Source organism: Acidovorax soli, from assembly GCF_900107605.1.
Lineage (GTDB): Bacteria > Pseudomonadota > Gammaproteobacteria > Burkholderiales > Burkholderiaceae_C > Acidovorax > Acidovorax soli.
In genome coordinates this window covers 57,195-98,697 of record NZ_FNQJ01000011.1, presented here as the reverse complement: position 1 = coordinate 98,697, position 41,503 = coordinate 57,195, and the positions used below count along the sequence as shown (strand labels likewise).

Annotated in this window: 40 protein-coding genes, 3 pseudogenes and 1 riboswitch (1 of these 44 running past the window's edge); of the genes and pseudogenes, 26 read left to right on the top strand and 17 right to left on the bottom strand. The window is 65.9% G+C overall.

The window, feature by feature from the left end:
• Positions 1-134: 134 nt before the first annotated feature.
• Together BLW02_RS09895 and BLW02_RS09890 are read right to left on the bottom strand one after the other, a co-directional pair.
• A complete protein-coding gene (locus BLW02_RS09895) occupies positions 135-515 on the bottom strand; it encodes a hypothetical protein (RefSeq protein WP_139285348.1) in 381 nt (126 codons plus the stop codon).
• Between the two features lie 10 nt (positions 516-525).
• A complete protein-coding gene (locus BLW02_RS09890; RefSeq protein WP_092698117.1) occupies positions 526-1,179 on the bottom strand; it encodes a hypothetical protein in 654 nt (217 codons plus the stop codon).
• Positions 1,180-1,560: 381 nt separating this feature from the next.
• Here BLW02_RS09890 and BLW02_RS09885 point away from each other — a divergent pair, with 381 nt between their 5' ends.
• The 5 genes from BLW02_RS09885 to BLW02_RS19615 are packed head-to-tail and all read left to right on the top strand — an operon-like array spanning position 1,561 to position 5,979.
• Complete coding sequence (locus BLW02_RS09885) at positions 1,561-2,784, top strand: cytochrome-c peroxidase (RefSeq protein ID WP_092698116.1); 1,224 nt, start codon at positions 1,561-1,563, stop codon at positions 2,782-2,784.
• Between the two features lie 43 nt (positions 2,785-2,827).
• Positions 2,828-4,195: a porin gene (locus BLW02_RS09880; protein ID WP_139285347.1), complete on the top strand. Its 1,368-nt coding sequence runs from the start codon at positions 2,828-2,830 to the stop codon at positions 4,193-4,195.
• A complete protein-coding gene (locus tag BLW02_RS09875; protein ID WP_244273665.1) occupies positions 4,195-4,749 on the top strand; it encodes an FMN-binding protein in 555 nt (184 codons plus the stop codon). The genes BLW02_RS09880 and BLW02_RS09875 overlap by 1 nt, the downstream gene beginning before the upstream one ends.
• A complete protein-coding gene (locus tag BLW02_RS09870) occupies positions 4,746-5,480 on the top strand; it encodes an FAD:protein FMN transferase (protein WP_092698115.1) in 735 nt (244 codons plus the stop codon). The genes BLW02_RS09875 and BLW02_RS09870 overlap by 4 nt, the downstream gene beginning before the upstream one ends.
• Before the next feature lie 37 nt (positions 5,481-5,517).
• Positions 5,518-5,979 (top strand): cytochrome b/b6 domain-containing protein, encoded by a 462-nt coding sequence (locus BLW02_RS19615; RefSeq protein WP_139285346.1) that lies wholly within the window; start codon positions 5,518-5,520, stop codon positions 5,977-5,979.
• Positions 5,980-6,277: 298 nt separating this feature from the next.
• Here BLW02_RS19615 and BLW02_RS09865 read toward each other — a convergent pair.
• Positions 6,278-6,475 (bottom strand): annotated as a pseudogene (locus BLW02_RS09865) (transposase); the annotation flags it as partial.
• Between the two features lie 585 nt (positions 6,476-7,060).
• Between BLW02_RS09865 and BLW02_RS09860 the strand changes: the two are divergent.
• The 4 genes from BLW02_RS09860 to BLW02_RS09845 are packed head-to-tail and all read left to right on the top strand — an operon-like array spanning position 7,061 to position 11,518.
• On the top strand, positions 7,061-7,840 hold the full coding sequence (locus BLW02_RS09860; RefSeq protein ID WP_244273664.1) for a DUF3348 family protein: 780 nt from the start codon (positions 7,061-7,063) through the stop codon (positions 7,838-7,840).
• Positions 7,837-10,266, top strand: coding sequence for a DUF802 domain-containing protein (locus tag BLW02_RS09855; protein ID WP_092698114.1), 2,430 nt, complete (start codon positions 7,837-7,839; stop codon positions 10,264-10,266). Before BLW02_RS09860 ends, BLW02_RS09855 begins: the two co-directional genes overlap by 4 nt.
• Positions 10,263-10,916, top strand: coding sequence for an OmpA family protein (locus BLW02_RS09850; RefSeq protein WP_092698113.1), 654 nt, complete (start codon positions 10,263-10,265; stop codon positions 10,914-10,916). Before BLW02_RS09855 ends, BLW02_RS09850 begins: the two co-directional genes overlap by 4 nt.
• Entirely contained in the window at positions 10,913-11,518 is a 606-nt protein-coding gene (locus BLW02_RS09845; protein ID WP_092698112.1) for a DUF2894 domain-containing protein, read from the top strand. Before BLW02_RS09850 ends, BLW02_RS09845 begins: the two co-directional genes overlap by 4 nt.
• A gap of 102 nt (positions 11,519-11,620) precedes the next feature.
• Here BLW02_RS09845 and nhaR read toward each other — a convergent pair whose 3' ends face one another.
• Positions 11,621-12,517, bottom strand: a complete 897-nt coding sequence (nhaR, locus tag BLW02_RS09840) for a transcriptional activator NhaR (RefSeq protein WP_026435311.1) — start codon at positions 12,515-12,517, stop codon at positions 11,621-11,623.
• A 150-nt stretch (positions 12,518-12,667) separates the two neighbouring features.
• Here nhaR and BLW02_RS09835 point away from each other — a divergent pair, with 150 nt between their 5' ends.
• Positions 12,668-13,204, top strand: coding sequence for an Rrf2 family transcriptional regulator (locus tag BLW02_RS09835; protein WP_026435310.1), 537 nt, complete (start codon positions 12,668-12,670; stop codon positions 13,202-13,204).
• Between the two features lie 84 nt (positions 13,205-13,288).
• Here BLW02_RS09835 and BLW02_RS09830 read toward each other — a convergent pair whose 3' ends face one another.
• The 3 genes from BLW02_RS09830 to BLW02_RS09820 form a co-directional block, all read right to left on the bottom strand.
• Positions 13,289-13,882, bottom strand: coding sequence for a MarC family protein (locus BLW02_RS09830; RefSeq protein WP_092698111.1), 594 nt, complete (start codon positions 13,880-13,882; stop codon positions 13,289-13,291).
• Positions 13,879-14,292, bottom strand: a complete 414-nt coding sequence (locus BLW02_RS09825) for a VOC family protein (protein ID WP_026435308.1) — start codon at positions 14,290-14,292, stop codon at positions 13,879-13,881. Before BLW02_RS09825 ends, BLW02_RS09830 begins: the two co-directional genes overlap by 4 nt.
• A gap of 69 nt (positions 14,293-14,361) precedes the next feature.
• Positions 14,362-15,009, bottom strand: coding sequence for a glutathione S-transferase (locus BLW02_RS09820; protein WP_092698110.1), 648 nt, complete (start codon positions 15,007-15,009; stop codon positions 14,362-14,364).
• A 122-nt stretch (positions 15,010-15,131) separates the two neighbouring features.
• On the opposite strand from BLW02_RS09820, the gene BLW02_RS09815 reads away from it, so the two are divergent.
• From BLW02_RS09815 to BLW02_RS09790, 6 genes are all read left to right on the top strand, one after another.
• Positions 15,132-15,500, top strand: coding sequence for a DUF2946 family protein (locus tag BLW02_RS09815; protein ID WP_092698109.1), 369 nt, complete (start codon positions 15,132-15,134; stop codon positions 15,498-15,500).
• Between the two features lie 78 nt (positions 15,501-15,578).
• Entirely contained in the window at positions 15,579-17,897 is a 2,319-nt protein-coding gene (locus BLW02_RS09810; RefSeq protein ID WP_092698108.1) for a TonB-dependent receptor, read from the top strand.
• Positions 17,898-18,016: 119 nt separating this feature from the next.
• Positions 18,017-18,469 carry a YcnI family copper-binding membrane protein gene (locus BLW02_RS09805; protein WP_425285658.1) on the top strand — a complete coding sequence of 151 codons (453 nt, stop codon included), beginning with the start codon at positions 18,017-18,019 and terminating at the stop codon, positions 18,467-18,469.
• 44 nt (positions 18,470-18,513) lie between these two features.
• A complete protein-coding gene (locus BLW02_RS09800; RefSeq protein ID WP_092698107.1) occupies positions 18,514-19,017 on the top strand; it encodes a copper chaperone PCu(A)C in 504 nt (167 codons plus the stop codon).
• Positions 19,018-19,112: 95 nt separating this feature from the next.
• A complete protein-coding gene (locus tag BLW02_RS09795) occupies positions 19,113-19,895 on the top strand; it encodes a PhaM family polyhydroxyalkanoate granule multifunctional regulatory protein (protein WP_092698106.1) in 783 nt (260 codons plus the stop codon).
• A gap of 53 nt (positions 19,896-19,948) precedes the next feature.
• Positions 19,949-21,253 (top strand): FIST signal transduction protein, encoded by a 1,305-nt coding sequence (locus BLW02_RS09790; protein WP_092698105.1) that lies wholly within the window; start codon positions 19,949-19,951, stop codon positions 21,251-21,253.
• A 71-nt stretch (positions 21,254-21,324) separates the two neighbouring features.
• Here BLW02_RS09790 and BLW02_RS09785 read toward each other — a convergent pair.
• Positions 21,325-21,701 (bottom strand): annotated as a pseudogene (locus BLW02_RS09785) (hypothetical protein); the annotation flags it as partial.
• A gap of 234 nt (positions 21,702-21,935) precedes the next feature.
• Between BLW02_RS09785 and BLW02_RS09780 the strand changes: the two are divergent.
• The 4 genes from BLW02_RS09780 (at position 21,936) to BLW02_RS09765 (ending at position 26,906) form a co-directional block, all read left to right on the top strand.
• Positions 21,936-23,135: an ABC transporter substrate-binding protein gene (locus tag BLW02_RS09780; protein WP_092698104.1), complete on the top strand. Its 1,200-nt coding sequence runs from the start codon at positions 21,936-21,938 to the stop codon at positions 23,133-23,135.
• A gap of 103 nt (positions 23,136-23,238) precedes the next feature.
• Positions 23,239-24,114 (top strand): branched-chain amino acid ABC transporter permease, encoded by an 876-nt coding sequence (locus BLW02_RS09775; RefSeq protein WP_026435300.1) that lies wholly within the window; start codon positions 23,239-23,241, stop codon positions 24,112-24,114.
• A gap of 88 nt (positions 24,115-24,202) precedes the next feature.
• A complete protein-coding gene (locus BLW02_RS09770; RefSeq protein ID WP_092698103.1) occupies positions 24,203-26,143 on the top strand; it encodes a branched-chain amino acid ABC transporter ATP-binding protein/permease in 1,941 nt (646 codons plus the stop codon).
• A 40-nt stretch (positions 26,144-26,183) separates the two neighbouring features.
• Complete coding sequence (locus BLW02_RS09765) at positions 26,184-26,906, top strand: ABC transporter ATP-binding protein (protein WP_026435298.1); 723 nt, start codon at positions 26,184-26,186, stop codon at positions 26,904-26,906.
• 156 nt (positions 26,907-27,062) lie between these two features.
• On the opposite strand, the gene BLW02_RS09760 is transcribed toward BLW02_RS09765, so the two are convergent.
• Complete coding sequence (locus tag BLW02_RS09760; protein ID WP_244273663.1) at positions 27,063-28,400, bottom strand: D-amino acid dehydrogenase; 1,338 nt, start codon at positions 28,398-28,400, stop codon at positions 27,063-27,065.
• 92 nt (positions 28,401-28,492) lie between these two features.
• Positions 28,493-28,609, bottom strand: a riboswitch (glycine riboswitch).
• Between the two features lie 218 nt (positions 28,610-28,827).
• Between BLW02_RS09760 and BLW02_RS09755 the strand changes: the two genes are divergently transcribed.
• The gene (locus BLW02_RS09755; protein WP_092698124.1) at positions 28,828-29,610 is read left to right on the top strand and encodes a 2-keto-4-pentenoate hydratase; all 783 of its coding nucleotides are present in this window, start codon (positions 28,828-28,830) and stop codon (positions 29,608-29,610) included.
• Positions 29,611-29,851: 241 nt separating this feature from the next.
• On the opposite strand, the gene BLW02_RS09750 is transcribed toward BLW02_RS09755, so the two are convergent.
• The gene (locus tag BLW02_RS09750; RefSeq protein WP_092698102.1) at positions 29,852-30,307 is read right to left on the bottom strand and encodes a YXWGXW repeat-containing protein; all 456 of its coding nucleotides are present in this window, start codon (positions 30,305-30,307) and stop codon (positions 29,852-29,854) included.
• A gap of 212 nt (positions 30,308-30,519) precedes the next feature.
• Here BLW02_RS09750 and BLW02_RS09745 point away from each other — a divergent pair, with 212 nt between their 5' ends.
• Positions 30,520-32,442 (top strand): MFS transporter, encoded by a 1,923-nt coding sequence (locus BLW02_RS09745; protein WP_092698101.1) that lies wholly within the window; start codon positions 30,520-30,522, stop codon positions 32,440-32,442.
• 4 nt (positions 32,443-32,446) lie between these two features.
• Here the strand turns inward: BLW02_RS09745 and BLW02_RS09740 are convergent, their stop codons facing one another.
• Both BLW02_RS09740 and BLW02_RS09735 read right to left on the bottom strand, forming a co-directional pair.
• Positions 32,447-32,953 carry a YMGG-like glycine zipper-containing protein gene (locus BLW02_RS09740; RefSeq protein WP_092698123.1) on the bottom strand — a complete coding sequence of 169 codons (507 nt, stop codon included), beginning with the start codon at positions 32,951-32,953 and terminating at the stop codon, positions 32,447-32,449.
• Between the two features lie 60 nt (positions 32,954-33,013).
• Complete coding sequence (locus tag BLW02_RS09735; RefSeq protein ID WP_208859715.1) at positions 33,014-33,445, bottom strand: hypothetical protein; 432 nt, start codon at positions 33,443-33,445, stop codon at positions 33,014-33,016.
• A 209-nt stretch (positions 33,446-33,654) separates the two neighbouring features.
• Here BLW02_RS09735 and BLW02_RS20195 point away from each other — a divergent pair.
• A pseudogene (locus BLW02_RS20195) lies at positions 33,655-33,835 on the top strand (serine endopeptidase); the annotation flags it as partial.
• A 97-nt stretch (positions 33,836-33,932) separates the two neighbouring features.
• Positions 33,933-34,316, top strand: a complete 384-nt coding sequence (locus BLW02_RS09730) for a DUF3597 domain-containing protein (protein WP_092698099.1) — start codon at positions 33,933-33,935, stop codon at positions 34,314-34,316.
• A 201-nt stretch (positions 34,317-34,517) separates the two neighbouring features.
• On the opposite strand, the gene tgt is transcribed toward BLW02_RS09730, so the two are convergent.
• Positions 34,518-35,690, bottom strand: a complete 1,173-nt coding sequence (gene tgt / locus BLW02_RS09725; protein ID WP_092698098.1) for a tRNA guanosine(34) transglycosylase Tgt — start codon at positions 35,688-35,690, stop codon at positions 34,518-34,520.
• Between the two features lie 103 nt (positions 35,691-35,793).
• On the opposite strand from tgt, the gene BLW02_RS09720 reads away from it, so the two are divergent.
• Positions 35,794-36,276 carry a universal stress protein gene (locus BLW02_RS09720; protein WP_092698097.1) on the top strand — a complete coding sequence of 161 codons (483 nt, stop codon included), beginning with the start codon at positions 35,794-35,796 and terminating at the stop codon, positions 36,274-36,276.
• Positions 36,277-36,498: 222 nt separating this feature from the next.
• On the opposite strand, the gene BLW02_RS09715 is transcribed toward BLW02_RS09720, so the two are convergent.
• From BLW02_RS09715 to BLW02_RS09705, 3 genes are all read right to left on the bottom strand, one after another.
• On the bottom strand, positions 36,499-37,689 hold the full coding sequence (locus tag BLW02_RS09715) for a phospholipase A (RefSeq protein WP_244273662.1): 1,191 nt from the start codon (positions 37,687-37,689) through the stop codon (positions 36,499-36,501).
• The gene (locus tag BLW02_RS20190; protein WP_244273661.1) at positions 37,686-37,952 is read right to left on the bottom strand and encodes a hypothetical protein; all 267 of its coding nucleotides are present in this window, start codon (positions 37,950-37,952) and stop codon (positions 37,686-37,688) included. The genes BLW02_RS09715 and BLW02_RS20190 overlap by 4 nt, the downstream gene beginning before the upstream one ends.
• A gap of 230 nt (positions 37,953-38,182) precedes the next feature.
• Positions 38,183-40,255 (bottom strand): ATP-dependent helicase, encoded by a 2,073-nt coding sequence (locus BLW02_RS09705; RefSeq protein WP_092698094.1) that lies wholly within the window; start codon positions 40,253-40,255, stop codon positions 38,183-38,185.
• 181 nt (positions 40,256-40,436) lie between these two features.
• Between BLW02_RS09705 and BLW02_RS09700 the strand changes: the two genes are divergently transcribed.
• Positions 40,437-41,390 (top strand): AEC family transporter, encoded by a 954-nt coding sequence (locus tag BLW02_RS09700; RefSeq protein WP_092698093.1) that lies wholly within the window; start codon positions 40,437-40,439, stop codon positions 41,388-41,390.
• 81 nt (positions 41,391-41,471) lie between these two features.
• On the opposite strand, the gene BLW02_RS09695 is transcribed toward BLW02_RS09700, so the two are convergent.
• Positions 41,472-41,503, bottom strand: partial view of a M20 aminoacylase family protein gene (locus tag BLW02_RS09695; RefSeq protein ID WP_092698092.1) — the final stretch only. 1,159 nt of this gene lie beyond the right edge of the window; the window shows 32 of its 1,191 coding nt (coding positions 1,160-1,191); the start codon falls outside the window, past its right edge; its stop codon occupies positions 41,472-41,474.

Genomic DNA, 41,503 nt, shown 5'->3' with positions numbered 1-41,503 from the left:
CTGGCCGTATACCGCGAGTTGCTGATCAACAGCCCGCAGCACTCCACCCTCGTTCATTGAAACCCAGGGTGTTGCACTTCACTTTTGAATCCGCCCAAAAATTCGGACACACCCTGTGGTGGCTCAGAACATGTTCACTGCACCACCGTGACGCATCCGGTATCTGTGGCAGCGATCAGGTAGCCCCGTGGATCGTAGCCCTTCACCTGGTAGCAGTAGGTCTGGTTGACATAGACCGAGCTGTCGATCAGGGTGGTGGTATTCACGGTGGCCAGCGCGTAGCCGTCGCGGAGCACATCGAAGCTGGCTACCCCGGGGTGGTCGCTCCAGTCCACCTGGATCGATTGCGGACCCACTCGGGTCAGGGCCAGATTCAGCGGGTCCACCGGAGGCGGTCCGCCCGAAACATAGACTTCGCCACCGCCGCCGCAGCCGGCCAGTCCGGCTGCGATCAACAGGGCTACCGCGCCGCGTGCCAGCCAACGGCGGGTCAAGGGAGTGTAGGAGTGCTGCATCTGGTGCTCCTCAGGGCGCGGTGATCGGGTTGGCGGTGACGGTGGGCTGCGAGGTGCTCAGATAGAGCAGCGGCGCTGCGTTGGTGGCGCCGGGCTGATCGATGCGCAGTTCCAGGAAGCGGTCAGCCGGGTTGGCAACAGCCAATTGGGCCATGGCGGTGGCTGCCGGCATCGCATCACTACGCAGGACGCCGGCGCTGCCCCGCAGGTCGGTCCCGGCTGGCTGCTGGTTGAGTTGCACCCAGGCCATGCGCAGCAGCCCGGCGGCGACCGGGGCCTTGACCTCCAGGCGGATGGATTCACGCTGGGTGAAGCCCTGGCCGCCATCGCTGACGACGATCTCGCTCTGGCTCACCGGCAGATCGATGGCTGTGCTGCCGACCACCAGGCGAAACGCCTGCACCGAGCCCGCATAGCGGCCTCTGTAGGCATCTGGATCGGTGTCGGGCACGCTGTCATCGTAGCGTGCCTGGAACGACCAAGTGCCCGAGGCGAGGTCGGCGCGGGTGAATGGCAGGTTGGCTGGCAAGGCGGCCAGCTGCTCCGCCGTCGGTGGCTTGAAGCGGCCGTTGCCAGACAGGGCGAACGGCGCGGCGTTGCAGATCAGGGGCAGGGACAGCAGGGATGCCAGGGCCAGCGCCGCAGGCGAGAGCACAGCTGCCAACGGAGAGCGGCGCACTGGGCGCTGTGGAGGGCAAGAATGAAGAGGCATCGTGCTTTCCAAAAACGCCCAAGCGGGCGGGTACGAACTCAACGGCCACCTCTCGTGGCGTGCTGACACCGGATGCAATTCGTCGCAAATTAGCCGGTGCGCTGTGTACCCATTGGGCCGTTCCGAGCTTGGTGCACACCACTGGCATGAGGCTGCTATGGCGCCTCGAAGTGTCTGGATCGGTCATGTCGCCGGCACTTCGTGCAGGGCCTTCAATGCTCGCGTTTGGGCATGGGTGTTGTCGCCGACCCCAACCACATGATCTCGGCCTGTCAATGAGACTGAGAATTTAATACAATCAAGAATCAATATCATTACAACTCGTATTTTTATATGTTTGCAATCCCATTGGGAGGTGGGCACCGGCGTACGTGCTCGGCGGTGCTGTGGGCGCTGCCTCTTGCGGCTGCATTGACGGCATGCGGCGGCGGGGCGTCTTCCTCGCAGGGCGGGGGCAACACGGCAAGCGGCTCGCTGTCGGCGGTGGCTACGGTCGGGCAGAAGATTTTCCAGGACTCTTCGCTGTCCGCCTCGGGCCGACAGTCGTGCGCCAGTTGCCACGACACAGCCTCCGGCCATGCCCAGCCCAACGGCCTGGCCGCCCAGTTTGGCGGTCCAGGGTTGGACAAGCAGGGCGGCCGACAATCCCCGACGATCCGCTACCTGGCTTCCAACAAGGCGTTGTTCTTCGCCGCCGATGGCACGCCCACGGGTGGCTTTTTCTGGGACGGCCGGGCGAGTTCGTTGCAGGATCAGGCGGGCAAGCCCTTTCTGAACCCAGTCGAGATGGCCAACGCCAGCAAGGCCGAAGTGGTGGGGCGGCTGGCGGCGGCTTCGTACGCGGGCGAGTTCCGGCAGGTGTTTGGCGATGCCATCCTGGGTGACGTGGATGGCGCTTTCCAGCGCATGACCCTGGCGCTGCAGCAGTACCAGCTCGAGGACCCGGACTTCCACCCCTATTCAAGCAAGTACGACGCGTTCCTTCTGGGCAAGACCGCCCTCGGCACACAGGAGCTGCGCGGGCTGGCTCTCTTCAATAACCCCGCCAAGGGCAACTGCATTGCCTGCCACCCCTCGGGGCGTGGCGCGGACGGCAGCCTGCCGCTGTTCACCGATTTCACCTACGACAGCCTGGGTGTGCCGCGCAACCCGGAACTCGCGCAGAACAACGACGCTGGTTTCTACGATCTGGGTTTGTGTGCGCGCGAGGGCGGCGACCTGGCCGCGCGCGCCGACCTGTGCGGCCTGTTCAAGGTGCCGACGCTGCGCAATGTGGCGCTGCGCCACGCGTATTTCCACAACGGCCGCTTCAAAACGCTCAAGGAAGTGCTGGCCTTCTATGTGCAGCGCGATACGCATCCTGAAAAGTGGTACCCGCTCAACGCGGACGGCAGCGTGCAGAAATTCAACGATCTGCCGGAGCGCTATCGCGGCAACGTGAACGTGACCGAGGTGCCCTACAACCGCAAACCCGGCGCCGCGCCCGCGCTGAGCGATGACGAGATCGACGATGTCATCGCCTTCCTCAAGACGCTCTCCGATGGCTACCAGCCCTGACGGTGGGCCTTTTCCTTCTTTCTCTCACTTCACCCGACTTCCCATGAAACCGACTTTCAAACGCAGCGGCAGCGCGCTCGCCGTCCACGCACTGGGCCTGACACTGGCCCTGGCAGCCACACCGGTCCTCGCGCAGCAATCACAGACACCCTCCCAGGCTGCTTCGCAGGCAGAACTGGCGCAAAAACTCGAACAGCTCGCGGCCGAGCTGGCCGAGGTCAAGGCGCAGCTCGCGCAGCTGAAGGCGCAGCCGCCGCAAGCCACCGCCGTGGCGCCGGGGGGCTGGAATGGGCCTGCCGGCAGCGCACCGGCCGCTGCGGCAGCGGCTGGCGCCACTCCCGTGGCGGCGCTGGCGCCCCAGGGGCCGGCCACCGTGCTCACGGGCTATGGCGAGATCAATTACAACCGGCCCACGAAGTCCACCGACAAGACGCAGCTCGACCTGCGCCGCTTCGTGCTCGGGCTGCAGCACCGCATCAATGACCGCACCAAGATCGTGGGCGAGCTCGAGGTGGAGCATGCCGTCACGTCAGCCAGCGACCCGGGCGAGGTGGCGATGGAGCAGGCCTACATCGAGCACCAGCTCACACCCACGCTGGCCGCGCGCGGCGGCCTGTTCCTCATGCCGGTGGGGTTGCTGAACGAGACACACGAACCCACGGCCTTCTACGGCGTGGAGCGCAATTTCGTCGAGACGGCCATCATTCCCACCACCTGGCGTGAAGCGGGTGCGCAGGTCATCGCCAATTTCGACAATGGCCTGACGCTGCAAGGCGGCATCAGCACCAGCTTCGACCTGACCAAGTGGGATGCCGCCTCGGGCGAAGGCGCCGAGTCGCCCCTGGGCTCCACCCATCAGGAAGCCGCCAAGGCCAAGGCCCGCAACCTTGCGTGGTTCGGCGCGGCCAACTGGCGCGGCGTGCCGGGCCTGCTCGTGGGCGCATCGCTGTTCAGCGGCAATGCCACCCATGGCCAGGCGGGCTTCGCCAATGCGCGCGTCACGTTGGCCGATGTGCACGCGCGCTGGACACCCGGGCGCTGGGACCTGTCGGCACTCTATGCGCGCGGCAGCATTTCCAACACCGACAGCCTGAACCTGGCGCTGGTCGGCAACCCGACGCTGATTCCCAAGTCCTTCGACGGCTGGTATGTGCAAGGCGCCTACAAACTCTGGCAGCAGGGTGACTACACGTTCAGCCCCTTCGCGCGCCTGGAGCGCTTCAACACCGCGCGTGCCTTTGCCGATCTCGGGCCGGGCCTGACGCCCGACGTGGCACGGACCGAGCAGGTTGCCACCGTGGGTGCCAACTTCTGGGTCACGCGCTCGGTCGTGCTCAAGGCGGACTACCAGCGCTTTCGCGTTAACACCCAGGCCAACCGCGTGAACCTGGGTCTGGGCTGGAGCTTCTGATGCCCGCAATGCGCATGGCCCTGTACCCCTCGGCCGCGCTGATCGCGCTCGCACCCGCGGGCGCGTTGGCCGTGGACTACATGACCGCCGAGCAGGCGCAAAAGCTCATGTTCCCGCAAGCCGACGCCTTCGAGCCGCGCGATCTGCCGGTCGATGCGGCGCTGGCGCAGCAGCTTGCGGCAGCCGGCGTCAAGCCTGCTGCGCCGCGGCTGCAGGTGCGCCTGGCGCGCCAGGGCGGCGCCGTGCTGGGCTTCGTGGTGGTGGACGAGGTAATCGGCAAGTTCGAGCGCATCACCTACGCCGTGGGCGTGGAGGCCGATGGGCGCGTGCGCCAGGTCGAGGTGCTGTCGTACCGCGAAAGCCATGGGCACGAGATCCGGCTACCGGCTTGGCGCAGGCAGTTTGTCGGCAAGACGGCCGCGTCGCCGCTGCAAGTGGGCGAGGACATTGCCAACATCAGCGGCGCCACGCTGAGCTGCACCCATGTGACCGAGGGCGTGCGGCGCAATGTGGTCTGGCTCGATCTGCTGCGCCGCAGCGGCAGGCTGTCATGAGCGTCTGGTTGCGCCGCGCCCGGCCCTTGCTGGGTACGCTGGTGGAGATCGGCGTGCCGCAGGAAGCCGCCGCCGAGGATGCGTTGCAGGCAGCTTTTGCAGCCGTGCGGCGCGTGCAGGCCTGCATGTCGCGCTTCGAGCTGGATAGCGACGTCGCGCGCTTCGCGGCGCTGCCTTCGGGGGCAAGCATGGAGGTTGAATCCGAGACTGCAGTGGTGCTGCAGTCCGCCTGGGCACTGCAGCAGGCCAGCGGCGGCCTGTTCGACATCACTCTGGGTCGCGCGCCTGACGGCTGGCGCTGCGAAGGGCGCAGCCTGCATAAGCAGGCTGCCGCAGCGGCATTCGACCTGGGGGGCATCGCCAAAGGCTACGCCGTGGACAGTGCCGTGCAGACGCTGCAGCGCCTGGGTTGCACGGCGGGCTGGGTCAATGCCGGGGGCGACCTGCGGGCCTTCGGAGCCGTGCTGCTCCCGGTTCTGTTGCGTGACGAAGACAGCGGTGGCGTGCACCCGTTCATGCAACTGGGCGATGCGGCATTCTCGACGAGCCGCTTCGGCGTCCACTGTCGCAGCCAGGTTTGGGCCGCAGGCGGTCGCGGGGTGGATGCCCATGTGAGCGTGGCCGCGCCGAGCTGTCTGTGGGCCGACGCATTGACCAAGGTCGTAGCGGCCAGCGGCGATGCACAGCACCCGCTGCTACAGGAGCATCGTGCCCGTGCATGGCTGCATTGACCTGGCCTCACGCTGAAAGTGAAAGACCGGTACCCCTATGAATCACCTCAAAAGCTGGCAGTACCGCGCCCTGTACGTCACCGTGGCCGCGCTGACGCTCAGTGGCTTGCTCTGGCTGGCCTGGCACTACCTCTGGGGCGCGGGGGCCGGCAACCTGCCGCATCCGCTGGAGCCGTGGTGGATGCGCCTGCATGGCGCGGCCGCGTTTGCTGGCCTGTTCATGGCCGGCGTGCTGGCCGCCGCCCATGTGCCGCAGGGCTGGCGCATGACAACGCGCAGCCCGCGATTGCGCCAGCACAGGGCGGGCCAGCGCCGCACCGGCATCGTGCTCTGCGCCCTGGGCACAGCCGCCGTGCTCAGTGGCTACCTGCTGTACTACTTTGTGCCTGAGAACTTGCATGAATTGATGGGCTGGGCCCATGCGGTGCTAGGCCTCGTGCTGGCTTTGTTGCTGCCGCTGCATGGCTGGCGCCATGATCAGTCGGCTTGTGGGCGTTAAAGGTATCTTCCGCCGCTACGGCGCCTGCGGTGAGAACACCATGCAAACCTGGCTTTCGCATGTGGTGGACGCCACAGGTCGGTGGGTGGCGAAGGAGTTGTGCCTTCGGCCCGACTGCCACCAGAGGGGTGGTGGTTTGGGCCGCTTCAGGCTGAACTGCGTCATTTGCAGGTAGCGGCCCCAGCGGCCGCTCTGGCCATGACCAGACATCCGACGAACAGCGGCTTGCATACCTCCTAGAACGCTTCGATTTCATGCGTGCAATTTTTGCCTTATCAAATTCCTCCAAGGCGGGTACCAGCAGCCTTTGCCGGCCCAGGAAGACGTTGGCCAGTGCCAGGGCAGTAAACGCTCGCGTCGCGTTCTTTTGCAGCCCCACATAGCGCACCTTGCCAAAGCCCCACGGCCGCTTGACCACGCCAAAGACATGCTCGACACGGGCTCGAATCTTGGACTTGCTGCGGTTCTTGCCGCGCGCTACCTCGTCCACGAGGCCAAGGCATCCACCTTGAAGGAGTCGCAAGCCGTGGTTCGTTGCAGGCCAGTGATGTTACCCAATGGTCGCATGCTCAGTGTGCTGGCTTACGGCGGCCGTGCGTATAATGACCTTTGGGTCGGGTTTATTTGGTGTGCAGGCATTGGATGTCATGCGACAAAAAGCACCATTTAAGAGTGGAAGTGACAGAATAAAGTCTGGTTTGGGTGGTTGGAGTCGATTGAAACCATGTCTGGTTTTTCGCCTCATAACCCAAAGTTCTCGCGCAACCAATAAGCAAGCGGTTTCCGCTGACAGTAAACGCCCACTAACCAGTGGGCGTTTTTGTTTGTGCTTACGTTGTCTCATGACGAAATATTCAATCGGAAGGCGCGTGCATTGAACGCATGCGTACATGGATCGCATGGCTGGTATCAGCGCTTGGTGATGTGCACTGCGGAAAACGCTGGGCCGGCGCGTCGCCGCACCGATTGGGCGCTGTTTGGAGCAGGGTATCTTGCGCAAACACGGGCTTCCGCGGTTGGGGCGCGGCTCCCTGGTTTCCAAGAGCTTTCCGAGCAGGAGTTGACACAGTGAATCGTTTCCATGCGGATGTATCTGCGTGACCGCCTCAGCCGTTCAGGGTTGATTGCACTCCTGGAGGAATGGGCGCAGGAAGACTTCGTGCGGGTGCAGCAACCGCGGGATCTGGCGGAGCAGCTGAGCAGCTGGCTGAGTGCCGTGGATGCCATCAAGGTCAGCAGGGCGCTGAATGCCATGGAGGTTGTTTCGCCAGGGATGGTGCAGCGGAGACGGTCGGTGGATGCGCCAGCAATGGACGCCGTAATTCAAGCTGTGAAAGCTGAAGTCTTTGGGCTCATCACCAAGCCGCATTCTCCTGTGAGGCCCCTTCGCGGCCGGGTGGACCAAGTGCCTGTCGGCCATGCCGAAGCGCAGCCCTTGACAGAGCCCGCAGCGCAGATCCAGCGGTATGTCGGCCTGCAAAAACAGATGGGAACAAAATTCGCGATCCTGCGTGGGCAGATGCGAGAGTGTTTGCGCGAGGGCTCGCTCGCGCTGCAGCAACTGGCAGCGCTGGATGCCGTGATGGAGCAGATGCTGGATGCCCGCGAGCAGCGGCTATGGGCATCGCTGCCAGGCCATCTGGAGCGGCGCCTGGCAAATCTACGGCACAGGCACCAGCAGGGGTTGCAAAGCAGCGGACAGGCAGGTGAGCCCGTGGACAGCCACCCGGAGGATGGTTGGCTGCGGGCTTTTGAGCAGGACTTGCAGGACTTGCTGCTCGCAGAGATGCAGGTACGCCTTCAGCCTATCACGGGGCTGCTGGAGGCAGCCTGCAACGAGGTAACAGGACAACAGGAATGAACAAGAGTGTGATGGCAGCCATCTTCGCAGTGGGCCTTGCGGTCGTGGGTTGGGTGGGCTGGGGTTTTGTGGGCTACAGCCCGCTGGCATTGGCCATGACGGTCGTGATTGGCGGGGTTTACGTGCTGGGCGCCTATGAGCTGATGCAGTTCCGCGCCGCGACAGCGTCTCTGCGGATGGCGCTGGCAGGCAGCCCCGCAGAGCCGCTGTCCGACCTGAGCGGGTGGCTGGGTCGCCTCGCCCCCTCACTGCGCAACCCCGTGCGCCAGCGCATCGAGGGCGAGCGGGTGGCGCTGCCCGGACCGGCCCTCACGCCCTACCTGGTCGGTCTGCTGGTCATGCTGGGCATGCTCGGCACTTTTCTGGGCATGGTGGTCACCTTCAATGGCGCCGTGGCAGCGTTGGAAACCTCGTCCAACCTGGAGTCCATTCGCGCCGCGCTGGCGGCACCCATCAAGGGCCTCGGTCTGTCGTTCGGCACCTCGGTCGCCGGTGTGGCCGCTTCAGCCATGCTGGGCCTGTTGTCGGCCATGAGCCGCCGCGAGCGGCTGGAAGCGGTGCGCCTGCTGGATGCCCATGTCCCCACCCTGTTCAGGCCCTTCTCGTCCGCCCACCGGCGTGAAGAAATGCTCCTGGCCCTGCAGGCGCAGGCCCAGGCACTGCCGCTGATCGCCGAACACCTGCAGGGCCTCATGGAAGGCATGGAGCGCCGTCACGGCCAATTGGGCGAGCAGCTGCTGGCACAGCAGCAGGGGTTTCACCGCGAAGCGGCCTCGGCCTACACCCAGCTGGCCAGCACCGTCGGGACATCCTTGCAGGAGAGCCTGGGCGCCAGCGCCCGTCAGGCGGGAGAGACGATTCGTCCCGTGGTCGAGCAGGCAATGGCCACGCTGGCCCAGGAGGCCCAGCGTTCGCACGAACGGTTGCGCGCAACCACCGATGCACAGCTGCAGGCGCTCTCGGCCCAATGGGAGGGTACGGCCCGCCAGGTGGCCGACACATGGACTTCGGCACTGCACAGCCACACACAGACCCAGGGCACCCTGGTGGCGCAGCTCGACGGTGCCCTGCAGTCGGTCACGCAGGCGTTTGACCAGCGGTCCAGCGCACTGGTGGACTCTCTGCAGGCGTCAACCGCGCAAGCGCACGCAGCCCAGGCCGTGGCCGATCAGCAGCGTCTGGAAAGTTGGAATCGCTCCATGGAAGGCATGGCCAGCAGGCTCGGCGCCGAGTGGCAACGCACAGGCACGCAGATGCTGGAGCAGCAGCAGCGCGTCGGCGAGGCCCTGGAAGGGGCGGTCCAGCAGATCGACCACAGCCTGCAGACGGCCGCCCAGGCGTTTGACCAGCGTTCCGACAGCTTGCTGACAACGCTGCAGGACACGGTCGCGCAATCGCACGCCGCCCAGGTGACGGCCGACCAACTGCGCCAGGAAAACTGGAGCCGTTCCATGCAAGCCATGGCCAGCACGCTCAGCGCCGAATGGCAGCGTGCGGGCGCACAGACGGTGGCGCAGCAGCTGGGGGTGTGCCAGGCCCTGGAGACAACCGCCACGCAGATCACCGAACGCATGGCCGAGCAGGTGGCACGCACACTGGGTGGCGCGGCCACGTTGTTGGACCAGTCGGACGTGTTGCTGCGCACCCGCATGGAGGCCGAGGCCCAGTGGGTGCAGGCCCAGGGCCAGCGCATGGACGAACTGACCGGCGTGTGGCGCACCGAGCTGGTGGCCCTGCGCGATGCCGAGGCCCAGCGCGGCCAGGCGGCCGTGGAGCGGCTCGACACCCTGCAGGCTGCCGTGGCACAGCACCTGGCCACACTCGGGTCGGCCCTGGAGGCCCCGCTCACGCGCCTGCTGCAGACCGCTTCGGACGTGCCGCAGGCTGCGGCCGAGGTCATCACCCAGCTGCGCCAGGAAATGACGCGCCTGAGCGAGCGCGACAACCTCGCTCTGGAAGAACGCGCTGCCATGATGGAGCAGGTGGGCACACTTTTGCAGTCGGTGAACGAAGCGGCCGTGCAGCAGCGCGCCGCCATTGATGCGCTGGTGGGCTCGGCCGCCCGGGTGCTGGAGCAGGCGGGCCAGCAGTTCGCCCAGTCGCTCGGCGCGCAGGCCGGCAAGGTGGACGAAGTGGCAGCGCATGTGGCCGCCAGCGCCGTGGAGCTGGCCAGCCTGGGTGAGTCCTTCAGCCACGGTGTGGGCCTGTTCAGCGCCAGCAACGAGAAACTCATGGCAAGCCTGCAGGGCATCGAAGGCGCGATCGGCCAGTCGATGAGCCGCAGTGATGAACAGCTGGCCTATTACGTCGCCCAGGCCCGCGAGGTGATCGACCTGAGCATCAGCGCGCAGCAGGGCATCGTGGAAGACCTGCGCCGGCTGCATGGCAATGCCGGCAGGGTCCCGTCGCAAGGGGTGGCCGCGTGACGGACCTGGACGACAGCCTGGACGATGCCGCCGAACAGACGGCCCCGGCGTGGGCCGTGTTTGGCGATCTCATGGCGGGATTGCTGGGCGCTTTTGTGCTGATCCTGGTGGGCGTGCTCGTGGTGCAGATCGATCTGGTGGCCAGCCTCCAGCAGGAGGTGGCGAAGCGCCAGATGGAGGAGCAGCGCCGCATGGCACTGGAGAAGGCGCTCGCCATTCCCCTGGCCAGCGGCCGGGTGACCGTGAACAACGGCCGCATCGGCATCAGCGGCAGCGTGCTGTTTGCCACAGGCTCTGACGAGCTGCGCCCAGAAGGCCGCCAGCTCCTCACCAGCCTGGTGCCGCCCCTGCAGGTGTACCTGCGCGAACGCGACGAAATGCTCATGGTGAGTGGCTTCACCGACAACACCACGCTGCTGCGAGGTGCCCACCAGCGCTTTGCCGACAACCTGGAGCTGTCGGCCCAGCGCGCCCTGACGGTGGCGCGGGCACTCATCGACGAAGGCATGCCCTCCTCCCAGGTATTTGCAGCGGCCTTTGGCGCCGAGCAGCCGGTGGCGGACAACACCGACGAAAAGGGGCGCGCGCAAAATCGCCGCGTGGAAATGGCGCCGGTGCCCAAGGCCTCGAATGCAAAGCCTGTCCGATGAGTGAGCCGGGCGAGCCCACGCTGCAGTCCCTGCGGGCCCACGGCGCCGATCGCCATGACCCGGCACGCTTTCACTTCCTGGAGGTGATGGCCCGACGCATTCCAGACCAGCCTGCAGCCGTGCAGCAAGTACTGCAAGGCCGCCTGCGTGCGGCGGTGATCGACTATGCCGCGTGCGTCCGTTCGGCGCCAGGAGCGCGGCAGCGCATGGAGCAGCCCGCCATGCCCGCAGAGGGCTCTGGCCTGGTGCAACTGAACCGCGACCTGAACGCCCGCGTCCGGAACGATGGCGGCATCGCGCGCACGGGTGTCGGCGCAGGGGTTTCGGACATGCAGAGCGTGCGCCAGTTCAGCGAAGTATGGTCCAAGATTTCTGCGGAACGACGGGTAGCGCAGGCGCTGGAGCACGGACCCGACAACGCCGGTCCGCTCAACTCGCACAAGCTCATGCTGCGCGCACTTTGCTTGATGCAATCCTTGTCGCCGGACTACCTGCGGCGCTTTCTGTCGCACGTTGATTCCCTGTTGTGGCTGGAGCAGGCAAGTGCGAAACCCTCACGCTTGGCAGCCAAACCGGGGCGCAAGAGCCAGCCCAGGCAATGAGCTTTCCGGTGGACGGGGTTCACGTGTTGCGATGCCCATCGTTCTGGGCAACGCATCGCCTGCGCAGCCGATCCGTGCAATAGCGCCAACCCGGGCAGCGCCTCACTGGGCAAAGAGCTCTGCCCTGGCGGCCCGTGTGATGGCGGAAACGCAGGGGTGGGTGATGCGGCGTTCTACGGAGATGGCGAAGAATTCCTCCACCAGCTCGGAGGTCTTGCCCACCACCTGCACGCCAAACTGCGCCACGGTTTCGTCCTCCAGTACGCTGGGCGAGGTGAAAACGCCGCGACCTTCCCGGCCAAAAGCATTCATGAGCGCGCTGTCATCGAACTCTCCCACGATGTGCGGTTGCAGCTGGTATTTGTTGAACCAGTGATCGAGTTGCTGGCGCACGGAGGACATGGGGCCCTGAATCAGCATGGGCGCGCCGTGAAGGCATTGGGGAAAGGGGCCCTGGAGCTGCTGGGCGAGCGAAGGGGCGCAGAAGAAACTCATGGCGCTGGTCCCGAGCGCATGGTTGAAGGCCTTCACCCCCACTTTTCTGGACACCGGTTCGTCGGCAATCACCAGATCCAGGCGGTGCAGCGTGAGTTGCGCCAGCAGCTCCGGGAACTTGCCCTCGTGGCAGATCATGTGCACGCGATCCGCCAGGCCCAGTGCCGGTTCCAGCAGATGGTAGGCCACCGGCTTGGCGACCGAATCGGCGATGCCCACGCGAAATTCCAGCGGTCTTGCCTGGCCGCGCGAGAGACGCACGGATTTTTCGAGTGCGTCCCCTAGGGCAAAGATCTGTTCGGCGTACCCCAGCGCAATGCGCCCCTCGCTGGTCAGCTCCAGCCCCCTGCCGCGCTTGCGAAAGAGGTCATGGCCCAGCCATTGCTCCAGTTGCTTGATCTGGCCTGACAGCGTCTGGGGCGTGGTGTGCAACTGCTCACCGGCGCGCACCACGCCGCCGGCCTTGGCCACCGTCCAGAAATACTTGAGATGCTTGAAGTTCATCGGGATGTGCAATGGTTCGATAAAAACGCAATGTTTTTATCAATAAAACGAATATACACGAAGTGTTGAATTCACTACATTGGTCCGATGGGCCGAGCTGGAAAAGGGTTTTCCGGGGCTCGGAGGTATCAATGTTCACAAGGAGTGACGATGCGAATTACCACCAGAGGACAGCTTGCCGTGTCAGCGATGACCGACCTGGCCATGCGCCAGAACACGGGCCCGGTGGCGCTGTCCACGATCAGCGCGCGCCAGGGCATCTCGTTGTCGTATCTCGAACAGCTTTTCAGCGCCCTCAAGCGGGCTGGCCTGGTTGACAGCACGCGTGGGCCCGGAGGCGGCTATGCCCTGGCCCGCAAGCCCGATCAGGTGTCGGTGGCCGACATCGTGGTGGCGGTGGAGAACCACCAGCCAGGGGGGGAGGCGGCGGCGACGCAGGCGTCGTCCCAGATGGTGACCATGACCGGGACGCTCTGGACGGCCTTCAACGCACGGGTGCTGGAATACCTTCAGTCCGTCACGTTGCGTGATTTGGTGGCCGAGCAGCAGGCGCGTGGCGTGCAGGTCGAATCGCCCGTGGTGGCGCGCGCCAAACTTGCCCGCCGTCCGGCGCCGCTGATGGCCCGTGCCGGAGTGCCCAATTCGGTCTTTGCCCTGGGCGCTGCCACTGCGCTGGCAGGCAAGTAGGTGGGTGCGGCGACCCGGTCGCCATGTTCATGCCGCTGACTCGGGGCGTGCCGGTGTCCTGCCGCCCCCGCTGGGTAGTGCTGCCTACAACTGCTGCGCCAGCTGCTTGATGCCGCGGATCAGCATCTCCACCGAGATGGCCACCAGGATCAACCCCATCAGGCGCTCAAAAGCCATCACCACGCGCTCGCCCACCAGGCGCTGGATGCGTTCGGCCATCAGCAGCACAACGGCGCACACGGCCATGGTCACGCACAGGGCGGCCACCCACTCCATCCGCCGTTCGGGCGCCTGGGCCACCAGCAGCATGACGGTGGCCATGGCCGAGGGGCCCGCAAGTGCGGGAATAGCCAGCGGCACGATCAGCGGCTCGCCGGGCAGTTCTGTCTGAGGCCCGGAATCTGGCGGAAAGATCATGCGCAGTGCGATCAGAAACAACACGACCGCACCGGCGATCTGCAGCGACAGGTCGCTCAGGTTCATCACCCGCAGAAACTGCGCGCCAAAGAACAAAAACACCAGCAGCAGTGCGAAGGCGATCAGCACCTCGCGCAGGATCACCCGGGCCCGGCGCTCGGGCGCCACGCCGCGCAGGGCGTTGGCAAAGATGGGGATGTTGCCCAGCGGATCGGTGATCAGCAGCAGCAAGATGGTGGCCGAAGCAAAGGTGTAGCTCACGATGCGTACACCGAGTCCAGCGAGCGAAAGCCCTTGATCTCTATCGGGTTGCCGCTGGGATCATGAAAGAACATCGTCCACTGCTCGCCGGGCTGGCCGGCAAAGCGCACCTGCGGCGCGAGCACAAAGTCCGTTTGCGCGGCCTTTAGGCGTGCGGCCAGCGCATGCCAGTCGGGCAATTCCAGAATGGCGCCGAAGTGCGGCATGGGCACCAGATGGTCACCCACATGGCCGGTGCGGGCGCTGGCAAAGGGGGGGCCCAGGTGCAGCGAGATCTGGTGGCCAAAGAAGTCGAAGTCCACCCAGGTATCGGTGCTTCGGCCTTCCTGGCAACCCAGCACACCGCCATAGAAACGGCGGGCTGCATCAAGGTCGGTGACGTGAAAGGCGAGGTGAAAGAGGCTGCGCATCCCATAAAGGATAGCAGCGTGGACTCCCTTCACGCCGCACTGCCAATGGCGTCTCGGCAGCCGGCCGGCTCAGCGCTTGGGCGGGCGCGCAAGCATCTCTGCGGTGCTGGCCTTGCGGTCGGCGTTCACGCGCTGCACATGCGGGCGCTCGGCCATGCGGGCCAGGTATTCGCGCACGGGCAGGTCGGCCAGGTAGTCGCGGCCGTAGATGATCTTGGTGGCCGAGCTGATGAGCGGCAGGTGCACGATGGCGGCGCAGTCGGCCAGGGTGAAGCTGTCGCCCGCCATGCAGGGGCTGAACTGCGCCAGCCGGCCGAAGGCGGCAATGTTCTTTTCCAGCTGGGCGCCCACCTTCTCGCGGGTCGATTCACTCACCGTGCCACCAAAGAAGGCCTGGGGATACAGGTTGCGCGCCACCAGCTCCAGGTGCAGTTCCAGAAAGGTGATCAGCTCGCGCACCTTGGCGGCGGCAAACGGGTCGGCGGGCAGCAAGGCCGGTTGGGGATGGGCGGCCTCGATGTAATCGGCCATCACTGCAGATTCGCACAGGGTTCCCTGGGGTGTGCGCAGGTAAGGCACCTTGCCCAGGGGCGTGGCGCTGCGGTCGGTCTCGCCCACCCAGGCCTGTTCTTCGGTAAAGGGCAGGCCTTTTTCCAGCAGGGCGAGCTTGACCTTGTTGTAGTAGTTGCTGGCTGAAAAGCCGCAGAGTGTCAGCATGGGGATGTCTCCTTGGGGATGGGTAAAAAAACACATCGTAGAAGGCGGGCAGGGCAAAGCCCGTCGCCCAGATGACCCCGGTCAAGGACTTGGCGGCTTGCCCACCTACAATCAGCGCCTTCATGACAGCCCCCCTGCAAACCCTTCGCCGCGCTCGCTGGTTCGCCCGCATGGTGCTGGCGTGGTTTGTCATGTCCATCGGCGTGGCGGTGGCGTCGCCCCTGGTCAACCCGCAGGCCATGGAGCTGATCTGCTCGGGCTCGGGCGCGATCAAGGTGCTGGTCAAGACCGACGACGGCGCCAAGGAGCTTTCCAGCCACACGCTGGACTGCCCGCTGTGCGCGCATGTGGGCGCTCCACCTCCCGCGTCGCAGGCCCCGCTGCCGGTGATGCACCCCCTGGCGCATGCCCTGCGCCCCATTCCTGCCGCGCACATCGCTGCGCGCACTGCCGCGCCGCTGCCGCCGCGCGGGCCTCCATCGTTCTCCTGAGATTGCCTTGATGTGATAGCTGATTGCGCATGAAAACATGCGCTCGCAGCCTATTTGGCTTGATTTTCAGGAGTTTCCATGCGCAAGAGCCGCATGGCACTGGCCGTGTCCAGTGCCTTTCCCCTCGTCCTCACCTTCTCGTTCACCGGGGCCGTGCCCGCATTCGCCCAGACTGCCGATCATGCCAATGGGCCGGTCAAGGAACTGGGCGTAGTCACCATCAGCGGTGGCCAGCCCACCTCGCTGCCCACGCAGATCCCCACCACCATCGAGGGCGTGACGCGCGAGCAGATCGAGCATTCGATCAACGCCACCGACAGTGAGGACGCCCTCAAGTACCTGCCCAGCCTGCTGGTGCGCAAGCGCTACATCGGCGACTACAACCACGCCGTGCTGTCGACCCGCGCCTCGGGCACGGGCAATCCGGCGCGGTCCATGGTGTTTGCCGACGGCATCTTGCTGAGCAACTACCTGGGCAACGGCCCCACCAACGCGCCACGCTGGATGCTGGTCACGCCCGAGGAGATCGAGCGCGTGGACGTGCTCTACGGTCCCTTCTCCGCCGCCTATGCGGGCAACTCGGTGGGCGCGGTGGTGGACTACGTCACGCGCATGCCGACACAGTTCGAGGCGCACGGGCAGGTCAGCACCCAGCACCAGCCGTTTGACCTCTACAACACCAGCGGCACCTACGGGGGCAAGCAGGTGAGCGCATCCGTCGGCAACAAGAATGGCGACTGGTCCTGGTTCCTCAACTTCAATAAGACCGACAGCGAAGGCCAGCCGCTCACCTTCCCCACGCGGCTCGTGTCCGCAGGCACCGTGGGCAGCGCGGGCACGCCTGTCACTGGCGCGGTGCTGGGCAACAACCGCAGCAACCAGCCCTGGTACCTGCTGGGCACGGCCACGCAGTACCACACGCAGCAAGACCATATCAAGGCCAAGATCGCCTACGACGTCTCGCCCACCGTGCGGGCCGCTTACACCTTCGGCTGGTGGCACAACGCATCCGAAGGGCGGCCCAGCAGCTACCTGCGCGAAGCCAATGGCAATGCGGTCTACAGCGGCACGGTCAACATCAACGGCCGCTCGTACACGCTTGCGCCCACCGACTTCAACGTCTCCAACGAAGACCTCACGCATTTCATGCACGGGCTTGTCGTCAAGAGCCACACCCAGGGCGTGTTCGACTGGGAGGTGGCCGCCAGCCTCTACGACTACCAGACCGACACCCTGCGCGCCGCCACCGTCGCGCTGCCTGCCGCACTGAACGGCGGCGCGGGCCGCATCGTCAACAGCCAAGGCACGGGCTGGAACACGCTGGCCGCCAAGGGCACGTGGCGGCCCGATGGCGTGCAGGGCGCGCACATCGTGGACTTTGGCCTGCAGCGCGACAGCTACCAGCTGCGCACCATCGAGAACGCCACGGCGAACTGGATCAACGGCGCAGCAGGCGCCCGCAACCAGGCCTTCAATGGCGATACGCAGCTCATCGGCCTGTGGGCGCAAGACGCCTGGAAGATCGCGCCCCAGTGGAAGGCCGTGCTCGGCGCCCGCGCCGAGCGCTGGAGCGCCCGCAACGGCCAGACGGGCAACGCCACCACCACCGTGGGCCACCCCGAGCGCAACGAAACCTACCTCTCGCCCAAGGCGGCCGTGGCCTACCAGGCCAATGATCTGTGGGTGCTCAAGGCGTCCACAGGCCGCGCCGTGCGCATGCCCACCGTGGCCGAGCTATACCAGGGCGGCATCAGCGGCAGCGGCGCGTTGATCAACAATGACCCCCACCTGAAACCCGAAAAGAGCTGGACCACCGAGCTGACGGCCGAGCGCGACATGGGCAATGGGCTGCTGCGCCTCACGACCTTCTTCGAGCGCACCAGGGACGCGCTGTATTCGCAGACCAATGTGCTGGTCACGCCCAACCTCACCAACATCCAGAACGTGGACGCCATCCGTACCCAGGGGCTGGAACTCTCGTACCAGGCGGCCAACGTGCTGGTGCGCGGGCTGGAGCTGGGCAGCAGCCTGACCTGGACCCATTCCAGGATCACACGCAACGACAAGTTCCCCGCCAGCGTGGGCCAATGGCAGCCGCGCATCCCCGAGTGGCGCGCCAGCGCCGTGGCGACCTACCGGCCGGACGACAAGTGGTCCTACACCCTGGGCGCGCGCTACAGCGGCAAGCAGTACAGCACGCTCGACAACAGCGACCCCAACGGCTTTGCCTACCAGGGCGCCAGCCGCTACTTCACCACCGACTTGCGCGTGCGCTACCAGATCACCAAGCAGGTGAGCGCCGCCGTGGGTATCGACAACCTCAACAACTACCAGTTCTGGAATTTCCATCCCTACCCGCAGCGCAGCTACATGGCCGAGCTGAAGTGGGCCCTCTGACCTCTGCATACGCCATCATTACCATGAGAACTCTCAAAAGAATAGCTACTTGCGCTTTATTGGTAAGCGCCACAGGTCTTTTTAATGTTGCAAATGCCCATATCACGCTGGAATACCAGGTGGCCAACGCCGGCAGCGGCTACAAGGCCACGTTCCGCGTGGGCCACGGCTGCGGTGAGTCGCCCACGCGCGAGATCGTCGTGACCCTGCCGCCCGGCGTGGAAGGCACCAAGCCCATGCCCAAGGCCGGCTGGACCATCGCCATCGAGCGCGAAAAGCTCACCCCGCCGCGCACCGACCACGGCAAGGCCATTGCGGAGGAAGTGCGCCGCATCCGCTGGACGGCGAACACCCCGGCCGATGCGCTGCCCAACGCCTACTACGACGAGTTCGTGCTGCAGGCGCGCATGCCCGCGCAGGCGGGCACCCTTTACTGGCCCGTGGCACAGGTCTGCGAACAGGGCCGCACCGACTGGGCCGAGGTGCCTGCCGCAGGCCACAAGCCTGGCGATCTGAAATTTCCCGCCCCCGCGCTGGAGCTGATGCCGGCTGCAGGCGGTCACGCGCATTGACCGTTTTCCCTTTCCCTTTTCTTTTTCAACCCCAGGAGAGCTCCATGACACTGCAACACATCACCCGCTCCGCTTTCATCGTCCTGGCCCTGCTTGCCGGGCAGGTCCATGCCCAGGCCACCGCGCCCGTGGTGGTGGACGGCGCCTGGGCACGCGCCAGCGTGCAAGGCCAGAAGGCCACGGGCGCTTTCATGCGCCTGACCGCAAAGGACGGCGCTCGCCTGGTGCGCATCGAAACGCCGGTCGCCGGCGTGGCCGAGGTGCACGAGATGAAGATGGAAGGCGACATCATGAAGATGCGCGCCGTGCCCGCGCTCGACCTGCCCGCGGGCAAGACCGTGGAACTCCAGCCTGGTGGCTACCACGTCATGCTGCTGGACCTGAAGGCACCCTTGGCCAAGGGTTCCACCGTGCCCGTGACGCTGGTGTTCCAGGATGCCAAGGGCGTTGAAACCCAGCTGCCGCTGCAGTTGCCGGTGGCCACGCAGGCGCCTGGTGCAACGGCTGCCGCAATGGGCCACGGCACGGCGCACGGGCAAAAACACTGAGCACCGGGGGCTTCCCGCTGCCCAAGGCATTGGAGTAAGCTGTGCCACCACGGCGCCCCGGGCCGTGCCACAGACCCATCTCTTGCGGAGCGGCCATGAGCGACACATCCCACTTTGGTTTCGGCAAATTCGTCCCCGGCTTTGACTTTCTGCAAAGCCTGGCCAAAGGCGCCTCCAGCGGCATTCCCCAACTGCCCAACCTGTCGAACTGGGTGGCGCCCACGCTCAGTGTCGAAGAGCTGGAAAAGCGCATCGCCGAACTCAAGGCCGTGCAGTTCTGGCTGGAGCAGAACTCGCGTGCCCTGACGGCCACCGTCCAGGCGCTGGAAGTGCAGAAGATGACCCTGGCCACGCTTCAGGGCATGAATGTCAGCATGGCCGAGGTGGCCAATGCCTTCAAGCCCAAGGCCGCCGATACCGTTGCCAGCCGGACCAGCGCCCCCGCGCCGGCACCCGCGCCCGCAGCGGCTGCGCCACAGCCCGCTGAACCCGTCCAGCCTGCTGCGGCCGAAAATGCGCAGGCCACCAAGGCGCCCGAGCCGGCCCTGGTGGACCCCATGCAATGGTGGGGCGCGCTGACCAGCCAGTTCCAGCAGATCGCTGCCAGCGCCCTGAAAGACGCCGGCAAGCCGGCGGCGCTGGACCCCACCACCAGCATGGCCACCGAAGCCCTCAAGACCGCTACCGACATGGCCAGCCAGTTTGCCGCCAAGGGGCTGCAGACCCTGCGGGCCGGCCAGCGCACTGCCGCCGGTGCGGCCAGGCCGACCGCTGCCAAGAAGCCAGCCGCCAAGAAGGCGTCCGCCCCATCTGCGGCCAAGTCCGCCACCAAGAAAACCACGGCCCGCCGCGCACCGCGCAAGCCGGCGGGCGGATAGGCTGCTCTGGCGGTGCTGCAGGCAGCGCCCGCCGCCGCCCGTGAGGTCACACCATGAAACTATTTCCCACCGGCCATGCCACCCATCCCCAGTGGCGCATGGCCGCCGCCCTGGTGCTGGCGCAGTTGCGCGCCCAGATGGCCCTGCCCGACTACGCGCACGCCCCCACGCTGGGCCTGCTCTACATCACCGACCACTATGCCAGCGAGGCGCAGGCACTGTTTGACTACCTGAGTGGGGAGCTGCCCGAAGTGACCGACTGGAGCGGCACCGTGGGCGTGGGGGTCGCGGCCAACAATGCCGAGTATTTCGACGAGCCTGCGCTGTCGGTGATGCTGCTCGACATCCCGGCCGACCAGTACCGCGTGTTCTCGGGCGTGGCCCCGCTGCCGCGCAATCCAGCCAGCGGCTTCGAGGCCCATACCGCGCTGGTGCATGCCGATGGCCATACGGCCGAACTGGCGGAGCTGCTGGGCGAAATGGCCGCGCGCACCACCACCGGCTACCTGTTTGGCGGGCTCAGTGCCAGCCGTGGCGCCAGTGTGCAGTTCGCCGTGGCCGGCAATGGCAACATCGCCGGCCACGGGGCGGCGGGCGGGGTATTCGATGGCGGCCTCTCGGGCGTGGCCTTCGGGTCCGGCGTGGCGCTGCTGTCGCGGGTCACGCAGGGATGCCAGCCGGTGGGGCGCTTGCACACCGTCACCGCTGCGCACGAGAACGTGGTGCTGCAGCTCGATGCGGAGCCCGCGCTGGATGTGCTGCTGTCCACGCTCGATGTGTCGCTGGACGGCGATCCGCAGGCGGCGCTGCGCAAGGTGCGGGCAACCCTGGCGGGGCTGGTCGATGCCGGCGAACAGCCGCAGGGGGCGCAGCACACCGGCCACTTTGGCACGGACACCCGGGTGCGCCACATCGTGGGCCTCGATGGTGCGCGCCGGGGCGTGGCCCTGGCCGATCAGGTGGAGCCCGGCATGCACCTGGCGTTTTGCCAGCGCAACGTGGCCGCGGCCCGTGCCGACCTGATGCGCATCTGCGCGGAAATCCGCGAGGAGCTGTCGCCGGAAGAGACGGAGCCGGCACCGCTGGCCGGCGAAGCGCAGGAGGGTTTGCGCCAGGCGCCTGGCAGCGCGGCACCGGCGGCGGCCAGCCCTGCGGCCCGGTCCATCCGGGGCGCCATCTACGTGAGCTGCTCGGGCCGGGGTGGGCCGCACTTTGGCGGGCCCAGCGCCGAATTGCAGATCGTGCGGCATGCGCTGGGCGATGTGCCGTTGACCGGTTTTTTTGCCGGCGGCGAGATTGCGCACCACCACCTGTATGGCTACACCGGTGTGCTGACGGTGTTTGTGGGCAGCGAATAGGGCCGTTGCGATCAGGCCGCCGGGCGGTCCTCGGCCTTGTCCTTTTCCTCGGGGGGCAGGCGTGTGACCGGGAGCGTGACGATGTCCTGCACTTCGCTGTATTCGTCGATGGCAAACACCATGGGCACATCCGACAGGTGGAGGTTGTCCAGCAGCTCCATGCCTGTGATGGTTTCTGGCATGAGGGGGTTGTTTGCTGCGGCTGCTCCGGCAGGCCGCCGTGGGCCTTGTCCCGCAGCGTGCACGATAGCCGCTGGCACGTGTTGATCACGCCCAGGCATGTTGTCCATGCCGCCCCGCACCACCGGGAAGCGTGCGTGGTCAGACGCTTCGATGCATTCAGGTTGTCTTCAAACGATGCATCGACATCCACGCACACCACGTTGCCACGCGGCACCATCAATGAGCCAATCTGGCGGCCGTCCCGCCGGAACACATTGCGCACCAACGGCACGGCAACGGCCGTCTGCGCTGACCATGCCCTCGGCCAGCGCGCGGGCAAATCGCACGATGGGGGCGCAGGCGTCTGCCATGCGGGTGGTCAGTGATTTGTCAGAAAAAGCCCGGGGGTTCAAGGGTTTTCACTGTCGAGAGAGCAGGGGGGCATTCATTAACGTCCATGGTGGCCGCGCAAACTGGTTTGGTTATGCCGGATTGGAACCGTACACATTCAGGAGACACCATGAAATTCGCCTTCAAAATTGCTGCCCTTGCCGGCGCTGTTGCACTGTCCACCGCTGCCTTTGCGGCAGACCCTATCAAGATCGGTGTGGATGGCCCTTTCACGGGCGGTTCGTCCTCCATGGGCGTCAGCATGCGCGATGGCGTGCGTCTGGCCGCAGAGGAAATCAACAAGGCCGGCGGCGTGCTGGGCCGTCCGCTGCAACTGGTCGAGCGTGATGACGAAGCCAAGAACGAGCGTGGCGTCCAGATTGCCCAGGAGCTGGTCAACAAAGAGCGCGTAGTCGCCGTGGTGGGCTACATCAACACCGGTGTGGCCCTGGCTTCGCAGCGTTTCTTTCAGGAAGCCAAGATCCCGGTCATGAACAACGTGGCCACCGGCTCCATCATCACCAAGCAGTTCGAGAAAGAGCCTGAGAACTACGTGTTTCGCAATGCCGCACACGACAGCATCCAGGCACCCATGATTGTTGAAGAAGCCGTGGCACGCCGCGGCTTCAAGAAAGTGGCGATCCTGGCGGACTCCACCAACTACGGCCAGCTCGGTCGTGAAGATCTGGAGAAAGCGCTGAAAGCCAAGGGTGTCACGCCAGTGGCCGTTGAAAAGTTCAACATCAAGGACGTCGACATGACGGCCCAATTGCTCAAGGCCAAGGCGGCCGGTGCCGAGGTGATCCTGACTTACGGCATCGGTCCTGAACTGGCACAGATCGCCAACGGCATGACCAAGCTGGGCTGGAAAGTGCCGATGGTTGGCAGCTGGACCCTGTCCATGGCCAACTACATCGACAACGCCGGCCCCGGCGGTGAAGGTGCACGCATGCCGCAAACCTTTGTGCAGGAGCCCACCACGCCCAAGCGCCAGGCGTTCATCGTGAGCTACCTGAAAACCTTCAACCCGAAGAACAGCCGCATCGATTCACCCGTTTCGGCTGCCCAGGGTTATGACTCCATCTACCTGCTGGCTGCTGCGATCAAGCAGGCCGGCAGCACGGAGGGCCCCAAGATCAAGGCCGCACTGGAAGACCTGAAGGCACCGGTGGAAGGTGTTGTCACCACCTATGTGAAACCTTTCTCCAAGACCGACCACGACGCCATCACCGCCAACATCCCGGTGTTTGGTGAGGTCAAGGGCCAACGCGTTGTTTACGCATACCCCGAAGACCAGAAAAAGGCTTCTGAAGTTCGCCTGAAGAAGTAAGCGGTTCGTAAACCGCTGCCGCTGCCAGAAACGGCAGCGGTATTTTTTTGTCCACTGACATTTTTCACGCCATTCGACCGATCCGTACGCGAGGGCTTCCCGCATGCAAATTTTTACCCAACTCGTCTTTAGCGGCATTGCACTGGGCATGATCTATGCCGTTATCGCCTTCGGCTATCAACTCACCTTTGCCACCTCGGACACCCTGAACTTCGGTCAGGGCGACGCGCTCATGCTGGGCGCCCTGGTCGGTCTGACACTCGTAGGCTTGGGTGTCAACTACTGGCTCATGATCCCGCTGGTGTGCCTGTTTGGTGCACTTCAGGGCGCCGTGGTGGAGCGCATCGGCGTGCGGCCCGCCATCAAGATCAAGTCAGAGTTCGGCTGGATCATGTCCACCATCGCGCTGGGCATCATCTTCAAGAACGTGGCAGAAAACGTGTGGGGCCGTGATGACCTCAAATTCCCTTCGCCACTGCCAGAGGCACCGTTCCAGTTCCTGGGCGCCAACATCTTGCCGATGGAAGTGCTCGTGGTCTGCGGTGCGCTGGCCATGATGCTGGCGGTGGAGTTGTTCAACCGCCGCTCCATCTTCGGCAAAGCCGTGGTGGCCACCTTCAATGACCGCGATGCCGCCAAGCTGATGGGCATCAATACCGGGCTGGTGATTACCTTCTCGTATGCGCTGTCGTCCCTGACGGCCGGTTTTGCGGGCGTGCTGATTGCGCCGCTGACGTTGACGGGGGCCACGATGGGCGCCGTGCTGGGGCTCAAGGCTTTTGCGGTCGCCATCATCGGTGGCCTGACCAGCGGCCTGGGCATTGTGGTGGGCGGCATCATCCTGGGTGTGGCAGAGACCACCACCGGTTTTTATCTCAGCACCGGCTACAAGGATGTTCCTGGCCTGGTGCTGCTGCTGATCGTGCTGGCCGTGCGTCCGCAGGGAATTTTCGGCAAATCCGTGATCAAGAAGGTCTGACAAAGTGGCTGCATCCTCTATTACCTCCCTGGCAGGTTCCGGCGGCCCGCAGGGCCCTGCCTCGCCCACGTCCAGCACCACCAAAGTGATGCGTCTGGTCCTGTCCATTGCGGCTTTTGCCGCCCTGCTGGCCTTCCCCACGGTGGTCGGCAATCCTTACTACATCCATCTGCTCGAGACCATCATGATCTACGCGATCGTGCTCTTTGGTCTTGACATTGTGGTGGGCTACACCGGGCAGGTGTCTCTGGGCCATGCCGGTCTGTTCGGCCTGGGTTCCTACACGGCGGGTGTGCTGGTGTTCAAGTTGGCCGCACCCATCTGGGTCACGATTCCGGCCGCCATCGTGCTGACGGCGGGCTTCGGTGCGCTGCTGGCGCTGCCCGCACTGCGCGTCTCTGGCCCTTATCTGGCCATGGTGACGTTGGCGTTCGGCACCATCATCCAGATTCTCATCAACGAGATGAGTTTTCTGACCGAAGGCCCCCTGGGCATCAAGCTGGACAAGCCCGAGATTGGCGGGTTCCAGCTGGCCAAGCGCGAGTACTTCTGGCTGGTGGCTACCATGATGGTGCTGTCGCTCATCGTGTCGCACCGCATTTTGCGCTCCCACCTGGGCCGGGCCTTCGAGGCGCTGCGCGGCAGCCCCGTGGCGTCCGATTGCATGGGCGTATCGGTCTATCGCTACAAGGTGTACGCTTTTGTGATCAGCGCCGGTTTTGCCGGATTGGCCGGGTGCCTGTACGCGTATTCGGAGCAGTACATTTCCCCCAACTCGTACAACTTCGAACTCACCGTGCTGTTCCTGCTGGCGGTGATCATGGGGGGGCGCAAGAGCCGCATCGGCTCGCTGGTGGGCGCTGCCATCATCGTGCTGCTGCCCAAGCTGCTCGATGATGTGGAGCTGTTCCGCTACGTGTCCGTGGGCCTGGCAGTTCTGGTGGCCATCACGGCCGTGGTGGCTGTCCGGCGCGAGCGCTCGACCATCGCGCAAATGGCGATCCCGGTGGTGGGCAGCATGGCGCTGGCCGCTCTGTCGTTCTGGTTGCAGACCATGACCGACTGGCGCTTGTCGATCTTCGGTGTGATCATGCTGTTTGTTGTGTACTACCTGCAGGACGGCATTGTGGGTTTTGTCCGCAATGCGCTCAACCTGCGCACGGCACCTCCCGATCTGCCCTTGCAGCCCATCGGTGCAGCACAGGCGGATGCGGTGTCCACAGCCACCAGGGCGGGTGAATCCACTGAGCTGTTGCAAGCCAGCGGCGTGCTCATGCAGTTTGGCGGCCTCAAGGCCCTGAACAATGTGGACCTGAGCATCAAACGGGGCACCATCCACGGCCTCATCGGTCCCAACGGTTCGGGCAAGAGCACCATGATGAACGTGCTCACTGGCATTTACGTTCCGACGGCTGGCGCGATCAGCTTTAGTGGCCGCTCTGTGGTGGGTCGCACCTCGTCGGACATTGCTCTGTCGGGTATTGCGCGAACCTTCCAGAACGTACAGCTGTTTGGCGAAATGACCGCGCTGCAAAACGTTCAGGTGGGTCTGCACCACAGCTTTGCAAGCAACCTGTTTGACGTGGCCGTGCACACGGGGCGCTACCGCCGTGAGAACGATGCCGCCGTCACCCGGGGCATGGGTCTGCTGCGTTTTGTCGGCCTGCAAGACCTGGCCGCGGAACAGGCTCGCAACCTGCCTTATGGCAAACAGCGCTTGCTGGAGATTGCCCGCGCTCTGGCACTCGATCCGCAGTTGCTGCTGCTCGATGAGCCAGCCGCCGGACTCACGGCCCCTGACATCGTGGAACTGATTTCCATCATCAAGAAGATTCGCGATCATGGAGTGACGGTGATCCTGATCGAGCACCACATGGATGTGGTGATGAGCATCTGCGACACGGTATCGGTGCTGGATTTTGGCCAGAAGATTGCCGAAGGCATGCCCGCGGAAGTTCAGGCCGATCCCAAGGTCATCGAGGCGTACCTGGGCGGTGGCGCCGAGACCGTCGTGGCCCAGCCCGCCTGAGCCCGATGCCCCCGAAACGACGATACAAGACGCACAACACATGCTGACCATCCAGAATCTTTCGGCCGGCTACGGCAAGGTACAGGTGCTTCACGGCATCTCCATCGAAGTGCCCAAGGGCAAGGTCGTGACGCTGATCGGCTCCAACGGCGCTGGCAAAACCACCACCATGCGGGCGGTGAGCGGCATGATCGCGCCGACCGCGGGCCAGATCACGCTCAACGGCAAGCGCATTGACGGCCAGGAGGCCTACACCATCGCCAAGCTGGGGCTGGCGCACTCCCCGGAAGGGCGGCGCGTTTTTGCCACCATGACGGTGACCGACAACCTCACCCTGGGGGCTTTTCCCCGCCTGACAGGTAGCCGCCCCCGGGGGGATGTGGCCGGTGATCTGGAGCGGGCTCTGGAGCTTTTTCCGCGCCTCAAGGAGCGCCGCACTCAGCTGGCTGGGACGCTGTCCGGCGGTGAGCAGCAGATGCTGGCCATGGCCCGCGCCATCATGCTCAATCCGGAAGTGGTGTTGCTCGACGAGCCCTCCATGGGCCTTGCGCCCATTCTGGTGGCGGAAGTTTTCCGCATCATTGAGCGCCTCAAGGGGCAGGGTGTCACCATGCTGCTGGTGGAGCAATTTGCGGCAGCCGCCCTGGCGGTAGCCGATTACGGCTATGTGCTGGAAAACGGACGCATTTCCGTGCAAGGCCCGGCGGAGCGCCTGCGCGATGACCCGGCCGTGAAGGCTGCCTACCTCGGCGGCGGCCACTGACGCTGGGTGAGGCTGGCAGTTGGCAGGGGCCAAACTCCCCGCGGCCAGCTGGCACGCCGATAGCATGGCCTGCGTATGCCCCTGGGCAGCGCAGGCTTTTTGATGGGTGCCTGCGGTTGCGCACAGGTGCCGCAGGCGCCCAAGGTCCTCCGCCTTTCAGGCGTTGTTCGCTGCCCGCTGGCTGGGTGCGGTCACGGCCATCTTGTGGCCCGGTGCCGCGCGGTCGGACGTGCCCGTGAAAGCAAAGTCCACCTCGGGTGCCAGCCCGCTCACGATATGGGCCAGCGCCTTGCCCGAGCCGCAGGCATGCGTCCAGCCCAGTGTGCCGTGGCCGGTGTTGAGGAACAGGTTGGCCACTTTGGTCTTGCCGATCAGCGGCACGTTGCTGGGTGTGGCGGGGCGCAGGCCGGTCCAGAACTGGGCCTGGCTGGCGTCGCCCGCGCCGGGGAAGAGCTGCTCCACGCGGCGCACGATGGCCTCGCAGCGCATCGGGTTCAGGTTGCGGTCATAGCCGTTCAATTCTGCCGTGCCGGCAATGCGCAAACGGTCTCCCTGCGCGCTGGTGTAGCGCGAGAACACCAGCTTGAATTCGTCGTCCGTCAGGCTCACCGCGTGGGCCATCGACGCGTTCTTGACCGGCATGGTCACCGAATAGCCCTTGGCTGGGTAGATGGGCAGGCGAATGCCCAGCGGCTGCGCCAGCAGCGGGCTGAACGAGCCCATGGCCAGCACGAAGGCGTCGCCGCGCACGCGCTCGAAGCGGCCCTCGGCATTGGTCAGCTCCACATGGTCGATATGGCCACCGGCCTCGCGCAGCGCCGTGATGTGGTGGCCCATGCGGAATTGCACGCCCGCCGCCGCGCACAGCCGGGCCAGTTCGCGGGTGAACTGGTTGGCATCGCCCGACTCGTCCTCGGCCGTGTAGGTGGCGCCGGCCAGTTGCGGGCGGATGTGGGCGAGGGCTGGCTCGATGCGCACGGCCTCGTCGGCGCTGATGACCTGGCGCTCGCAGCCGAGCTGGCGCATCTGCTCGGCCGGGGCCAGCGCGCCGTCGAACTCCTTGGCGTTGGTATAGAAGTGCAGGATGCCCTGTGTGCGCTGGTCGTACGCGATGCCGGTGGCCGCGCGCAGCTGCTGCAGCACGCTGCGGCTGTAGGTGCCCAGGCGCACGATCTGCTCGATGTTGTGGCGCGTGCGCGCCGGGGTGCAGTTGCGCAAGAACTGCAGGCCCCACAGCCACTGGCGCATGTCGGCACGCAGGCGGAACAAGAGCGGTGCATCTTCCTGGCCCAGCCATTGCAGCACCTTGAGCGGCGCGCTGGGGTTGGCCCAGGGCTCGGCATGGCTCACCGAGATCTGGCCACCGTTGGCAAAACTGGTCTCGGCACCGGGTGTGCCCTGGCGGTCGATCACCGTGACCTCGTGGCCGAGTTGTTGCAGGAAATACGCCGAAGTCACGCCGAGCAGGCCGGCACCTAAAACGATCACGCGCATGATTTTCAAAGCCTTTCTGGGCTCTGGCACTTGACAGGCGTGCGGTAGCAGCTATTGCTTCAATAGCGTGCAGCCGGCGCGTCTGCCAAGCTGCCGCTCCCCCTGTCCTTGGTACCTGAGAGATTCACCGCAATCGCCGGCATGGCGCGTGGTTTGCTCCTTCGGTGCGCCACGCGTGTAGGTCGTGGCGGCTCTCCAGACGGCTTTGTTGAATGGTGCAGTACGGAACCTGAGCGTGTATGGGAGTTTGCGCCTTCGGTGAAGCGGACGGTGCCGCTGACTCTCCTGCGAGGCCGATTCTAGGCGGCACTGCGGCGCAAAAGGGGGCTGTGTGCGCTAATGGATGGCAATCGTTGCTGATGCTGGACGGGCGCAGAAACTGGTGCCTCGCCATAATCCGCCAAGCTTTATCCCCAGGATGCCTGCCATGCCCGATACCGCCTTTGATCCCTTTGCCAGCGCGGCCTTGCTCACCATGGCGCGCCAGGGGCGCATGCCCCGGCCGCTCGATCTGCCCGCTGCGCTGCGCCCGTGCAATGCGGCCCAGGCCTATGCCGTGCAGGACGCCGTGGTGCGCGAGCGCGGCGAGATCGCTGGCTGGAAGGTGGGCGCCGCATCGCCCCAGGCGCTGCCCGCGCGCGCGGCGCTCACCCGCGATTCGGTGGCGGTAGCGCCAACCGGGCAGGCCGTGCATTTGCCTGCCGCAGGCTTTGCCGTGATGGGGGTCGAGGCTGAGCTGGTGTACGAGCTGGGTGCCGACCTGCCCGAGCGCACCGCGCCCTACAGCCCGGCCGAGGTGCTGGCGGCCATGGCGTCGGTGCGCGCCGCCATCGAGGTGTGCGACACGCGCTTTGCCGCCTGGGCCCAGCAGGGCGAGTTCAGCCGCCTGGCCGACCAGGCCTGCCATGGCGCATTGGTGGTGGGTTCGGGGTCGGCCGACGTGGCTGCGGTCCAGCCCCTGGTGCAGCCGGTGCATCTGTCCGTCAACGGCACGGTGGCCGTGCAGCACGCCGCCTGGGGCAACCCGGCGGGCGACCCGCTGCGGCTGCTGGTGTGGCTGGCCAACGAGGGCGCGCGCAGCCTGGGCGGCCTGCGTGCGGGCCAGTGGGTGACCACGGGCTCGTGCACCGGCACCGTGCTGGTGGCGCCGGGCACGGTGGTGGTGGCCGACTTCCCGGGCCTGGGCCACGCCGAGCTGCACCTGGTCTGATTCCTTTTCCAAACCCTCCGTGTCGTCGTTGCTTCGCCTTGCCGTGCTGCAGCACTGTCTGCGGCTTCGCTCGTGCCCATGCAAGCAGCCGGGGCGTGCCATCGCCCGATTTCACTCCAACCCTTTGGGCAAGGTGCTTGTGCGACCCCGAAAAGATCTTGAACGGGTTCTTCGACACGAATGATTTGGGAAAGGAATGACCCCCCGGGGAAACCGCAGGGGGGCCGCCTGCGCCGCAAGATCAGTTGCGGCGCGGGTTGTCGGGCTGGCGGTCGTGGCGGTTGGGCACGCCATCGCCATCGCGGTCGTACCGGTCGTAGCGGTTGGCTGCACCGTCCCGGTCACGGTCCCAGCCGCCGCGCTGCATGGCCCAGCGGCCGTCATGCTCGGCCCAGCGGGGCTCGCGGTAGTGGTAGCCGGGACGTGCCTTCACCCAGTAGCCCGCCATCCATACATGGCGGTGGCCGCGCCATTCCCAGTGGCCGGGCACCCACGCCATGCCGCGCCGGGGGCGGGGCGCGGCCTCATGGCGCGGAGGCGGCGGTGCCTGGTATTGCACCAGGGCCGGCGCGGGGCGCTGGTACTGGGGGCTGCCGGACTGGATGATGACGGTGGCGCCGACCTGTGCGTGCGCCGCCGTCAGGGCGCTCAGCGACAGCAGGGCGATGGAAGCGGCGGCGAGGGCATTGCGTGCCATGGTGTACTCCTCAGAAATGATTCCGTGCGGAACCGGGAGCCTTGATCATTGGGGCGCTGTGTCAAGCGCACATAGGCGCTGTGCGAAGTGTTGTGAAGTGGTGTATCCGCGTGCCACCACGCGCGCACCTTGCAAGCCTGTGCCAGCGCAGGGTGTGTGTCATGGAGGCTGTGCAAAATTGCAGGCTACGGCAACACAAAGGAGCAGTCTGCATGGCGGATGAAAAGAGAGATGCGGCGCACGCAGACCCCAACCAGTTCGCCCTGCTGCGCCAGCGCCGCTTTGCGCCGTTCTTCTGGACGCAGTTCTCCGGTGCGGCCAACGACAACCTGTTCAAGTTCGCCTTCACGGTGATGGTCACCTACCAGCTCAGCGTGTCGTGGCTGCCGCCCGCGATGGCGGGGCTGGTGATCGGGGCGCTGTTCATCCTGCCGTTTTTGCTGTTCTCGGCCACGTCGGGGCAGCTCGCCGACAAATACGACAAGACGCGCATGATCCGCTTCGTGAAGAGCCTGGAGATCGCCATCATGCTGGTGGCGTCGGGCGGGTTCATGGCGGGCAATGTGCCGGTGCTGTTGCTGTGCACCTTTTTGATGGGCGTGCACTCCACGCTGTTCGGGCCGGTCAAGTTCGCCTACCTGCCCCAGGTGCTCAGCGAGCGCGAGCTCACGGGCGGCAATGGCATGGTCGAGATGGGCACCTTCGTGGCCATCTTGCTGGGCAACGTGGCCGGCGGCCTGCTGGTGGCCTTGCCTGGCATCGGCCACACCACCGTGGCCGTGGCCTGCGTGGTGCTGGCGCTGCTGGGGCGTGCCGTGGCGCAGTTCATCCCCTCCGCGCCCGCCACCGACCCGGGCCTCGCCATCCACTGGAACCCCTTCACCGAAACCTGGCGCAACCTGAAACTGGCGCACGAGAACATCGTGGTGTTCCGCTCGCTGCTGGGCATCAGCTGGATGTGGTTCTTCGGCGCCGTTTTCCTCAGCCAGTTCCCCAGCTTTGCCAAGGAGGTGCTGCACGGCAACGAGCAGGTGGCTTCGCTGCTGCTGGTGGTGTTTTCCATTGGCATCGGCACCGGTGCGCTGCTGTGCGAGGTGCTGTCGCGCCGCCATGTCGAGATCGGCCTGGTGCCGCTCGGGGCCATCGGCATGAGTGTGTTTGCCATCGATCTGTACTTTGCCTCGCGCAGCCTTCCGGCCTCCGAGGTCATGCAGCTCGCCGCCTTTCTCGTCCAGCCCGCGCACTGGCGCGTGATGGCCGACCTGGCGCTGCTCAGCCTGTTTGCCGGCCTGTACAGCGTGCCCATGTATGCGCTGATCCAGATGCGCAGCCAGCCCACGCACCGCGCGCGCATCATCGCGGCCAACAACATCCTCAATGCGCTGTTCATGATCGCCAGCGCGGTCATCGCGGGCGCGCTGCTGGGTGCGGGGTTCACGGTGCCGCAGGTCTTTCTGTTCACGGCCATCGCCAACGCCGTGGTGGCGTTCTATATCTTCCTGCTGGTGCCCGAATACCTGCTGCGCTTCGTGGCCTGGGTGCTCTCGCGTTTCGTCTATCGCTTCAAGGTGCAGGGCGATGAGCATCTGCCCACCACCGGCGCCGCCATCCTGGCCTGCAACCATGTGAGCTTTGTCGATGCCGTGCTGCTCATGGCTGCCAGCCCGCGCCCGATCTGCTTCGTGATGGACCACCGCATCTTCCGCGTGCCGGTGCTGGGCTGGCTGTTCCGCCTGGCCAAGGCGATTCCGATCGCACCGCAAAAGGAAGACCCACGCGTGTACGAGGCCGCTTTCGAGCGAGCCGCCCAGGTGCTGCGTGCAGGCGACCTGCTGGCCATCTTTCCCGAGGGCGGCATCACCCGCGACGGGCAGTTGCAAGCGTTCAAGGGCGGCATCATGAAGATCATCGAGCGCGCGCGGCAAGACGGCATCGAGGCGCCGGTGATTCCCATGGCGCTGACCAACCTGTGGGGCTCGTATTTCAGCCGCATCGAACAGGGCGACGCGATGGTGCGGCCGTTCCGGCGCGGTTTGTTCAACCGGGTGGGGTTGAATGTGGGCGCCGCCGTGGCGCCCGCCCAGGCGCAGCCCGAACTGCTGCGCGCGCATGTGGCACGCCTGCTGGCGGCCTGACCGGCTAGCGCCGCCAATAGCCGGGCGGAGGCGGCGGCATGGGCGTGCCGTAGCCCGGCCCCATGGCGCCCGGGCTGGTGAGCATGCGGCCGTACACCGGAACCTGGTGGTCGCGGGCATACATGCATTGCACGTAGGCACTGTCGTAGCCCCGCTGGCCACCATGGGCGCTGGACTGGGCATTGCTGGCACCGACCGACGAGCCCATCAGCAGGCCCATGCCAGCGCCCACCGCCGCACCTTCGTGGTTGCCGCCGAGCGCGGCGCCCGCCAGGGCCCCGACCGCCGTGCCCACCACCGCGCTGCCCACCGCGCCCTGGTTGGCCGCGTCAGTGGCGCCGCCGATCTGCATGTGTGCGTATTGCCGGCAGTTGACGTCGTCATACCGGAATTGCTCGAAGCTCTTGGTGCTGCCGGGCAGCACCGTCACGCTGGGGCCGGTGGGCATCACCGTGCAGGCGGCCAGGGTCAGTGCCAGCAGCGGCACAGCGGTGAGGGAAAGGACTCTCATCATGCTTTCTCCGAGTGGAAATGGAATATCGGCCGTGCGCCAGGGTGTGCCTTGCGCCCCTCAGTTCGCTGGCGGTTGCGCCGGCACCTGCAGCCAGCCGCCCGGGCATTGGGTGACATAGGGGTAGTAGCCATCGGGCTGGTTGCAGCGGTACCAGTAGCCCTGTGGCTGCTGCCCATCGGCGCCCCCGTTGTAGCCCGTGCCTTCGTTGCCGCGCTCGATGTACACGGGCGGCTCTGCAGGCACTGCAATCACCGCTGGCGCAGGGTACGGCTCGGGGTAATAGTAGGGGTAAGGGTAGGCAGGGCGGTACATCGGATAACCGAAGCCCGGCCCCAGGTAACCCGGCCCCAGGTAAAGGCCGATACCGACCCGCCCACCCCGGTGCCCATGGCCGCGCCCGTCCCTATCCGCCCACGCCAGGCTGCTCGCGCCCAACGCCACGGCGGCCACTCCCGCCCACGCGAGAGGTCGAAAATTTCGCCACATCATGATTTCATCCCGCTGATCCGAAGGAGAGGGGTTGGGGCCCTGTTCAAGAGGGAAAGTTCCTCCCCCATAGTACCCCGGTGCCAGGGCTGCTGCGAAGCATGGTCCAGCAGGGTATTGGTGGATTGGAATCTTGATGAAAACAGGTTGCGGAGGCCGCGCAGGCGCGGCTGGGCAAGCTTGAAGCCGCCGGCTACGAAAAGCGCAACGCCGAGCGCCGCAAGGAGCCGGGCTACGACGGTCCCTGGCACGCCTGGCCAAAAGCGTGTGCACAGGCTGCAAGCGCCCGGGGGACCTGAAAACGACAAGATCGATTTTTGCCCGCACTGCGGCCATTGCCGTACGCGCAAGAGTGCGTTTGCGCGCCTTTGCCATGCCTGCAGCACCTGCGCCTGCCACATCCGCGTGATACAAAGGCCGGCGGTGTTCGGGGTTTCACCCCGGGTGCCGCCGGTTACACCATCCTCAACGCCATCTTGGGAGCACAGCCATGGGTTTCTTTTCCAACATCTTTTCCAAAATCTTCCCGTCGGCCAACGCCGCCGAGGTCGTCGTTGCGCCGCCAGCCCCGGCCGCTGCTGGCGCGCCTGCTGCACCTGCCGCGCCGGCGTCCATCCCGCTGGGCGACGTGGCCCCCATCCTGGATGCCATGCCGGGCGCCAGCGGGCTGAACTGGCGCACCTCCATCGTCGATCTGCTCAAGCTGCTGGGTCTGGACAGCAGCCTGTCCGCGCGCAAGGAGCTGGCCGGCGAACTGCTGTACAGCGGCAGCGACGAACCCGGCTCGGCCGCCTGGAACATCTGGCTGCACAAGCAGGTGATGCGCAGCATCGCCGCCAACGGCGGTACCCTGCCACCCGATCTGCGCGACTGATCCGCGCCGGCGCACATCGCCGTGCGCCCCAGCGGGCACCTGCCACCAGCGTGTGGCAGATTTTTTTTGGGGAGCATTGGCAACAGTGCTGCGGTGAAATCAGGGTGAAAAGTGGCTCTGGCGCTTGTGGGGTAAGCGCGTGCAGCTATATGAAAAACAGCAATTGACCAAGCGCGCGCTGCAGCCGCGTGCTTGGCATCCTCACACCCCCCGCGCGCGGTCTGTCTTGAACTGCGCCCGGAACTGCGCAAACTGCCCGGCCTCCAGCGCCGCGCGCACCTCGCGCATCAGGTTCAGGTAGTAGTGCAGGTTGTGGATGGTGGTGAGCATGGGGCCGAGCATTTCGCCGCAGCGGTCCAGGTGGTGCAGGTAGGCGCGGCTGAAACCCGCGCGCCCGCCTTCGTTCCACGGAACGCCCGCACTGCCGGCGCAGGCGTGGCAGCTGCAGGTGGTGTCGAGCGGCTGGTGGTCGGTCTTGTGGCGGGCATTGCGGATTTTCAGGTCGCCAAAGCGCGTGAACAGCGTGCCGTTGCGCGCATTGCGCGTGGGCATCACGCAGTCGAACATGTCCACGCCCTGCGCCACGCCCTCGACCAGGTCTTCGGGCGTGCCCACGCCCATCAGGTAGCGCGGCTTGTGGGCGGGCAGCAGATGCGGCGTGTGCGCCATGATGCGCAGCATCTCGTCCTTGGGCTCACCCACGCTCACGCCGCCCACGGCGTAGCCGGGGAAATCCATCTCCACCAGGCGCTCCAGCGACTCGGCGCGCAGGTTCTCGTACATGCCGCCCTGCACGATGCCAAACAGGGCATTGGGGTTGTTCAGGCGCGCAAATTCGTCTTTGCTGCGCTGGGCCCAGCGCAGGCTCATCTCCATGCTCTTGCGCGCCTCGGCCTCGGTGGTCAGATGCCCCTTGGTTTCATACGGCGTGCATTCGTCGAGCTGCATCACGATGTCGCTGTTGAGCGTGGTCTGGATCTGCATGCTCACCTCGGGCGACATGAAGAGCTTGTCGCCGTTGACGGGAGACGCAAAGTGCACGCCCTCTTCGGTGATCTTGCGCATGGCGCCCAGGCTCCAGACCTGGAAGCCCCCCGAGTCGGTGAGGATGGGTTTGTCCCATTTTTCAAAGGCATGCAGGCCGCCAAAGCTTTGCATGACCTCCTGGCCGGGGCGCATCCACAGGTGGAAGGTGTTGCCCAGGATGATCTGCGCGCCCATGTCGTGCAGGCTTTGCGGCATGACGCCCTTGACGGTGCCATAGGTGCCCACGGGCATGAAGATGGGGGTTTGCACCACGCCGTGGTTGAGCGTGAGCTGGCCGCGGCGGGCGTGGCTGGTAGGGTCGGTTTTGAGAAGGTCAAACTGGAGCATGGGCGCGATTGTCCCAGATGGGCCATCTCCCCCTGCGCGCGCCGCGCCCCGCCAGGGCGCCGCTACACTGGCCCGGATGGTTCAATAAAAAGGAGTGCTTGCCATGCTCAAGATTCTGATTGCCGTGGATGGTTCGGCCCTGTCGCTGGATGCCGTGCACCATGCGCTGCGGCTGGTGCAGGACGGCCTGCGCGCCAGCGTGGTGCTGGCCAATGTGCAAGAGCCCGCGTCGCTGTACGAGCTGGTGGTGTCGCGCGACCCCGACCTGATCGCCGCCGCCAGCATCGAGGCGGGCGAGCACCTGATGGCCCCGGCCCGCGCGTTGCTGCAGGCGGCCGGCCTGGCCTGCGAAACCGCCGTGGGCGTGGGCGACCCGGCGCATGTGCTGGTGGACATCATCGAAAGCTCGGGCTGCGACATGGTCGTCATCGGTGCGCGCGGCCAGGGGGCCATCAGCAGCGCGCTGCTGGGATCGGTGTCGCAGGAACTGGCCCATGCCAGCCCGGTGCCGGTGACCATCGTGAAGCACCCGGAGGTGCCGGAGCAGGAAGACGACGCAGAGGGTGCTGCAGACCTTGCCACCTGAGCTGCAGAGGCGGCAAGGGCCGCTCGCGGCGGCCCTGGTGGGTGGTGGCGGCTGGCCAGGCGCTTGAACATGCGCCGCATGTAGCCGTTCACCCGCAGGCATTGCTTGGGTCCGTCCACCGGCAGCGGGCCTGATACCGCCGCGATGCCATTGGCCCTGTCTTGGGCGCCCGCCGCACGCAGGCGCCGGCGCGTGTTGTGGGCCCACGACTGGGGATGTACGCTAGAAGTCCACCAGGCTCAGCCCCAGGCTGAATACCGTGCGCTTCCTGTTGTAGTCGATCATGCTGTCGCCGTAGCCGCTGAACAGCTGGGTGTGCAGGCGCAGGTTGCTCTTGCTGCTGCCCAGGCCGAAGCCCAGGGTTTGCAGCCATTCCAGCCGGGCCGAGCCGCGCCCGCTGCTGGACAGCGAGTGGCGCAGCGTGGCGCCCAGGGTGTTGTCCTTGTCCAGGTTCCAGAATGCCTTCACCTCGCCCCGGCCGATGTAGTCGCTGATGCCGGGGTTGTCGTCGTCGGGGCTGTTTTCGGACAGGCGTTTCCAGATGCGCGCCTGGATGTGCCAGCGGTTGTCCAGCTCCATGCCGGTCATGAGGTAGACGCGGTTCCAGCTGCGCGACAAGGGGTTGCTCTGGCCGTTGGACTGGTGCACCAGTCCGGCGCCGCTGTAGCGCCAGCGCCAGCCAAAGGGCAGCCGGGCGTCGGTGGGGTAGACATACATCACCTCCGGCTCATGGTCGGTGGTGCGGAAGGGGCGCGAGATGCCGGGGCTGAACAGCTGCCAGTACGACTGCTGCGTGTAGCCAAACCACAGCGAATCCTTGAGCGTGGGGTGGCCCTGGGTGAGCATGCCCTGGGCGATCTTGGTGCGCACCGACAGCTGGATGCGGTTTTCGGTGCGATGGTAGGGGGTGGACTCTGTCGCGGTGCGGCCATCGGCGTCCGAGCTGGGCTGGCGGTTCACGTTGCTGCTTGCCACCACCGACACCGACAGCGGCCGGTAGCCGCGAAAGCCGAAGGTGCCGCAGTTGCTGCCCGACTCCAGTTCCCAGAAGCGCGAGAGGTCGCTGTACTGCGTGTCGCGGCAGCCTTCGGTCTGGGCCACATCGATGATGCGCGTGGCCGGCAGCCGGGTGTCCACCGGCAGCGGCACCGCCGCAGGGTCGGCGGCGTCCTCTGTGCTGGCCGCAGCCGATGCCGCGGGCGCCTGCCAGGCCTGTTGGCCGGCCCACTGGTCGAAGCAGGCCAGGCGGGCCTGGTGGTCGTTGTCCAGGGCCGCGCAGCGGCGCCAGGCGTTGTCGGCGCTGGCGGGCGCGGAGGCGTTTGCGCTAGTGGCAGCGGATCCGGTCTGGGCCAGGGCGGCCCCGGCTGGCGCCAGCAGCGCCAGCACCAGGGCGGTGCCGTGGCGCGCGCTCATTGCCAGCCCGGCTGCTTGCGCAGCACGAAAGCAAGAGAGAGGGTGGGGTGGACGTTGTTCCATGTTCCGCGTATTTCCTGGCCACAACTGCCATCGACCACCTGGCCGGTCCAGGTGGCGCTGATGTTGGTGCCGTTGATCGATTCTTCCAAGGCCAGCTCGCCCGCATCCACATCGCCGCTGAGCAATGCACTGGCGTCGCCGCGCTGCACGGTGCCGCGCACGCTCTCGGCCAGCTCGGGATGGGGACCCAACTGCAGCACGGCCGTGGTGGCGGGTGCTGGCGCTGCATCGGGTGCGGCGGGCTGCAGCGTGGCGTGCCAGCGGCCTTGCAGGTGTTGATGATTCAGGTCAACCGCAGCCGGGCAAGCGGTGGTGGATTGTGGATCACTTTGGCTTGCAGCGCTTGTAGGAGAAGAGCTTATTGCTATCAAAATGTAAGCAATCGCTAGCCAGAGTGCGGGCCATGCCCTGGAGTTCGGGGTGCGTGGTGTCATGCGCTGGGCGCCGCACTGGCGGCCTGTGCCTTGGCGGCAAATTCGGCGCGCAAGGCCTTGAGCTTTTCGCGCGGGTCTTCGCGCGTGGTGGCTTTGTCCAGGCCCATCTCTGAAATGAAGCGGCTGGGCCGCGCGGCCACCATCTCGCGGCCCTTCTTGCGTTTTTTGGTCCAGCTCACGGCCAGCGTGCGCTGGGCGCGGGTGATGCCCACATACATCAGGCGGCGCTCTTCCTGCAGGCGCTGCAGGGTGTCGTCGGCCACCTTCAGCTGGCGGCCTTCGTCGTCGTCGAGCTTGAAGGGCAGCATGCCCTCGGTCACGCCGACCAGCACCACATGGGGCCACTCCAGCCCCTTGCTGGCGTGCAGGGTCGACAGCGTGACCATGTCCTGCTCCTGCTCGCGCTCGCTGATGGTGGACAGCAGCGCAATGGTCTGCGACACCTCCAGCAGGCTTTTCGTCTCCTTGGCCACCATGGCGCCTGCCGTGTCGTCGATCTGGCCGCCCGCGCGCTGGGCCATCCAGTCGCAGAACTCCAGCACGTTGCTCCAGCGGGCGGCGGCCACCTTTTCGCTGTCTTCGCCGTCGTACAGGTGCTGCTCGTAGCCGATTTCCTGGAGCCATTCGGTCAGGAAGGTGCGCGCATTCTCGGCGCCGTGCGTGTGGCGGGCGCGGTGCTCCAGGTCGTTGATGTAGCGGCCGAACTCGTGCAGGCCATCGAGCGCACGCTTGGGCACGGCCGCCGGCAGCATGCCGTTGAACAGTGCACCGAACATGCTCTGCTTGTGCTGCGTGGCAAACGCTCCCAGGGCCGCCAGCGTGGTGTGGCCGATGCCGCGCTTGGGGCTGCCGATGGCGCGCAGAAATGCCGGGTCGTCGTCGTTGTTGATCCACAGGCGAAACCAGGCGCACAGGTCCTTGATCTCGGCGCGGTCGAAAAAGCTCGTGCCGCCCGACACCTTGTACGGAATGCTGGCCTTGCGCAGCGCCTTCTCGAACGGCTTGGCCTGGTGGTTGGCGCGGTACAGGATGGCAAAGCTCTTCCAGTCCGGCGGCGGGTTGGCAGCGGCGCGCAGGCTCTGGATGCGGGCCACGGCGCGGTCGGCCTCGTGCTCCTCGGTGTCGGCATCGACCACGCGCACGGGTTCACCCTCGCCCAGTTCGCTGAACAGCGTCTTGGGAAACAGCTTGGGGTTGGGCCCGATCACGTTGTTGGCCGCGCGCAGGATGGCGCTGGTGGAGCGGTAGTTCTGCTCCAGCTTGATGACCTGGAGCGCGGGGTAGTCCAGCGGCAGTTTCCGGAGGTTGTCGAGCGTGGCGCCGCGCCAGCCGTAGATGGATTGGTCATCGTCGCCCACGGCCGTGAAATGGCCGCGTTCGCCCACCAGCAGCTTGAGCAGCTCGTACTGCGTGGCATTGGTGTCCTGGTACTCATCGACCAGCACATGGGCCAGGGCCGCCTGCCACTTGGCGCGCACCTCCGGGAAGTCGCGCAGCAGCCTGAGCGGCATGCCGATCAGGTCGTCGAAGTCCACGCTCTGGTAGGCCGCCAGGCGCTCTTCGTAGCGCGCCATCACCACGGCAATGCTGCGCTCGTTGTCGTCGGCCGCCTGGGCCAGGGCCTGCGCGGCATCGAGCCCCATGTTCTTCCACTTGCTGATGGTCCACTGCCACTGGCGCGCCGTGGCCAGGTCGGTGGTGCCGCCGGCGGCGTCTTTCAGAATGCCGGCCACGTCGTCGGCATCCATGATGCTGAACTGGGGCTTGAGGCCCAGCACGGCGCCGTCCTCGCGCACCATGCGCACGCCCAGGGCGTGGAAGGTGCACACCAGCACATCCTTGGCCCGGCGGCCGATGAGGCCCTTGGCCCGTTCGCGCATTTCGGCAGCGGCCTTGTTGGTGAAGGTGATGGCGGCAATGCGCCGGGGCTCCGTGCCGCGCTCGATCATGTGGGCGATCTTGTGCGTGATCACCCGCGTCTTGCCCGAGCCCGCGCCGGCCAGCACTAGGCAGGGGCCTTCGGTGTAATGGACAGCCTGAAGCTGGGCGAGATTGAGTCCGGCGGACATGGAGGGGGCGAGGGGAAGACGGGGAAAAGCGCGGAAAGTGCAGGGGGCGGACGACGCAGAGCGCGCAATGATACAGAGCCTGGGGTGGGCATGGCCCGCCCGGCGCGGTGGCGGTGGGGTGCAATAAATTTCACATGGCGAAGCGGTACCGGCAAAGCCTGCGCCTGCGAGAATCCCCGCCGTGCTGTCTGTTCTGCTTGTTACCTTTCCTTTCTTTGCGCTCGTGCTCTGTGGCTATCTGGCCGCGCGCAGCGGCGTGCTGCCGCAGCCCGCCATCCCGGGGCTCAACGCCTTCGTGCTGTATTTCGCGCTGCCCTGCATGTTGTACCGCTTCGGGGCCAGCACCCCTATCGGGCAACTGCTGGACCCGGCCGTGGCGGGCGTGTACCTGCTGTGCGCGCTGGTCATGGTGGGCGGCACGGTGGCACTCACCCGTAACGCGCGCATCGGCTGGAATGACGCCGCCTTTGGCGCCCTGGTGGCGGCTTTCCCCAACACCGGCTTCATGGGTGCGCCCCTGCTGGTGGCACTGCTGGGGGCGCAAAGCGCGGGCCCGGTCATCGTCACCCTCGTGATGGACATGGTCATCACCAGCTCGCTGTGCATTGCGCTGTCGCGGCTGGACGGCGCGGGCACCCACGGCGTGGGCGTGGCGCTGAAGAATGCCTTCAGGGGCATGGCCACCAACCCCATGCCCTGGTCGATTGCGCTGGGCGCGCTGGCATCGGCCCTGCAGTTCAGCTTGCCCGGCCCGGTGGAAAAAACCGTGGCCATGCTGGCCGATGCCGCCTCGCCCGTGGCGCTGTTCACCATCGGCGCCGTGCTGGCGCGCTCGCAGATGAACCAGCACGAGCAGGTACCGCTGCGCGACTATGTGCCCATTGCCCTGGCCAAGCTGCTGCTGCACCCGCTGCTGGTGTGGGGCGTGGGCCGGACAGCCATCGCGCTGGGCGTGCCGCTGTCGCCGTTTGCGCTCACCGTGCTGGTGCTGCTGGCCGCCCTGCCCAGCGCCAGCAATGTCTCGCTGCTGGCTGAGCGCTTCGGCGCCCACAACGGCCGCATCGCACGGATCATCCTGGTGTCCACGGCGCTGGCGTTTCTGAGCTTCTCGGGTGCCGTTGCGCTGCTGGTGTGAATGCGATTGGGGCGGATTCAAGTCCAGGTGCCTCAAAAATCGTTGCCATTCACGGCATGCGCGCGTCGGTGCGTTCAGCGTTCAGGTCGGATCAACGAGGTAGCGTTCGGCCA

What these genes read in the sequence shown, in the direction of transcription:
- BLW02_RS09810 (WP_092698108.1), top strand. Translation starts at nt 15,579, where the DNA reads ATGCGCAAGAGCCGCATGGCACTGGCCGTGTCCAGTGCCTTTCCCCTC.
- BLW02_RS09860 (WP_244273664.1), top strand. Translation starts at nt 7,061, where the DNA reads ATGCGGATGTATCTGCGTGACCGCCTCAGCCGTTCAGGGTTGATTGCA.
- nhaR (WP_026435311.1), bottom strand. Translation starts at nt 12,517, where the DNA reads ATGAACTTCAAGCATCTCAAGTATTTCTGGACGGTGGCCAAGGCCGGC.
- BLW02_RS09760 (WP_244273663.1), bottom strand. Translation starts at nt 28,400, where the DNA reads ATGCGCGTGATCGTTTTAGGTGCCGGCCTGCTCGGCGTGACTTCGGCG.
- BLW02_RS09705 (WP_092698094.1), bottom strand. Translation starts at nt 40,255, where the DNA reads ATGTCCGCCGGACTCAATCTCGCCCAGCTTCAGGCTGTCCATTACACC.
- BLW02_RS09895 (WP_139285348.1), bottom strand. Translation starts at nt 515, where the DNA reads ATGCAGCACTCCTACACTCCCTTGACCCGCCGTTGGCTGGCACGCGGC.
- BLW02_RS09835 (WP_026435310.1), top strand. Translation starts at nt 12,668, where the DNA reads ATGCGAATTACCACCAGAGGACAGCTTGCCGTGTCAGCGATGACCGAC.
- BLW02_RS09715 (WP_244273662.1), bottom strand. Translation starts at nt 37,689, where the DNA reads ATGAGCGCGCGCCACGGCACCGCCCTGGTGCTGGCGCTGCTGGCGCCA.
- BLW02_RS09735 (WP_208859715.1), bottom strand. Translation starts at nt 33,445, where the DNA reads ATGATGTGGCGAAATTTTCGACCTCTCGCGTGGGCGGGAGTGGCCGCC.
- BLW02_RS09815 (WP_092698109.1), top strand. Translation starts at nt 15,132, where the DNA reads ATGACAGCCCCCCTGCAAACCCTTCGCCGCGCTCGCTGGTTCGCCCGC.
- BLW02_RS09870 (WP_092698115.1), top strand. Translation starts at nt 4,746, where the DNA reads ATGAGCGTCTGGTTGCGCCGCGCCCGGCCCTTGCTGGGTACGCTGGTG.
- BLW02_RS09825 (WP_026435308.1), bottom strand. Translation starts at nt 14,292, where the DNA reads ATGCGCAGCCTCTTTCACCTCGCCTTTCACGTCACCGACCTTGATGCA.
- BLW02_RS09720 (WP_092698097.1), top strand. Translation starts at nt 35,794, where the DNA reads ATGCTCAAGATTCTGATTGCCGTGGATGGTTCGGCCCTGTCGCTGGAT.
- BLW02_RS09800 (WP_092698107.1), top strand. Translation starts at nt 18,514, where the DNA reads ATGACACTGCAACACATCACCCGCTCCGCTTTCATCGTCCTGGCCCTG.
- BLW02_RS09750 (WP_092698102.1), bottom strand. Translation starts at nt 30,307, where the DNA reads ATGGCACGCAATGCCCTCGCCGCCGCTTCCATCGCCCTGCTGTCGCTG.
- BLW02_RS19615 (WP_139285346.1), top strand. Translation starts at nt 5,518, where the DNA reads ATGAATCACCTCAAAAGCTGGCAGTACCGCGCCCTGTACGTCACCGTG.
- BLW02_RS09875 (WP_244273665.1), top strand. Translation starts at nt 4,195, where the DNA reads ATGCCCGCAATGCGCATGGCCCTGTACCCCTCGGCCGCGCTGATCGCG.
- BLW02_RS09755 (WP_092698124.1), top strand. Translation starts at nt 28,828, where the DNA reads ATGCCCGATACCGCCTTTGATCCCTTTGCCAGCGCGGCCTTGCTCACC.
- BLW02_RS09820 (WP_092698110.1), bottom strand. Translation starts at nt 15,009, where the DNA reads ATGCTGACACTCTGCGGCTTTTCAGCCAGCAACTACTACAACAAGGTC.
- BLW02_RS09855 (WP_092698114.1), top strand. Translation starts at nt 7,837, where the DNA reads ATGAACAAGAGTGTGATGGCAGCCATCTTCGCAGTGGGCCTTGCGGTC.
- BLW02_RS09790 (WP_092698105.1), top strand. Translation starts at nt 19,949, where the DNA reads ATGAAACTATTTCCCACCGGCCATGCCACCCATCCCCAGTGGCGCATG.
- BLW02_RS09770 (WP_092698103.1), top strand. Translation starts at nt 24,203, where the DNA reads ATGCGTCTGGTCCTGTCCATTGCGGCTTTTGCCGCCCTGCTGGCCTTC.
- BLW02_RS09740 (WP_092698123.1), bottom strand. Translation starts at nt 32,953, where the DNA reads ATGAGAGTCCTTTCCCTCACCGCTGTGCCGCTGCTGGCACTGACCCTG.
- tgt (WP_092698098.1), bottom strand. Translation starts at nt 35,690, where the DNA reads ATGCTCCAGTTTGACCTTCTCAAAACCGACCCTACCAGCCACGCCCGC.
- BLW02_RS09880 (WP_139285347.1), top strand. Translation starts at nt 2,828, where the DNA reads ATGAAACCGACTTTCAAACGCAGCGGCAGCGCGCTCGCCGTCCACGCA.
- BLW02_RS09775 (WP_026435300.1), top strand. Translation starts at nt 23,239, where the DNA reads ATGCAAATTTTTACCCAACTCGTCTTTAGCGGCATTGCACTGGGCATG.
- BLW02_RS09765 (WP_026435298.1), top strand. Translation starts at nt 26,184, where the DNA reads ATGCTGACCATCCAGAATCTTTCGGCCGGCTACGGCAAGGTACAGGTG.
- BLW02_RS09745 (WP_092698101.1), top strand. Translation starts at nt 30,520, where the DNA reads ATGGCGGATGAAAAGAGAGATGCGGCGCACGCAGACCCCAACCAGTTC.
- BLW02_RS09845 (WP_092698112.1), top strand. Translation starts at nt 10,913, where the DNA reads ATGAGTGAGCCGGGCGAGCCCACGCTGCAGTCCCTGCGGGCCCACGGC.
- BLW02_RS09780 (WP_092698104.1), top strand. Translation starts at nt 21,936, where the DNA reads ATGAAATTCGCCTTCAAAATTGCTGCCCTTGCCGGCGCTGTTGCACTG.
- BLW02_RS09795 (WP_092698106.1), top strand. Translation starts at nt 19,113, where the DNA reads ATGAGCGACACATCCCACTTTGGTTTCGGCAAATTCGTCCCCGGCTTT.
- BLW02_RS09885 (WP_092698116.1), top strand. Translation starts at nt 1,561, where the DNA reads ATGTTTGCAATCCCATTGGGAGGTGGGCACCGGCGTACGTGCTCGGCG.
- BLW02_RS09730 (WP_092698099.1), top strand. Translation starts at nt 33,933, where the DNA reads ATGGGTTTCTTTTCCAACATCTTTTCCAAAATCTTCCCGTCGGCCAAC.